The following is a 55958-nucleotide window of genomic DNA, read 5'->3' on the forward strand; positions in this document are numbered from 1 at the left end:
TGCCCTGGCCGGTGAGGGTCTGAAGTTGTTGAACTTCAACGTCGAGGCGCAGTGCACGCCGAGCCGGTCGGCCTTGCTGACCGGGCGGCATGCGATCCGCTCAGGCACCCAGACGGTGGATCTCAGCGGCGGGCCTGATGGGATGACGCGGTGGGAGGTCACGATCGCCCAGGCGCTGTCCGACGCGGGGTACGCCACGGGGATGTGGGGCAAGTGGCACCTGGGCAGCGACCCTGAGGCGCGAAGCCCGGTGGACTTCGGGTTCGACGAGGCCGTGTGGAGCCCACGGACCGCCGATGAGGTGCTGTGGACCATGCAGTCCTATTTCCCGGACGGCCCGGTGACCGCCACCCCGTACGCCGGGCAGGCGCAGATCCCACTCCGGGCGGAGCCGATCTACTCGCGGAAGAAGGGCGAGAAGCCCGAGACCATCTCGGACTACGACGCCGAGTTCCGGGCCGGTTTCGACCGCAAGATCACCGAGTGGGCCTGTGACTTCATGACCCGCTCCCAGGAGGCGGGCAAGCCGTTCTACGTCTACCTGCCCTACACGCAGGTCCACATCCCGCCGATCCCGGACCCGGAGTACGCGGGTAAGACCAAGCGGGGTAACTGGGCCGACATCCTGACTCAGATGGACGACTTCACCGGTGTGATTCTCGACAAGCTCGACGAGCTGGGGATCGCCGGGGACACGATCGTGGTGTGGGCCTCCGACAACGGCGCCGACACCACTTACCGCTTCCCGGTGGCCGACCCGGATCCGCTCGGCGGTCAGTGGAGCGGATTCTCGGGACCGTGGCGCGGGGGTCTGTTCACCGCGCTGGAGGGTTCCAACCGGGCGCCGTGCATGGTGCGGTGGCCGGGCAAGGTCCCTCCGGGCAGGGTCAGCAATGAACTGGTGCACGAGGTGGACTTCTTCACGACGCTGGTGAAGGCCGGTGGCGGCACCGTGCCGGGTGATCGGCAGATCGATGGCATGGACATGGCCGGCTTGCTGCTGGGTGATGCCGAGGAATCGGGCCGCGACATGGTTCTGTGCCTGCAGGGCAACCGGCTGCAGGCGGCGAAATGGCGTCAGTGGAAGGTTCATCTCTTCAAGCAGGACGACTTCTACTCCACGTGGTCCCCGAACAACGTGCCGATCCTCTACAACCTGGAGTGGGATCCGCGTGAGGAGCATCCGGTCGACTTCCCGCATGCCTGGGTGCTGCACCCGGTCGCCGCGGCGGCCGGGGCGTTCCTGAAGTCACTGGTGGTGGAGCCGCCGATCAAGCCGGGCACACCGGACCCGTACGTGCCTCCCCAGCCCGGTGAGCTGCTTCCGCAGACACACCTGCAGATCGGTCCCATCGTGCAGTACATCACCACGCTGGTCAGGTCTCATGACGCGCTTCCCGACCCCAGCCACGGGATCGAGCACCAGTCCGGATGAGCGGCGGCCCGGCAGGCGCAGTCCCCGCGAGACCATCGGGGGATGGCAGCGCGGCCGCCGAGCTGTGCGTTCTGCTGGCGTGCTTCGCCGGGGAGAAGCGGGCCGCGCAGATCCGCAGCCAGTTGGACAAGCTCATCGCCGGTGGCGGAGACACTGTCCTGGACCAGGTGGTCGTCAAGGTCGACGCCAAGCACAAGGTGGTGGTGTATGACCCGCGCCGAACTCTGGCCGGCACCCTGACGTCGGCGCTGACGTGGGGCATCTTCGGCCTGCTCGCCGGGGGCCTGGAAGGCCTGGGGGTCTGGGCGGTGCTCGGAGCCGTCTGCGGCGGCTTGTACGCCTATTACACCGAGCACCTGCTGGCAAAGGACGAGCTCAAGCGCATCGGCGGGCGCCTGCCGGGCAACTCCTCCGCCGTTGTGGCGTTCGTCCGGGTGACCGATCCCCGGCGCGTCCTTTCGGCCACCGCCTCCTTCGAGCCCTCGACCGCGAGCGCGGCGGCCATCGGAGCGGACCTGTCCGCGCGGGCCTACAGCGGCGCGTCGAACCCGCTGGAGACCTCGGCCGCGCCGACGGCACCGACGGTGGCCGCGGACCAGGCGGCCGAACTGAGCATGCTGCTGGTTCGGTTCGCCGGTGAGCACGGAGCCCAGCAGGCCCTGGGCAAGTCCGGCTCCGCCGGCCACCAGGACCAGAAAGCGCCGCAGGTCGAGCTGGTCATCGAGGCGAACGAGCACGGCCGGCGGCGGGTGATCGATCCCACCACTGGGTCCGCCGCCTTCGCGAAAAGCGACACGATCAGCTGGGGGCTCTTCGGTCTGGTGTGGGGCGTCATCGTCGGCTTCATCGGCAACGGCGGGGTTCTCGGCGCGATCGACAGCGGACTGGTCACCGGCATCCTGTGGGCCCTGTTCGGCGTCGTCGCCGGGGCCCTGTACGGCCTATGGGCGGGACGCGGGCTGTCCGCCCGGCGGCTGAAGGGCCTGGGCGCGTTCGTGCCGCCCGGCACCTCGCTTGTGCTGGCCTGGGCGGAAGGCCCGCCCAGCCAGGAAACGATCGAGCGGTGGGCCGCGCCCGGGACGCAGCGACTGATCCTGCGCTTCAACCCGGCGGGGCCCCGGCGCTGTGATGGAGGTTGTCGGATCATGAGCATCGACCTCGGAGTCCTCGCCGCCGGGATCGACTATGGCGGCTGGAAATTCACCGGCAATTTCGTCTTGATCGACCTGATCGCTGCCTCGACCAACGCGCTCAACGGCGCGCTGCTGGCCCGCCGGCCTGATCACTACCGCAACTTCACCATCGTCGGGATCCTCCTCATGGCGCTGTTCGGCGGCCTCGGCGGCGGAATCACCCGCGACGTGCTCCTGAACAAGATTCCAGGCGCGTTCACCAACCCCGCCTACATCACGGTGTGCCTGATCGCCGGGATCATCGGCTACGAACTCGCCTTCGCCCAAGGGCAGCTGTTCCGCGAGGGCCTGTTCCAGTTCATGACCTCGTTCTCGCTGCCCTGGTACGCGATCGCCGGCGCCCAGGCCGCGGTAACCGCCGGGCTGCCGGTCATCGGCATCCTGGCCATCGCGGTGATCGGGCCCACCGCGGGGCGCTACTACATCGACATCACCAGCGGGGTCCCACCGAAGCAGTTCATCCGCGGCGAGTGGTTCGTGTCTATCGCGCTCCTCACGGGGGCCGTCTGGCTCGTTTGCTACGCCGTGGGACTGGGGACCTGGGCCTCGGCCGGGATCTCCTTCGTCATCGGCTTCACCCTCCGCCTGATCGCCCTGTACCGGGGCTGGGAAGAGCCGCTGGCCAAGGAGCCGGTCGGCGTCTACCAGCACTCCGACGGCCGACCGTTGCTCGGACGCAAGCTCAAGGGCAAGTCGGTACGGGAGATGAAGGACCTCGGACTCACGGTCAGTAAGCCAGGACAGATCGAAGAATGAGGGTCACCGCAGCACGATGCCATGGCTGCAGTAGGGCAGTCATGCTTAGCAGTCGCATCAGGCCCTACCCGGTGAGCCCGCGCGGGAGGCAAACCGGGAGGCAACGACCGCACACCAGGCCGGACGCGGATGGACGTCGGTGGACGCGATTCCAAGGTCGTCGAAGCGTCCACATCACGGCGGAAATCCATGGCATGGAAGAGCACAGGGGTCTCAATCCGCTAAGCTCCACCGCAGGTCAGAGGACTCCCGTCTCTTCTAGTTGACGGGCCTGACGACGATGCAGGCAGCCAGTGATGTCCTGGCGCCCATGAGAGACGATGCAGAGCTATTCGGAGATGGTGCTGAAAACGGGCTCATCGGACATCGTCTGACCCTGGCCCCGCGCGACTCGAAACTAAAGGAGCCGCCTGAGACATCGTCAGGTTACTCATGACCCAGGCGCCGTAGTCCGCGCTGTCCGATGGCTACCCTGCGCTTGGACTACCCCCATCAGCGGCATGTCCGGACGTTGTGTCCACCGTGTCAATCCGGAACTGGAACGGCGCCGCTGCATCAATCGCGGCGAGAGGACACGACCTTACCGCTGCCATGAGCGGCCACTCGAGGTGTCGCTCCCATCGTTCCCGGTGGGCTCCTGCAGACCTGTCCCGTTGTCGCATCGACGAAGTCGGCCGATGGCACTGCCCAGCGTCGGTCCCATGGGCTCGCGTATCTCACGCTGCCGTTCCGTGCTCCTTCATATTGAAGGAGAAGCCATGAACACTGATGACCCGTTCAAGGAATCGGCGGTGGACGAGGACGAGTTCGATGTCGTCCATGAGGCGGTGATTGCCGGCGGCGAGTTGTCCGGTACGACGGTCATGAGGGTAGTTCCGGCAAGAACTAGCCAGCATCGATGGGCCAAGGCGCCGTCCGGGCCGCGCCGTTCGGAGAGGTGGTCAGGTCATGAGTTTCGTGAACGTCCTCGACATCGCAAACGCTGCCAATACCAATCCCGACACCGTTGTCGACTGGACCAGCCTCTTTAAGGACGCCATCAAGAAGGCTGTCGACGAGGGGCACGCCGGCGTTCTGGTGCCCGCGCGGGCGGCGCCGTACCCCTTCACCGACTCGGGGAACGCCAACATGAGCATCGACCTCCGTGGGGTGCACGACTTCGTGCTGATGGGGGAGGGGCCTGGTAGCGTCCTCGCGATGGTCGGCCCAGGGTCGTGGCGGCTCATCCACATTGGCGACGCGACCGACGTCGTCGTACGAGACCTCTGTCTCGACGGTTCCAAGGCCGAGAAGCTTGACGAGCACGACGATCAGTTGCACCTTGTCGTGATCGGTGCCTCGATCAAGCGACGTGAGGGGGCCCGGCGCATCTCGATCATCGACTGCACCCTTCGGCAGGCCGTGAGCGACGGCGTGGCGATCGCGCCAGAGTCATCGGCCGACCCGCGGCACGAGTTCTCCGACATCATGATCTCCGGTTGCCACTTCCTGGGAAACCGTCGCTCCGGGGTCAGCAACCAGCGCCTCGCCAAGAAGGTGTCGATCCTGCACAACCGGTTCGAGGGAACAAGCGACCAGGACATCGACATGGAGCCCTCCGGCGGCCTTCCAGACGCCGGCCCGTCGGGCTACCTCATCCTGGGGAACACGATGGTTCGCGACAGTCTGAGTGTGAGCGTGACCTTGTCCGGAATCTCGCCGGAGGCGCGCTCGAGGGTGAACACCTTCGCGTACAACCAGATCCTCGGCGGTCAGCTCGGCGTCCACAACGCCCAAGACCTGGCGATCGTCGGCAACTACATCGAGATCGGACCGGGAGTGAAAGGGACCGTCGTGCGCCTGTCCGGTGCCATCGAACGGTTGCTCTTTGCAGACAACAGCGTGGTCCGTCCGGAGAACGCGGCAAGAGGCACACTGATGAACCTTTCGTCGAGACCGACGGACTATGCCTTGTCGGGAGGGGATCCAGAGGTCATCGACGTCGAGACTGACACTCTTACCCACACTGGGCACCGGCTGCAGACGGGTGCGGGACCGATACTCGCCTCGGTCGAAGCCGGCGGCACGTTGCCGGGGGGTCTGCACGAGGGAGTCGACTACTGGGCGATCAAGGTCGATCCGAACCAATTCCAGCTCGATCTCAACCCACAAAGCGAGCTAGCTCCGCAGGCGGTGGGCATCACGAGCCTCGGATCCAAGACCTTGCACCTCCTCCGTCATGGCTTCCCCCGCACGGTGAACATCTCCCGGAACCGCTTCTCCACCTTCCGCCCAGCTCGCGAAGGTGAGGCACTCATCACCATCACCAATGCCTCGACGGTCAGCTTCCGTGACAACGACGTGGCGTCGTACGCGGGCGTCGAAATCCCTGTGGCCCTCAAGTTCGAGTCGATCCACGAGGTCTACAAGCGCCAGGTTGCCGGCTGGGACGTGGTCGGCAACCGGTTCCGGGGGATCGCCAAGCTGCCGCCCCGATTCCGGGACCTGCCCATCGGGCCCTTCGACACCTGCGTGAGCATGACGGCCGGCTCCGACACTGTGGGCAACGTCCGCGTCGCCGACAACACGTTCTCCGGGTGCCGGAATCAGCTTCTGCTGCAAGCAAATGCGGCGACCGACCTTCTCCCGGCGGGTCACTTCGTCCGCGCGCCCCACGTCACCGGCAACATCGGCGAAGGAGGTCTGGTCCTCAACGGCGTCCCCGCCATCCTTGTCAGCGGCAACTTGGCGGAAGGGGCGCCTGGCGGCGCCCACTTCTGCGGCCCCGGCGAGCCGGGGTTCGCCGCCCCCGTCAGCAGCCTGTACTCGCGCACCGGCCCGGAACCAGGCCCGCGTCTCTGGATCAACACCGACGGCGACACAGCTTGGAAGGCCCTCGTCGTCGCTGGCCCCTAGCCTCGAGATTCACATCGCCGCGGGCGACTACTCGCACTCGGTCACCTATCCAGCCGGCAGTAGGGCTCGAGTTGCGCGCGTTCGACGTACCAGGTGACGAGCGCACAGCGTCCGCGGGGTCCCACAAGTCAGGTCACAGCCACAGCATCGGGCGCCGGCCCGCGGGATGGTCCGCGATGTCACCCTCCGACTCCGAGACGGCAACCACATCCCTGTCCGGACTGAAGGCCGGCCTGGTCGACGCGGGCCTTGGACCGGGAGGACCAGGCGGGAGTCGTAACGTCCGCCGGTGTGGATGATGTGGCGGCCGTGCTTCGGCCGATGCGGTTGATGTCGATCTCAAGACCCTCGAGCACGCCCCACGGCGCGCAAATATTGCCGGCGTCGTCCGTCACCGGACGGGCGCTGGGACAGTCCGAAGCAGGTGGGCGGCTATGCGGGGAAGGCCTTCCAGTGGCCTTCGGAGATGACCTCGACGGTGCCGTCGGTCACTTTGATGGCGGTCTGGTCGTCGATGGCGTATGCGGGACCTGCGATGTCGGCGGCCCATTTTTCCGCGTCGGCCATGGTGTTCCCGGGCATGAGCTCGTGGTCCAGGTGCGGGTAGATCGAGAAGTCGACGATCCCGAGCGTGCGGTCGTCCGGCGCAGAAGGCCAGTTGACGAAGTCGTTGCCGATCCGCGGTGTCATCACCATGCTGCCGGCACTGAGCCCTACCCAGACCGTCTCGGGCAGCGACGAGATGACCTCCGACAGCCCTGACTCCCGCATCCAGTGGCACAGGTACGTCGCGTCGCCGCCGTCCACCAGCAGTACGTCGGCCTCTCGGACCCACGGCACCCACCGCTCCTCGCCGATGCTGGGCAGCGCGGTGAGCTCCAGGACGCCCAAGGACGCCCAGCCCAGGCTGGTCATCATGTGCCACGGAGGATCGCCGGCGACGAAGCTTCGCACAGAGGCAGGCCCTAGCATCGGGTGGCCCCACTGCGCCGTGGGGATGCAGAGCGCACGGGAGTCGGAGATCGGCTTGCCCAGCAGGTCGGCCAGCGCATCGCGGATGCTGCTGTTCGTCACGCCTCCCGATGTGAGTAGGAGCTTCACGACGCCTCCCGCGTCATGTGCGACGGATTCGTGGGGCATGTAGACCGTGCGTACGTCATCGCCTGGCTCCTTGTCTTAGCGCCCTCGATTGGCCGCCATTCACCTGTTCGACGAACGCTACGTTCCGGATCCGACACCCTGCCAGAAGATTTCGGCGGGCGTCCGCATGCGCGCACTGTCATCCGCGCGAGAGCCGAGCAACGGAGGCCATCATCATGGCGCATCGGTAGGGTACACAGGTGACCGACCGTGTGAACGTTGACGAGGACGGAGTCTGGCTGACCGATTCCGGTAGGAGGTTTGGCTACCCCTGGTCGGAGGTGACGGGGGCGGGCATCTCCGTGTTGCTGCTGCCGCCGGACGACAAGCGCCTCATCACCGTGGAGGTTGACCATGTCAGTGGCGATTTCCTGTCGATCACCGATGGCGTAGAAGGATTCAAGGAAGCAGTTGAGGCTCTCCTGGCGCGGAGCGAAGGCGAGCCGCCAAACCTGGCGACACTCTCCCCGGAGAGCACTGTCACTATCGCGTTAGTCGGCGAATCTCCCTCGGCGTAGGCACCTATCGCCACTTTGACGGCGCACGAGCATGGCCAGTCGGGACATCCTCACATCGGCAGTTCCGCACTTCACGGTCGGCGGCATGTACGTGCGTTGCGCGCCTGAGGTCGTGAGAACATCTCGCCGTGCTTGAGGAGGCTGACGACGGCTTGAGGCTCGCGCTGCGATGGAGCAGCGGGGATCGCTGGGCGCGCATGGAGCTTGTGCCGCGGTTTGCCTACCGCGACCTGTCGAATCCGTACCTGGCAGACGACGACATAGTCGTGTTCACCGTCCGGCTCTCGGGGCCTGGCCTTATGGCTGAAGTCTCGGTGTTGAGGCTCCGAGGTCAGCTGCCGCTGCCGTAGGGGCGGGTGATGATCTCTAGCCAGTGGCCGTCGGGGCCCTCCCAGTAGAGGCCGCGGCCGCCGTCTGCGTGGTTGATCTCTTGTGGTTGGCGCTTGAAGGGGTCTGCCCACCACTGCCGGCCGTCGTCCCGCAGGCGACCGAGGATCTGGTCGAACTCCTCCTCACTCACAAGGAAGGCGTAGTGCTGGCCGCGGATCTGGCCCTCGGTGTCCATGAAGTCCAGGCTCGCCGCGTTGTCCAACTTCAGCTCGGCGAACGGGCCGTACGCTCTCGCCTCCGGCAGACCGAGTACCTCGGCGACATCGCGAGCAGCGGACCATCGGTCCTTCACGTGCACAATCGTGTGGTTCAGCTCGATACTCATCGGGCTTCTCCTGGCGGGGTCCGGTTCTCAGTTGGTCACCACTCTGCACCTATGCCGATTGATCCGCGATCACGTCCGCCAGGTGATGCGCGACAGTCGCGGCGTACGGGATCGTCAAGCGGTCCGGATGCGGAGGCTCCTCGCGAGGGTGGGGATCATCACTGTCGCAGCAACGAGATGTAGTCCGAGGAGGGCGGTGATGGTGGCGGTGTTCGCCCCGGAGAGAAGGGGCGGGACGAACGAGATCGCGGTCAGCGACACTGTCGTCCACAGGAATCGCTGGGCGGGGCGAGCGCTCCAACGAAGAAGAGCGACGGCAATAACGACGCCCACGACCGAGAAGAAGCCGGTCACCACGGCGAAGCCGGCCAACGGGATCGATTCGCCACCGTCGGGGACCTCGAAGTCGACGCCAACGGCCTGGGCAAGCGCAGCGGCGAGGGTGGTGGCCGCCATCGCTGCGAGCGTGGCGATGAAGCCTGTGCCGGCGAGCCCGCGGAGTCGGTGGGTGTGGCTGGTCTGGCCCGATGCCGGGCCTGCGACGACCTCGCTGTTTTTGATGCTGTTCATGTCGTTCCTCCACCATTCGGTAACTGGCGTACGGGGTGTGTTGACGGTCCTTGCTCTGGGCGTGACGATGCGCACCCTCGCCGTGCAACGGCCGGGGTTCCGCAGGGCGCGGACGCCGGTGCCGCGGAGCCAGAACCCGGCGTCGCGTCCGAGGACCGGCCCGGGCTCGCCGTCGCGCAGCTCCAGCTGCACCCGCCCGCGGGTGACGACGCCGAACGCGTCGTACCACTCCGCGGCGACCACCGCGACACGCTCGCCGCCGCGCAGCGCGAGCGTCCGCACCGGGACTACTCTGTGCCGTCCGCCGGCAGGCGCTCCGGCAGCCCGAGCCGTGAAAACTGGTCGGCGTGGAACGTGACGATTTCGCTGATGGCCCCGCCGGTGATGCGCAGGGCGTCGAGCGTCAGCGGCAGGTACGCGTCCTCCTGCTGCCGCCAGTGGTAGAAAGCGACAGCCGGCTGCCGGTTCACGGAGGTGGGTACGGCGCGCAGGCCCGTCATGCCCTCGAAGCCGCTCTCGATCCAGTACTTCACCACCGTGTCGCGGCCGACGTACAGGCCCGGCGTGGGTGGCATCGAGGATCGGACATCGTCCCGCACCATCGAGGCGAGCGCCGGGATGTCCGTGGCCACGCTGGCCTCGGTATAACGGCGTACCAGCTCGCGCGTCCCGGCGTCCTCCTCGCCGCCGGTCCAGTCCTGCCGCTCGGCGGGCAGGTGCTCCCGCAGGCCGGCGCGGGCCCGCTGCAGCGCGCTGTTCACGGAGTTGACGGAGTCCCCGAGGAGCTCCGCGACGTCCTTCGCCGGCCAGCCGAGTACGTCCCGCAGGATCAGCACGGCCCGCGGGCGCGGCGCGAGGTGCTGGACCGCGACCAGGTACGCCAGCTCGATCGTCTCCCGCGCGACGGCGACGGTCTCCGGCTCGTCCGCGTCGTCCGCGGGCAGCTCGTCGAGCAGCCGGTCCGGGTAGGGCTGCAGCCACAGCACCTCGCCGCCGGTCGCGGGCTCCGGGCGGCGCTCAGCGAGCAGGTCCAGGCAGGCGTTGGTGGCGATCCGGTACAGCCAGGCCCGGAACGTCGACCGCCCCTCGAAGGTCTCCCGCCGCCGCCAGGCACGCAGGAACGTCTCCTGCACGGTGTCCTCGGCGTCCTGGAACGACCCGAGCATCCGGTAGCAGTGCACGTGCAGCTCTCGGCGGTGCCGCTCCGCCAGCCCCGAGAACGCCGGCTCATCGACCTCGCCCAGCCCGCTCCCGCCCAGACCGTTCACGCCCAGCTCCTCCAGCCGCGTTTCCGCACTCATAACGTCATCCTTCCGTCTCGTCGTGTCGCGTTGTAGGTATGACGGGGGCGGGCGCGGTAACTCATCACTCGGGTCGGTCGGCACGGCTGATCCAGTGACGGCTCCTCGGCGATCAACCGGCTGTCGTCAGGTGGGGCCGTTCGCAGGTGGGAACGGTTAGGCTCCGGCTTAAGGGGCGGACGCAATATGCTTCGAGGACCGTACTGACCCTGGCTTTGCTGGACATCGAGGGGGATCGCATGACGGAGTCGTCCACCGGCTGGCAGCTCGACGGCATCACGTACTCCGGGGGTACGCAGGACGGGCCGCGCGCCAACGTGAAGCTCGCCCGGGCTGGGGAACAGGTGCACGCTGAGGGTTCCGGCACCGGGCTCGTCGACGCGGTGTGCCAGTCGATCTCGCAGGCGACGGGCGTGGAGGCGCGGGTCGTCGCGTTCCGGGCGTACTCGGTCGGCCCGGGCAGCGAGGCTGTCGGAGAGGTCGAGCTCGAGGTGGAGCTGCCGGGCCGCAGAGTTGCGGTACGGGCGTCGTCCACGGATGTCGTGGAGGCCGCCGGGCTCGCCCTCGTCGCGGCCCTCAACCAGTACAACGCGAAGCCGCCGGCACGGGGCTGAGTCCAGTGAGATGACCGTGGTCCCCTGAGCGCGAGCTCCGCGGGTTCCGCCGTCCGCTGCGGTGCGTGAGTCCCCGGACGGTGGCTCGGTCGGGCCTGCCGGTCCCGAATCCGGATCCGAAGGGCGTCGCTGCTCGCGTCGGATGGAGACGCCTGGCAAGGTGCACTCATGCTGAATGAGGTGGCCGACGGCGTCTGGGTGAGGCAGAGCGAGTGGGTCTGGAGCAATGCCGTCGTGGTGCGCGGGGAAGATGGCTTGGTCCTGGTCGATCCCGGTATCGATGGTTCCGATCTGAGCGAGCTCGCCGATGACGTGGACCGGCTCGGCATTGCGGTGGTCGCCGGGTTCTCTACCCATCCACACTGGGACCACCTGCTGTGGCATTCCCGGTTCGGCGACGTGCCGCGCTATGCCACCCCCGGCGGCGTCCAGGTTGCCAGTGAAGCCCGAGAGCGGGCGCAGGCGATGGCGGCGGAGAGCGCGTCGGGCATTCCTCTGGAGCTGATCGGGCTTCTCACCCCGCTGCCCACGGACGGGGGACCCGTGCCGGGCGAGATCATCGAGCATCAGGCGCACGCCATCGGCCACGCCGCGGTGCTCCTCGCGGACCGTGGCGTCCTGCTCGCCGGCGACATGCTCTCCGACGTCTTGATCCCGCTCCTCGACGCTCGCCGTCCCGATCAGGTGGGCGCCTATGAGACGGCACTCGACCGGCTCGGTGAGGCTGCCCGGCACGTCGATGTCCTGGTCCCCGGCCACGGGGCCGTTGCCGAGGGGCCCGAGGTGGCGGCCCGCCTGGCCGCCGATCAGGCCTACATCGACGCGCTGCGGCGAGGAGATGACCCGGTCGACGCGCGTCTGGCGCAAGACTGGCTCTCCGGCCCCCACCAGTCGAACCTGCAGCAGGCCCGCCACTCATCCGAATGAACTCCGGCGTCAGGATCGCCACCCGGTGAGCCTCCGATCGACGGCGACGTACCGGACGCTGTTGGCCTCTTCAGCTGAGTAGCCTCGGGCGATGATCGCCAACGCGCAGGCTCGTATCGAGGCCTTCATCGCAGACTTCCATCAGGCATGGGAGCGAGCAGGATGGGCCGGGACGGACTTCTCCTTGGATCCAGATTTCTCGGAGGCGTGGCGAGCCGAACTGGCCCAGTTGGTCGATTCCCACTGTCTGCGTGGCACGCAAACCGGCGAGGAAGGCGTCCTGTCCAGCCGTCCGGCACACAGTCCTGCGAGCGAATCCATCACCGAGGTCATCGGCCACGACGACCAAGCAAGCGTGCGATCGGTAGTCGAGGACGGTGGGCGGCGCAGGTACTTCGAGTACCGACTTGTGCTTCGTGAGGGGCAGTGGCGTATCGGCCGGATCCTGTCATTCCTTGATCCGCCGGGAGTCCTGCTGATCGACGAGGTCGAAGCCGAACGGCTGCTGAGCGCACCGCAGACCGAAGGCTCCCTCGAGGCGATCGACGCCGACCTCGAGTTGAACATCCCGAGCCTGTTCGTAGCCGGTCGTACGGTCGCACCGTTCGGCGAGCCGGCGACCCTCGATGTGCAGCGACTCGGGGACATCACCTGCCGCTCGGGTGTTCTGACCGTCCGCGACTTCGGCTACATCGGCTTCGACCACGAACCGCTCGCCCGGCGAGTGCCTGCTGGGACGTACCCGGTCGAGGTGGCCACGGTTGCGCAGACGAACGTCGCGCTGCGCCTTCGGCTCTCAGACCTCCCCGCAGCCACCTGGCAGCCCGCGAAATGCATAGATGGGACACACATCATCGGCGTTGACGCCGGCAATGTGGCAATTCTCGACCTGGCGAACCTCGTTCGCTGCGAGGCGCAGTGGGCCGAGGAGTTGTACGGCCGCCAGACCGAAGGACTCGAGGTCGCCCCAGGCACGACCTTCAGTCTGCTCGGCGACGTGACCGATTCGGCCATGGCTACCAGCGGCTACGGGGACGGCGCATATCCGTGTTACTGGGGTGTCGCCACCGACGGCACGCTGGTCGCCCTCGTAGTCGACTTTCTCGTCCTCGCCGAGGACAAAGAGCCGACCGTGACGGTGTGACCTGGCTGACCGAGGTCTAGCGTCTGGGTGAAGCAATCCAGAGCGACGGGACAGAGGGGATCCGGACGGATGAGCACGGTGCGTGTGGTGCCGGCGACTGCTGAGATGTGGCCGCAACTCGGGCGGGTCTTCGGACCCCGGGAGAAGAACCCCGCATCGTGCTGGTGCCAACGGTTTTGTCGGCACCAGGAGCCCGATAACCGCAGCGCGCTGCAGCGTGAGGTCCTCGAAGCAGATCTCCCGATCGGATTGTTGGCCATCGTCGATGACGACGTGGTCGGCTGGACGCGGGTGGTGCCGCGCTCCACGCTGCCGGGGATCACCCAGAACCGGGTACTTGCCCGCGTCCTTGATGAGGATCCGGACGCGTGGTGGGTGTCCTGCTTCGTGGTGCGCCGCGAACACCGTGGGAGCGGCATCGGAGTCGCGCTGCTCGAGGCCGCTGTGGACTGGGCGGCGCAACACGGCGCCTCGGTACTCGACGGTTACCCCGTTGACACCGACGGGCTCGCCGGAACCCCGTCACCCTCTGCCGTCTTCACTGGAACTCTCGCCATGTTTCGGCGGGCCGGGTTCGCCGAGATCGGACGCACCTTCCCAGCCCGGCCCGTGATGAGACGCGAACTCCTGCACCGTTAGCCGGGTCGTCGTGCCGGTCTCGTGAAAAGTCTTGTCGATAGCCTGTCGTATCCACCGGACGCCGTTCGTTGCGTTGGTGGAGGCGGACAGTGGGTCCGCTCGAGCCGAAGGAGCAGACATGCCTGAGTACCTCATCTACTTCAACCAGCAGTGGGTGGGTGACCACACCGAGGAGTGGTTCCGCGGGCGCGGGCCACTCGCCATGGCGGCAGTGGACGAGATGAAGGCTGCCGGCGTCTACGTCTTCGCTGGGGGGCTGGAGGAAGAGGACGGCCCGGTCTACAACGCCGACCCCACCGGTGGCGATGTGTTGGTCACCGACGGACCATACGTCGAGACCAAGGAGTTTCTGGGCGGGTTCGCTCTGGTGGACGTGGCCGATGACGAGGCCGCGAAGATGTGGGCGGGCAAGATCGCGGAGGCATGCGGTTGGCCGCATGAGGTTCGCCGCTTCAAGCCGCGGCCTCGGGCCGAGTGACGTCGACCGCGACCTCATCGTGGAACGACTGCCGTTCCACGATGAGGTCGCGGAAGCTCGAAACGACCGTCGGCGGGCTGGTGCGGCTTACATCCGGGATTTCAGTACGTCGAACTCGCAGCCTGGCGAGGACGGGTCGAAGCCGTGCTCGACGAGCCAGCGGGCGGCGCTCAGGCTTCGCAATGACCACCACGCGCGGATCACGTCGAGATCGACGTCGGCGCCGTACCCGGCGACGATGTCGGCAAGGTGCTCCTCGTGCCCGAGCGTCAGGATGGCGAGGTCGTACATTGCATCGCCCTGGCTCGCCTCGGACCAGTCGATCACGCCGGTGACCTTGTCACCGTCGACGAAGACGTGGGTGATCTGCAGGTCGCCGTGCGTGAACACCGGTGTCCACGGCCGGAGCGCGGCCTCGGCAACCTGGCGGTTGCGGGTGACCAAGTCGGTGGGAAGGACGCCGTTCGCGATGAGCCACTCGCATTCGCCGTCGAGGCGTGCTGCGATCTCGTCGCGGCTTCGACCGGGCCAGGGTGGCAGTGGCGCGTCGTGCAGCATTCGCACGGCGGCACCCGCCGCGGCCCACGCCGCCGGGGACGCGGTCGACGGCTCGCCGAGGCGGCCGAGTGCAGTCCCCGGGACGGCGGCGAGCGCGAGTACGGGCGGCTTGCGCCACAGGATCTGCGGAGTCGGGACCGGCGCCAGGGCCATCGCCTCGACCTCGACCTCGACGTCGATGTTCGTCTGATCAGCGTCGATCTTCAGGAACACGTCACCGACGCGCAGAGTCGCGCGCTCGTTATGGGCGACGACGACCTCGACCTCATCCACGTCGGCGATTATCGCGGGGCTGACCTCCGACGTCATCGGGATTACGGAATCGTCCGTTCGGGGTGAAGGAGCGGCAGCCCTTCGTGGGGTGGGATGGACACCGGAGACGTCCTCAGACGAGAGGAGGCGGGCATGGCCGCGCAAATCGCGAGGCTGCGCAAGGCCTGGGACCTCGGCGCGCCGTTCACCCAGCGTGATGCCTCGGCACGCACTTTCGACCACGTGTTCACCCGCGACACACCGCGCGATCCGCAGACCTGGGTCACCGTCGCGGCCCAGCCGCTGCCGGCCTGGGCGATTGACTACGAAACCTTGGGCAAGGCCCTTGGCTATCTGGGCAAGGACGTCGCACCCGGCATCATCGAGCACGCCAGACAGCTGGGGGTCGAACTCCCATCGCAACTGGACGACCCTTCCGCCGAACTAACGCCGCAACTCATCGTCGAGGTCATCAGGGACGTCGCCTTCCACTACTTCCCCCAGCTGGCCTCAGGCGATCGCCACTGAGCCGACGCCGGACCGGCGGTTTGGTCGGCCGCCCGGCCCGCTCCGGGCCTGCGACGTACGCCAATCCTCCCGCAGGGGTGATGTTGTGAGCCGGGTTCTGCGGAATCGTCGGACGGGTACGCGGAATGCAGGGTGGGGGACTCCGGCTCGTGCGACGAGCGGCGCCTGCGGACGACAGGAGGGGGCCGATCGTGCCGACAAAAGTTGAACATCTGACTCTGGATGAGCGCAAAGCACGAGGCCTGGAGGCTCGCGCGCGAGTGTCGCCGGACAGTCACGAAGGGTGGCGGCCCGCGCCGGACCGGCCGGACCCTGTCGCACTCATCGAGGAACAGAACCTCCGGCGTGACGCGGACCTGGTTCCGGTGCGGCACGGCCGGATGATGGCCTCGCCGTTCACGTTCTACCGCGGTGCCGCCAAGATCATGGCCGAGGACCTTGCCAAGACACCGACGGCCGGTCTCGAGGTCCAACTGTGCGGGGACGCCCACCTGTCGAACTTCGGCGTCTACGCCTCGCCGGAGCGGACGCTGCTCTTCGACATCAACGACTTCGACGAGACCCTTCCGGGCCCGTTCGAGTACGACGTCAAACGTCTGGCAGCGAGTCTCATGGTGGCGGCACAGAACAACGGCTGCTCGGAGTCGGATGCTCGTGCGATCACGAAGGCCTGTGCCACGTCCTACCGGGAGGCGATGGCCGAGTTCGCCGCCATGAAAACCCTCGACGTCTGGTACGCCCGCACCGCCGAGGAGCAGATCAAGCAGTCGGTGAACGCCTTCTTCGCCGGAGCCGACGGAAAGGGCAAAGGCAAGGGATCCAAGAAGGACAAGACCAAGCTCGCCGGCGAGCCGTCCGGTATGAGCGGAATGACGCCGAAGCAGGTGAAAGAGGCCCAGAAGCGGTTCGAGAAGAACGCGCTGAAGGCGCACTCCCGCAACAGCGATCAGGCCCTCTCCAAGCTCAGCGAGGAGGTCGACGGCCGCTACCGCATCACCAGTGTCCCGCCGGTCATCGTCCCCGCGCGCGAACTGCACGCGACGTACGGCCTGGAGCCCGGGGTTCTCGAGGAGGTCGTCCTCGACCTGTTCCGGGACTACCGGTCCACCCTTCGACCCGAGCTTCGGCAACTTCTGGAGCGCTTCGAGATCATCGACTGGGCACGGAAGGTCGTCGGCGTCGGCAGCGTCGGAACCCGAGCGTTCGTCGTCCTGCTGCAGGGCCGTGACCGCGGCGATCCGCTGTTCCTCCAAGTCAAGGAAGCCACCCGGTCGGTTCTCGAAGGAACCTTGCGCAAGAGCAGGTTCAAGCAAGCCGGCGAGCGCGTGGTGCAGGGCCAGCGGTTGATGCAGGCCAGCAGCGACATCTTCCTGGGCTGGTCCAAAGGTGTTCAGGCCGACCGCTACTTCTACTGGCGCCAACTGCGCGACATGAAGGGCTCGGCGCTCGTAGAGCTGATGGCGCCCGCGACGCTGGCCTTCTACGCCCGTACGTGCGGATGGACCCTTGCCCGTGCACACGCACGATCCGGTGACGCGGTCTCCATCGCCGCCTATCTCGGCGAAGACGATGCCTTCGACAAGTCGATCACCGACTTCTCTGAACGCTACGCCGCCCAGAACGACCAGGACTTCGCAGACTTCACCAAAGCCATCAGCTCGAACCGGATCGACGCAATCCAACAAGTCTGACCGCTGGAGGTTGAGCATGACTGTCAACATCGATGAGCTGGGTCCGGTCGACTGGGTCGTCGTCGAGTTCCCCGGTACCAAGCTGACTGGGGAGATCGCACCGATCCTGACCGACTATGTCGACCGGGGCCTGATCCGGATCCTCGACCTGCTGTTCCTCATGAAGGATGCGGACGGCAGCTTGGAGGCGTACGAGGCGGCTGATCTGGAGGATACCGAGATCGGGGAGCTGCGGAGGTTCGAGACCGAGATCGCGATGCTGCTCAGTGAGCAGGATGTCGCGGACCTCGCCGAGACCATCGAGCCCGGCAGCTCGGCCGCGGTACTCGTCTGGGAGAACCTGTGGGCCGCGCCGTTCGGTACGGCAGTACGGCACGCCGGCGGTCACCTGGCCGCCAGCGGACGGATCCCGATCCAGGCCGTGATCGCCGCCATCGAGGCCGACGCCGCTGAGGCCGAAGAGACCAAGTAGACCGAGGAAGGAGCCTGAGATGCCACTCGCAGCCCGACGCAGGCGCAGGACCGCAATGGCCGTGGGAGGTGCCGTGGTCGTCGCACATGGCGTCAACCGCCGCCGCGACCGTCGTGACGACCGTCGTGACGACCGCCAGGACAATCGCGAGGACCGCCGCGACTGACGCTTCCGAGCACCCAGGAATCTGAGCGCGGGCAGGAGAGACAGCTGGGTCGGCCGAAGTCGTCGTGCTCCAGTGCGCGGGTGGGCGAGAGCCACTGCATTGGTAGGTTGCGCGCCATGACTGAGCTCGGACCCGTCGCCTGGCCACCTGCTCCGATGAAGACCGAGCGCCTCGTGCTCCGTGAGCCCGAGGCGCGCGACCGTGCGGCGGTCATCGAGCTGTTGGCCTCGCCAGAGGTCGGTACGTACGTCGGCGGAGCTCGACCGCGTGACGAGCTCGAGCTCGCGGTACCTGCGGTGCCCAGGCGGCGCCCTGGCCTTTTCGTGGTCGATCTCGACGGAGCGATGATCGGCATGGCCACGCTCGATCGGCGCGACGCTGAGCGTCCGGGTGACGTCCGTACGGATGCCGGGGAGGTTGTGCTCGGCTACATGTTCCTGCCGGATGCCTGGGGATACGGGTACGCCGCCGAGGCGTGCGCAGCGGTACTCGACTGGTTCGCCGGCGCGCTTCCCGGCGAGCCGGTGGTGCTCTACACCCAGACCGCGAACGATCGCTCGATGCGGGTCGCGGCGAAGCTGGGGTTCACCGAGGTGGAGCGGTTCGAGAAGTACGGCGCCGAGCAGTGGTGCGGCATGTGGTCCGTCCGACGTGGCGGTCGCCTGCCGCTGCGCGCAAGACGTCCGCAAGTTCGGGTTCGACCAGACCTGATCGAATGAGATCACGCTGACGCTGTACCTGCTGTCCGTGTGAATCCGGAAGGAGGGTGTCCGGAATGGGGCCTAGCATCTGGGCATGGAGCAAGAGTTCAGTGGCGAGGTGATCGAGTGGCGCGGGCCGGCGCCGTACTACTTCGTGGCCGTGCCGGAGGAGGAAGGTGCCGCGCTGCGGGCGGTGGCCTTGGCCGCCAGCTACGGGTGGGGGATGTTGCCGATCCGCGCTCGGATCGGGAGCACCGAGTGGAAGACGTCTCTGTGGCCGAAGGATGGTGGCTACCTGCTCCCGCTGAAGGACGCCGTACGCAAGCCCGAGCGACTGGATGCAGGCGACGCGGTGGACGTTCGGCTCACGTTCGATGCGCCGCCCCGTCAGCAGAAGCAGCCGCCGGCCAAGCGGGTGCGCACTCCCCGCCTGACGGGCTCCCGCGAGCCCGTCACCGCCGAGCAGCTCACGATCGTTCCGGCCAACCAGGCGGCTTGGGAGGACTTGCAGGCGGTCTTCGGCCCGACCGGCGACACCGCGCGGTGCTGGTGCCAGCGGTATCGGATGCTGCCCAAGGAATCATGGGCGTCTGAGGGTCCCGAGGAGCTCGCCGCCCGGCTCCGCGACCAGACCGCCTGCGGAAGCCGAAAGGCACAGGCAACGAGCGGCCTGGTCGCGTATCTCGACGGCGAGCCTGTCGGCTGGTGCGCCGTCGCGCCGCGGGCGGACCACCCGAGGCTGCTACGCGACTTCCGCGTCCCCTGGCTGGGCCGCAACGAGGACAGGGCCGACACCACCGTCTGGGCCGTGACCTGCTTCGTCACCCGCGCCGGCTACCGGCGCCGAGGGATCAGCCGCGCGCTCGCTCGCGCGTCCGTCGGGTTCGCCCGTGAACGCGGCGCCCGCGCCGTGGAGGGCTACCCGGACCTCGTGGACGGCGGGTCCGTCGGTACTCTCGCCATGTTCGCCGATGCCGGGTACGCCGAGGTGAGCCGGCCGGGCAACCGCCGCGCCGTCATGCGCATCGACTTCTGAGCTATCCCCTTCTACGAACACCTCAGCCTTGATCTGACAGATCCCTTTCGAGGACCTTCCGGTGTGTCAGGGGGCGTGTCAGGGCGGTGTCAGGGGGGTGTCTGGGCTGGTCGCGATGGTTGTCGCATGACAACTTCGGCGATTGCAGTCTCGGGGCTGCGGAAGGCCTTCAAGGACAAGACCGTCCTCGACGGCATCGATCTGGATGTTCCTGCGGGCACGGTCTTCTCGCTGCTCGGCCCGAACGGGGCGGGCAAGACGACGACCGTGAACGTGCTGACCACGCTGATGGCGGCCGACGGCGGGACGGTCCGCGTCGCCGGGCACGATGTCGCGACCGCGGCCAAGGCGGTGCGCAAGGTGATCGGGGTGACCGGTCAGTTCGCGGCGGTGGACGAGCTGTTGACGGGGCAGGAGAACCTGCAGTTGATGGTTGATCTGCTCGGTATCGGCGCCGGCGAGGGCAAGCGTGTCGTCACCGAACTGCTGGAGCGGTTCGACCTGGCGGAGTCGGCGCAGAAGCCGGCCTCGACGTACTCCGGGGGGATGCGCCGCAAGCTCGACCTGGCGATGACGCTGGTCGGCAACCCGCGGATCATCTTCCTGGACGAGCCGACGACGGGACTGGACCCGCGCAGCCGGCGCACGATGTGGACGATCATCCGCGAGTTGGTGGCCGATGGCGTGACCATCTTCCTCACCACCCAGTACCTCGATGAGGCCGACCAGCTCGCCGACCGGATCGCGGTTCTCGACCAGGGGCGCATCGTTGCCCAGGGCACCCCTGACGAGCTCAAGCGCCAGCTCCCCGGTACGCACGTCCGCCTCAGGTTCACCACCGTCGGCGAGCTCGACGCGGCCGCGCAACTCTTCGCCGACTCCACGCGGGACGACGAGGCACTGGCCCTGCGGGTTCCCAGCGACGGCGGGACGAGATCTCTGCGGGCGGTGCTCGACCGGCTCGACGAGTACGCACTCAGCGCCGAGGAGTTCTCGGTGCACACCCCTGACCTTGATGACGTTTTCCTCGCCCTGACGGGCCACTCCACGGAGGTAGTCGCGAAATGAGCACCCAGTCGCATTCGATCGTCATGTTGCGTCGCGACTTCAAGCACATCGCCCGGAACCCGACCTCGGTGTTCAACGCGGTCCTGATGCCGATCGTGATGATGTTGATGTTCGTGTACGTGTTCGGAGACGCGTTCAACGTCGGTGTCGACTACATCGACTACGCGACGCCGGGGCTGATGCTGCTGGCCGTCTGCTACGGCCTGGGCGCCACCGCGACCGCGGTGAACTCGGACATGACGAAGGGCATCATCAACCGGTTCAAGGTCATGGACGTCTCCCGAGGTGCGGTACTCACGGGGCACGTCGTCGCCAGTGTGCTGACCAACCTGGTCGCCATCGCCGCCCTCATCGGGGTGGCCTTCCTGCTGGGATTCAGCCCGTCGGCGAGCTTCGTCGATTGGCTCGGCGTGCTGGGCATCGTCGTACTGCTCGGGTTCGCGACCGCCTGGCTCACGGTCGCCTTGGGAATGGCCGCGAAGTCGCCGGAAACCGCGGGTCTGGCCGCCGTGCCGCTGATCATGCTTCCGTTCTTCAGCAGCGCGATCGTACCGGCGGACAAGATGGGCGCCGGTGTCCGCCAGTTCGCGGAGTACCAGCCCTTCACACCGATCATCGAGACCCTGCGTGGGTTCCTCAACGGCTCACCGCAGAGCGGCGACGTGATCGCCGCCCTGGCCTGGTGCGTCGGGATCGCCCTCGTCGGATACCTATGGGCGTCGTCCACGTTCAAGAAGCGAGCGTGATCTCGACCAGCTGACTCCAGTCCGTCTCAGTGCCTTCCCGAACCGCCTCGGCGAATCCCTTCTCGCCGAGGCGGTTTCGCGCTGCCTGCTCGATCCGGGCGAGATCCGGGTAGGCGCGATTCTGCAGTCCGAGCACGCCGGCGCTGGCTCCGAGCAGCCGCGCGGCCTGTTCGTACTGGTCGAGCCTTAGTGCCAGGTCCGCGACCCCGACGAGTACCTGGGCGATCCCTGGTGCGTGCCCCGCCTGGGCCGCCGCCTCGCAAGCCGCCGCACGGTGCGTGCGGGCCTCGCCGAGATCGTCGGCGAAGTAGCCGAGCAGGTCCTCTGCGTACGCGCGGATGTTCGCCCCCTCCGCTTCGTCGCCCAGAAGGCTGGTCACCAGGCCGAGCTGTTTGTAGGTCTCCCCGGCGTCGCCGTTCCACCGAGCGAGTTCCGCCTTCGAGAGGGCCAGTTGAGCCAGCGTGGCCGGCCAGTTGACCCGTTCCGCGCACCGTTCGGCCTCGGCGATGGCGGCCGCGCTGGAGTCCTTGTCGCCCATGAGCCAGTACAGCTGGGCCTGTCGCGCCCGCATCCGGATGACATCGTCCATGGAGCCGACCTCGGTCACGACCGCGACCGCCTGCTCGTAGTACTCGCACGCGGCGGCGAACTCGCCGCGCATGGTGATTCGGTCCGCCAGTTCGGTCAGGGCGAACGAGATGCCGAACCGCTCGCCGAGTGCCCGGAACTCGGTGAGCGCCGTCTCGAGATACGCGTCCGCGTCCCGCCCACCGTAGCCGAGCATGACCCGCATCTTGCCCAGATGGAGCCGGGCCAGCGCGCGTACCCAGGGATTTTCGCTGTCCAGCAAGGGTTCCCACGCGGGCAGGAACGAGCCCGGCTCCTGCAGCATGCGTTCCAGCGGTACGACCAACTCCAGCGACGGGTGATAGTGCGGACTGCTCCGGCCGAGCTGGTAGGCCTTGTGGATCCACTCCGCCGCCGCGAATTCGTCGGCCGGCCCGGAGCTCACGAACATCGAGATCAGGGCGTACACCGTCGCCCGGATCTCATCGCTCACCTCACCAGGCGTCTCAATGGCGGCCCGGAGCATTTCGTTGCCCTCGGCCTTGTGCCCGCTGAGCCACCAGTACCAGGAGGTGGCCGCGGCGAGCCGCATCGCCGCCGGTCCGTCGCCGGCCGCGATCGCGCCACGCATCGCGGCACCGATGTTGTCGTGCTCGGCCTCGAGCGCGGCAAGCCAGACCAGCTGCTCGGCGAGGCGAAGATGCGGCTCCGCGGTCTCGGTGAGTTCGGTGAAGTAGGCGAGATGCGCGTTGCGCGCCAGCTCCGATTCCCCCGCTTCCATGAGCCGCTGCCCGGCGTACTCCTTGATCATGCTGAGCATCCGGTACCGCGGCGCGTCGTCGGTATCGGCGACCACCAGCGATTTCTCGGTCAGTGCGGTCAGCAACTCGAGCACCTGCCACGACTCGACCGTGTCGCCCGCGCACACTCGCTCGGCTGCTTCAAGGCTGGCGCCGCCGGAGAACACCGACAGCCTGCGCAGGACCACCCGTTCGGCGTCGCTGAGCAGCGTCCAGCTCCAGTCGATCACTGCGCGCAGCGTCCGTTGCCGGGGCAGCGCTGTCCGGCTGCCGCCGGTCAGCAGGCGGAACACGTCGTCGAGCCGGTCGGCGAGCTGTTCGAGGGACATGGTGCGCAACCTCGCCGCGGCCAGTTCGATCGCCAGCGGCATCCCGTCCAACGCGCGGCAGACACGCGCCATGGTCGACAACGTGTGGGCGTCGGTGCCGAGATCCATCCGCACCGCCTCCGCCCGATCGCGCAGCAGCCGGACCGCCGGAGAAGACTCGATCTCGCCCGGGTCCGTATCGCCCGAGGGTAGGGCCAGCGGCGCGACCCGCCACAGCGCCTCACCGGTGATGCCGAGCGGTTCCCTGCTGGTCGCGAGGATCCGCAGCCGGCGGCACTCCCCGAGCACCCGATGGGCGAACTCCGCCGCCGACTCGATCACGTGCTCGCAGTTGTCCAGGATCAGCAGCGCCTCCTGCTCGCGGAATGCGGTGATGACCCGATCCGTGGGCTCGACGTCCGATGGCTCGCCCAGCAGCGCGTCCCGCAGGCGGAGCGCGGCGAGCGTCGCCTGCGCCACGTCGCTTTCCGGGCCGATGGGCGCGAGCTCCACCAGCCAGGCTCCGTCCGGCAGATCGCCAAGCAGCGTACGCGCGGTCTCCGTGGCCAGCCTGGTCTTCCCCGCGCCGCCCGGCCCGATCAGCGTGGTCAGCCGATGATCGGCGACGAGTTCGCGGACCGCGGCGACGTCAGCGTCCTTGCCGACGTAGCTGGTCAGCTCGGCGCGCAGGTTGTCTTTCCGGCTCTCCTGACGCTGTCCCACCTCGCCGCGTAGCAATGCGACGTGCAGTGCGGACAGCTCGGGAGAGGGGTCGACGCCCAGCGCATCGGCCAGCGCTTCCCGCGTACGCTCGTACGCGAGCAAGGCGTCGGCGTTGCGACCGGCTGCGGCGAGGGAACGCATCAGTGCGGCGACGAGCCGTTCCCGCACGGGGTTCGCGGCCACCAGGTCGGTCAGTTCCGTGACCAGCTCCGCACCGTTGCCGAGGCCGATCTCCGCATCGAACCGGTCCTCCAGGGCGGCCAGGTGGAGCCCCTCGAGCCGGGTGACCGCCGCGTCGAACGCCGTACTGTCCTGAAGACCGACGTCCTGCATGGGCGTACCGCGCCACAATCCGAGCGCCTCGCGCAGCAGCCGCACCCGCCGTGGATCCTCGTCATTACGGGCCTGACCGAGGAGGCGTTCGAACCGTACGGCGTCCACAGCGTCGGGATCGACCCTCAACCGGTAGCCGTCCGTCTGCCCCTCGACCGAGCCTTCCGGCAGCACCTTCCGGAGCCGGGAGGCCAGGCGTTGCAGGGCGTTCGCCGCTTCTGCGGGCGGCTGCTCACCCCAGATCCAGTCGATGAGCGTCGCCTTCGGGACTATGTGACCCGGCCTGAGCGCGAGAGCGATCAACAGCCCGCGCAACCGGGCGCCCGGTACGTCGGCGAGGACGCCGTCGTCCGTGCGTACCTCGAATGATCCCAGAATCCCGATCTGCACCTGGCTGATCTTGCCATCATGGCGGCGGGCGGGTCAGATTCACCCCGGCAGGGTGACGTTGCCTTGACTTCTGGCGCCCACGATGGGAGCGCCCGGTTCGATCGAAGGCAAGGAGTACGTCATGACCGCCTTTACGGTGTGGAAGTTCGAGGGCCCGGAGGACGCCGCGCACGCCGCCTCGGTCCTCAAGGGCTGCGAGCGGGACGGGCTGGTGAAGATCCTCGACCACGCGATCGTCTCCTGGCCGAAGGGCGCTTCGCAGCCGACCACCAAGCAGGCGCACGAAGAAGCCTGGCGCGGGACCGGGTGGGGGGCTTTCTGGGGAGTTCTCCTCGGTGCGCTGTTCTTCGTCCCCGTCGTCGGTGGCGTGGCGGGGGCCGCGATCGGTGCGATCAGCAAGATGACGCAGGACACCGGCATCACCAAGGAGCAGTTGACGAAGATCCGCACCGAGGTGACCGAGGGGACCTCGGCCCTCTTCGTGGTCACCGAGCACGGCGATCTCGACCGGGTGGGCGAGCGCTTCCACAACATGCACAGCAAGCTCATCGCCACGAACCTCACCGACGCCGAGCGCCAGGAACTCCTGGAGACCTTCGGAGGCAGCTGACCCCGCCGGGCGTCAGTGGGTGAATTTCTGGACGATCATGAAAAGGCTGAGGATCAGGGCGATCGAGGACAGGACCCAGCCGACCGCGGTCAGCGGCTTGCCGCGGCGGGAGCCGATGCAGCCGAAAACCGCCAGGGCCACCCCGGGGAGTGCGAAGGGGAGCGGGGAGTAGGCCCGCCAGGTGTCCATGTTGACCGGCAGCAGGAACACCACGCAGCCCGCGAGCCCGAAGATCCAGTCAGGCAGGACGGTCCCACATGCCTACCAGTCACCCCGGGCCAACCGAGGGTGACGTTTGCGTCAGCTGACGGCCTTCTTGATGAGTGTGGTGATGTGCTTCTCGACGGTGGGGGTCAGGTCGGTCAGGGCGTAGGCGGTGGGCCACATCGTGCCGTCGTCGAGGGTGGCGATGTCGTTGAAGCCGAGGGTTGCGTAGCGGGTGTTGAACTTGCTCGCGGCCTGGAAGAAGCAGAGGACCTTGCCGTTCTTGGCGTACGCGGGCTGGCCGTACCAGAGCTTCGGGGCGAGCTCGGGCGCGTTGGTCGTGATGATGGCGTGCAGGCGTTCGGCGATCTCACGGTCGTGGTCGTCCATCTCGGCGATCTTCTCCAGGACGGCGGCCAGGTCTTCTGCCTTGCCGCGGGACGCCTTGAGTTCCTTGGCGTGCTCCTTCATCGCGTCGCGTTCCTCGGCGGTGAAGCCGTCGTACGACTTGGTGGTCTTCGAGGTGGTCTTCCGCGTGGTGGCCATCAGAGGTTCCTGTCTGCGTGATCCGGTGTGAACAAGACCAATGCTAGGAACCCGCCTACGCCCCACGCTTCTTGAAAACTGATCGATTGCATCGCAGTCAGGTCGGGGGAGCCGCCGAACGCGACCTGGCTGATCGCCGACGCCGAGCACGCCGGTGCATCCTGAACGTGGTCCGTACGACGCTCGGACCCGCGAGGGCGTCGTGGCGATGCGGCGCGTGCTTCGCCCGGTTCGAAGGCGACCAGGTGGTCGAGTTCCGCGCGTACCCGGACCTCGCCGGAATGATGATGGAACTCGGCCTCCTGCCGGAGCCGGCCATTCCAGTTGATCTAGGTTGTGGGGGTGTCGAGTTTCGGGGCGTTTCCGGTGGAGTTGGCGACTGAGCGGCTGCATCTGCGGGTTTGGCGTACGTCGGACGCAGCCGAGTATCGCGCGCTCTGGGCCGAACGGGATCCGCGGGCGTTACGCCGGATCGACGCGGACGGGCACCCGACGGTGGACGAGATCCGCGGGTGGCTCGCCGACAATCCGCTGAGCGCCGCGCCCGGGCTCGGGTTGTTGCCGATCGAGCGGAAGGACACTGGCGAGTTCATCGGGTACTGCGGACTGACCGTCGGCCGCGCGTCGTTCGACGAACCGGAGATCGCGTACGAACTCGCCCAGCGGGCCCACGGTCACGGGTACGCCACCGAGGCGGCGCGCGCAGTCGTCGAGGCCGCGGCGCGCACCGGCCGGCGCCGGCTGTGGGCAACGGTGCGCGAGTGGAACGCGGCCTCGTTCCGCGTCCTGGAGAAACTCGACTTCTACCGCAGCGATCGAGTCACCGAGGACCCCGACCGCGGCAACACAATCTGGATGACCCGCGAACTCGATCAGCCATCGGCGTAGAGCCGTTTGTACGAGACTAGGGCCGTGAACCGACAGGATGACCTGGCTGCTGAAGGTGAACCGGAGAAGGAGTTCAACCCTGGGATCGCGGGCCGATTGCCGCGGAAGACGGTGGCCGGGGGAGCGTTGATCCGGGATCGGGGTGGGCGCATCCTCTTCATCGAACCCACTTACAAGCCGACGCTCGACATCCCGGGCGGCATCGCGGAGTACGACGAATCGCCGTACGACGCCTGCCGTCGCGAGGTGAAGGAAGAGATCGGCCTGGACCTCGAGATCGGCCGCCTCCTCGTCGTCGACTGGGTCCCCGTCCTCGGCCCCTGGACCGACGCCCTCGCCTTCGTCTTCGACGGCGGAATCCTCGACCGCGACCTCGAAGACGGCGACCTCGAAGACGGCGGACGCGAAGACGGCGGACTCGAGGGCGGCAACCTGGTCCCCGACCCCACCGAGGTCCGCGCCATCCACTTCCTCACTCTCGCGGAGGCAACCCCTCGCCTCCGCCCCTCCATGACCCGCCGCCTGGCTCTGGCCCAACACTCCCTCACCACCGGCACCCCGACGTACGCCGACTTCGGCCGCTGACCGGAGCCCGTCATCCCCCAACCATCAGAAAATAGTAGCCGTGTACTTAGTAGCCATGTACTGTATTTGGCATGAGCAAGGTGACTGGCGCGACTCCTGGGCATCTGGTGTGGCGGTTGTCGATGAAGTGGCGGGTTGCGGTGGATCGGGCGTTGGCGCCGGTGGGGTTGACGCATGCGCAGTACGTGATGCTGGCGTCTCTGTACGGGATGGAGCGCGCCGGGCAGGTTCCGAGTCAGCGGGAGCTGGCCGACTACACCGGGCTGGAGGCGCTGTACGTGTCCAAGCTGGCCCGCAGTCTCGACGCCGACGGACTGATCCAGCGCACCCGCGATGCCGTCGACACCCGCACGATGCGTCTCGAGTTGACCGACCAGGGGCGCGAGACGATCCAGCCCGCCATCGCGGAAGTCGCCGGCCTGCTCGACAAACTGCTGGCGCCGCTCGGCGGTCGCCGCGGTGCGCGCACCAAGGACTTCGTGCGCGACCTCACCGAACTCCTCGACACTCCACTGTGAAGGACTCCGCCATGCCCGAGATCGACGTACACAATTCGACAATCCACTACGAGGACAACGGCAGCGGTACGCCGATCGTCTTCCTGCACGGCAATCCGGCCTCGTCCCACGTCTGGCGCAACGTCATGCCGTACGTCGGCAGCGGCCGGCTGCTCGCACCCGACCTCATCGGAATGGGCCGCTCCGGCAAACCCGACATCGCCTACACGTTCGCCGATCACGCCCGTTATCTCGACGCTTGGTTCGACGCGCTCGAGCTCGACCGGGTCATCCTGGTCGGTCACGACTGGGGCGGGGCGCTCGCCTTCGACTGGGCCTCCCGGCATCCCGACCGCGTCATCGGCATCGCGTTCTTCGAAAGCATCGTGAAGCCGATGGCCTGGGAGGACCTGTCGCCGCAGGCGCGCGAACGCTCCCGGCTGATCCGAACCGAAGGTCCCGGCGAGGACCTCGTCCTCGAGCAGAACCTCTTCGTCCGCCAGGCCTTCACCGGCGGCGTACTCACACCGGTCGGCGACGACGACCTGCAGACCTACCTGGCGCCGTACCCGACACCCGAGACCCGCCGCCCGATCCTCGCGTGGGCTCGCCAGTTGCCGCTCGGCGGCGACCCGGCCGAACTCGTTGCCCGCATCAACCAGTACGACGAGTGGCTGGCCGGCAGCACCGACGTACCCAAGCTGCTGATCACCTTCGAAGGATCGCCCACCCTGCTCATCGGCAGGGAACTGGCCGACTGGTGCGCCGCCAACATCGCCGCCCTCGACATCGTCCACGGCGGCGAAGCCGGTCACCACGCAGCCGAGGACCGCCCCAAGGAGATCGCGACTGAGATCTCCGCCTGGCTGGACCGGCACGCACTGCGCTGACCGTTGGACGTCAGCCAGAGTGCTCCGTCAGGCGTGTGCGTGATGCTGCGGAGGCGGTTAGCGCCTCCGGTGTCAACAGCACGAGGCCCCCGCGGACCGTCCGCGGGGCCTCGCTCGGTTGGTTGTTACCCGGCAGTGGCCAGCATGGTCGGGCGGTACAGGGTGAGTCCCGACGTCTCGTCGACGACGGCGACCCGGACGGACTCCGGAGTGGAGTCGTGATGCGGTACGGCGAAGACGGCGGTCGCCGGGCGGCCGTCGTACCTGGCGGTGTAGCTGACGAACCGCCAGTCCTCGTCGTCCCAGTAGTCGTGGATGTCGGACCGCAGCAGCCCGTCGACCGAGCGGTACGCGGGGCTGAGCAGCAGCCGTCGCTGCGTGGCCGCCAGCGGTACGGCGTCGGTCGCCGTACCCGCGAGCGGATGACTGAGTCGCAGCCGCAGTCGGCGCAACGGCAGCAGCCAGTACCGATCCAGCTCGGCGGACAGCATGACGAAGACGGCCGCCTCACCGACGAGCACTACCGCAGCCGGACCGGCTGACCACCATCCGGCATCGGCCGTGGTCGCTACCGCAGCTGTTGCTAGCAGCAACAAGGCACGCCCGATCGCCCGTCGGCCAATGGGTTTGGCCGACGCGCCGGTGCACCCGCACGACGCTTCGGGTACGACGATCTTGGCGTAGATCAGGTAGCCGGTGAACCCGACTGCCAATGCGACCGCGGCCGCTGCATCGATGCTCAAGGCTGGTGGGAGCAGTAGGGCCAGAGCGATGACGGCCTCGACTCCACCGACGGCGCGATACGCCGCGGTCGCGCGTGACTCACCGACCAAGCGCGGCAACGCCGTACGACTGGCTTGTTCTGCGTGGGCGAACTTGCCGTACGACGTGCAGAGCAGGAGCAAGCCGATCAGGAGTGGCTGCGCGGCCGCCACTTGCTGGGCGCCCATGTCAGTTCGACGCGTAGATCGTCGAGATGTCGATCTCGTTGGTCCCCGGCCGCCAGGCGCCGATCACCTGGGCGTGCCGGCCGACCTTGAGCATCGACAGGTCCGACACCGCGGGCGTCCCGTTGTACACGGCCGCGGTGACCCCGGGTTGGACGTACCCGACGACCTTCTGGCCGTGATGGTCGAACTGCAACCCGGAGCGCCCGATCGAGGTGATGGCGACGGTCAGGTTGACGATGTTGATCCACACCGACTCGGCGGCCAGTGTCCCGTCCGGCATCAGTACGCCGCGCGCGTACAGGCCGTCGCCGATCCGGGCCTGATCGATCGTGGTCGGCCGGAGCTTCCACACACTGGTCACGCCGGTCAGCTGGATCCGGTGCAGCCGGCCGTCGGATCCCTGTACCTGCAGGAGATCCTGGTTGCGGCCCATGATCAGGCCTTCGGCGAAGTTCGGGTCCGGCTGTCCCGGTTCGGGGTACTGCGAGGCCGCGGCGAACGCGGTCTCCGGGGCGAGCGAGCCCATCGCCGTCGCGGCGACCAGGCCGGTGGCGCCGAGCGCGGCGCGGGTGAGCAGGGAACGGCGGTCCATCGTGGTTGTCATCTCAGCTCACCTCTCAGCCGACGTCGATCGCAGCGGGAATCAGGCCGGCGCTCAGGCTCGCGATCGCGGAGAACGCGGCCGGAGTGAGGTCGACGATCCGGTTGGAGGCGCACGTACCGCCGCAGCAGGCTCGTTCGCCACAGAACAGGTCGGTCTGCGGACCGCAGTCCGCGATCGACGTGACCACCCGCTTGCTGTTGCACAGGTTGGTCGTGGAGTGCTTGAACCCGCACGTACGCCGGGACATCGCGGTGACGCCGCAGGTGTCCGGATGGGTGATGGCGTAGCACGCGGCCGAGGCGTTCGGCCACGCGTGCTGGAAGTTCCCCGAGTGACAGGTTCCGCAAGCACCACGTCCGGTGCTCGCGCAGGGTCCCCAGGCGTTTCCGCAACAGAACCACGAGACTTCGCCGTTGAGTCCGGCCATGACAATTCCTCCAGGTCTAGGGGCGGTAAGACCTACAGAAACTTTTGTACTCCGATCAGGCGGAAACTCCCAGTGCTCAACCCCGAAACGGAAACTTTTTGCCCAGGGGCTCGGGGTGGATGGTCCTGATCGGCTAGAGTCCTCCGGCGGGGCGCGCGGGGGCTGGCGTTGGAGTCTGTATGCGGTATACGATCTAGCAACGCGCTGATGTGACCCGGTGCACGGTGGAATTCATCGGTACTCGATATAGTTGGTGCGTTTGTGGAGGGGAGTATTCCTCTCGGGTCGCGCTTCGGCGGATCCGACTACGGCAGTGTCGTCATCACGGGAGGCCTGGGCGGCCGAACCGGTGCTGCCGGCCCGGAGTGATCCGGGTGGAAGAGACCTCCGGACCGAGCTAGCTGTTCGCCGTCGTCCGGAGGTTTGTCATGGTCTCAGTCATGCCCCCTGTTGTCTGGGTGCTCACGATCATCGGGTTGCTCGCGATCGTCGCGTTCGACCTGATCGTGATCGCCAGGCGCAACCACACCGTGACGATCAAGGACGCGACGCGGTGGGTGCTGTTCTACGTCGGGCTGGCCGGTCTGTTCGCGGTCGGGCTGTTCGTGTTCAGTCCGGGGCAGAGCGGCGGGGAGTTCGTCGCCGGGTACATCACCGAGTACAGCCTGAGCATCGACAACCTGTTCGTGTTCGTGATCATCATGGCGCGATTCGCCGTACCGAGCCTGGCTCAGGACAAGGTGCTCTACATCGGCATCGTGGTGTCGATGGCGCTACGGGCGGTCTTCATCCTGGCCGGTGCGGCGGCGATCTCGGCGGCCAGTTGGGTCTTCTACATCTTCGGCGCGTTCCTGGTCTACACCGCGGTCCGGCTGGCGCTCGAGGGCGAGAACGACGAGACCGACTTCCAGGAGAACGTCGTCATCCGTGGGATGCGCCGGATCCTGCCGCTCCAGCACGACTACGACGGAGCGAAGCTGGTCACCAAGACCGATGGCCGCCGGATGCTCACCCCGCTGGTCATCGTGATCGCGGCGATCGGGATGGCGAACGTGATCTTCGCGCTCGACTCGATCCCGGCGATCTTCGGACTCACCCAGGACGCCTACATCGTGCTGACCGCCAACGCGTTCGCGCTGATGGGCCTGCGGCAGCTGTACTTCCTGATCGGCGGGCTGCTGGAGCGGATCATCTACCTGAACGTCGGCCTGTCGGTGATCCTGGCGTTCATCGGCGTGAAGCTGATCATCGAGGCGCTGCACGGTTCGCACATCGACGACATCGGGGCGATCCACCTGCCGCACATCGGCATCCTGACCTCGCTCGGCTTCATCGTCGGCACCCTGTTCGTCACCACGATGGCCAGCCTGATCAAGTCGTCGTACGACCGCCGTCAGGTCGAGGTCAAGGTCCGCATCGACGACTGAGGCGGACCGCCAGCACTCCACAATCGCGGCCCGGAGCCGGATGTGAGCGGTGAGGCGCTCGCCAACCGGCAATTGATGAGTGCTGGCGGTCCGCCTCACACCCGCTCGGGCTGCTCGGCGCGGGCCGGGCGGAGGCGGAGGTACAGCAGCGGGATCGGGGTGAGGATGAGCCCCGAGGCGAGGAGTGCGGCGCGCAGTGACGATCGGCCGACTGCGCCCAGCGGCGGACCGCCGACGACCTGGCCGATGGCGTTGGCCTGCGACACCATCGAGATCACGGTCGCGCGGGACCGGGAGTCGACGTGCCGGTTCAGCCAGGCGGACTCGATCGGCCAGGCGAGGGTGCCGGCGATCGTGTTGATCCACATCGCCGCCAGCGCCAGCCAGAGGTGACCGAGCAGGGCGAACGCGATCACACCGGCAACCTGAAACGCCGCGAGCAGCGCGAGTACGCCGTTCGGATGCGCAGCGGTCACGCGTTCCGGCGAGAGCCTGTTGAGGGCGACCGAGCACACCAGGGACAGCAGCGTCCCGATCAGAGCCAGCACGGTGAACCAGAACGCGGGGTCCGACGTACCGAACACGGTCGGGAAACTGAACGACAAAATCTTCACCGACCACAACCGGTCGAACGCCTCACTCGACAGACCCGAGATCAGGCTGATCAGCACCAACGTCCGTACGACGGGACGCCGCCGGGCGACCGACAGTCCGTGCTTGAACGTGTCGGCCATCTGCTTGAAGGTCTCGCGCTCCTCCCGCGGCGTCCGGTGGAAGTTCTGCTCGCGCATGAAGAGCGCGAGCACCAGCGCGAGCAGGATCATCCCGGCACCCGACAGGGTCAGCGGCAGCGGCAGGCTGATCAGGCCGAGCGCGCCGGCGCAGACGGTGCCGGCGATCTTCGCGCCCAGGCTGAACTGCTGGCTGCGGATGAAGACCGTCGCGGCCCGATCGGTGCCGATCTCATCGGTGATCCAGGCCTGGTCGGCGCCGGAAGTGAAGGTGTAGCCGACACCCCACAGCACCTGGGCGGCGAGGATCGCCAGGAACGCCGGTACCAGTCCCTGCAGCAGGAAGCCGGCACCGATCAGGGCGACGCCGATGATGATCGAGAGCCGACGGCTGTAAAGGTCGGCGACGATGCCGGTCGGTACCTCGAACAGAAAGCAAGCGAGCTCGAGGACGGTCCCGACCAGGACCATCTGGAGTGGGTTCAGTCCGGCGTCGCGGACGTAGTACACCATGCTGAGCGTGAAGGTCAGCGCGGAGAGGAACGCCCAGGCGCCGTTGTAGGCGTAATAGGTCCGGACCGGATCGGCGGACCGGTAGGCAGGCAGAGACATCGTGGGTTGCTCCCGAAAGCGTGCGTGGGAATGACGAAGCGCGACCCGGGTAGGTCAAACGCTTGACGTGACGCACGACGGCGCGCCCGATGGGAAGGGCCGCGGTGGTGCGCTTTCAGGAGCGGGCTTGCATAGCGTCAGGGTAGGGGAACACGGGCGTGTCCGCCTCTGAATTTGAGGACCACTGCCGGTGATCAGGAGTACCATCGAAGTGCCTGGCCCGGCCGTTCCCCCGTGATGGTCGGGTCAGGTTTTTGCCGCATTGCGTAAGTAGATTCTTACGCGTAAGGTCTGGCTTACGGGTTGAGGGGATGGGCATGGCGATCGAGGTGGGCGACGTCCTCGCCGCGGTCGCGGACGGGTCGCGGCGGCGGATCGTGGCGCGCCTCGCGCAGGGGCCGGCGACGACCGGGCAACTGGCCGAGCTGTTCCCGATCAGCCGGCCCGCCGTCTCGCAGCACCTGAAGATCCTGCAAACCGCCGACGTCGTGCGGACCACGCTGGTCGGGCGCCATCGCTGGCACGAACTGAATCCGGACGCGCTCCACGCGCTGGCGCACTGGGCCATCGACGTGGCCGACCGTCATGAGAAGGCGCCGCCATTGCGCCGAGGAGATCGACCATGAGTCAGCCGGTCAGTTACGTCGAGTTCAACAGCCCCGATCTCGAGGCGACCAACATCTTCCTCGGTCAGGTGTTCGGGTAGCAGTTCCAGCCGTCCGCCGAGCACGGCGGAACCGTCGCCGTCGAACCGTTCACCATCCCCGACGTCGGCCGAGGCTCTTACATCCTCGACCCCACCGGCCTACTGATCGGCCTCCACGCGTACGACGTGTCGACCTGATCGAGCGGCAGCCGGCGAACTTCAGGTCTTGACATCAGTGGTGCGGGGCGGGTTGACTTCGACATAGTTCACAAGAGAAATAAATTCTGGATCGGTCCGGTGTCGGTGGCTCAGAGCGACCCCGGGCTTGATCGGTCCGTGCCCGGATCCGATGGCTGGCCATCGGATCATCTGGCGTTTTCGTCAAGTGGTTGCTGCGGGCAACGCGAGGAATCCCTTGCGAACAAGGGGATCTGAGCGTCTCGGTCACCGTCCGGTATCGACGGGGCCGGAGAGTCTTCCGCTGCCCGTGGTTCTGTGTCATCCTCCGGGATAGCGAAACCCGAGATCCTATCGGATATTGGTTCCACTCCAGCGCGTGAGGGAAAGGATGCGGAGTGAGCGCAACTTTCGAGGTCAAACCGGCGCCGCCGGCACCGGCACCCCGGGAGGCGGTGAAAACCGCCCGGAAAATCCCCAGGACCAGTCGCCGGACCGCGGCCGGCCGCAGCCTGCGCCGGCACTGGCAGCTCTACCTGCTGATCGTCGTACCGCTCGCGTACTTCGTGATCTTCAAGTACATCCCGATCACCAACGCGGTGATCGCGTTCAAGGACTACAGCCCCGTCAAGGGCCCGTGGGGCAGTGACTGGGTCGGGTTCCGCAACTTCGAACTGTTCTTCCAGAACCCGGTGTTCTGGACCCTGGTGAAGAACACGTTCTTCCTGGCCGCGTACACCGTGCTGGCCAGCTTCCCGATCCCGATCATCCTGGCCATCGCGCTGAACGAGATCCGCAACGGGCGGTTCAAGAAGATCACCCAGTTGGTCACGTACGCGCCGTACTTCATCTCCACCGTGGTCGTCGTCTCGATGACGATCCTGGTGCTGTCGCCGCGGCTCGGGTTCGTCAACGACGCGATCGGCCTGTTCGGGGTGCCGGCGGTCGACTTCCTCGGTAACCCGGACTACTTCCGGCACATCTACGTGTGGTCGGACGTGTGGCAGACCACCGGGTACTCCGCGGTCATCTACCTGGCCGCACTGGCCGGCATCGACCCGGCGCTGCACGAGTCGGCCCGGATCGACGGGGCCAGCCGGCTGCAGCGGATCCGGCACGTCGACCTGCCCGGGATCATGCCGACCGCGGTGATCATCCTGGTACTCGGCGTCGGCAACATCATGTCGATCGGGTTCGAGAAGGCCTTCCTGCTGCAGAACCCGCTGAACCTGGCCCAGTCGGAGATCATCGCGACCTACGTCTACAAGACCGGTCTGCTGAACGCCGACTTCAGCATGGCCACCGCGATCGGCCTGTTCAACTCGGTGATCAACCTCTTCCTCCTGCTCGGCGTGAACTTCGCGGCCAAGCGCATCACAGGGAACGGACTCTGGTCATGAGCATTACCTTGCCGGGCTTCCGGCGTACGACGGACAACCGGTCGGAGCGCACCACGATCGAGGAGACCACGACCGACCGGATCTTCCTGGTCGGCGTGAAGATCATGCTCTGGATCGCGCTGATCGTCGTCACCGTCCCGCTGGTCTACATCGTCGCCAACTCCTTCAGCAGCGCGTCCGCGGTGAGTGCCGGCCGGGTCCTGCTCTGGCCGGTCGAGCCGAGCCTGAAGGCGTACAAGGTGGCCTTCGGCGACCCGCAGATCATGCAGGGCTACCTGAACTCGTTCATCTACGCGATCGGCGGCACGCTGATCAGTGTCACGCTGACGATCGCGATCGCCTACCCGTTGTCGCGCCGGACCTTCTTCGGCCGCAACGTGATCATGAGCGTGCTGATCTTCACCATGCTGTTCTCCGGCGGCCTGATTCCGACGTACCTGGTGGTGCAGGACCTGGGCATGCTGAACACCCGGTGGGCGATGGTGATCCCGAGCGCGATCGGGGTCTGGCAGGTGATCATCGCGCGGACGTTCTTCCGCTCGACGATCCCGGACGAGCTGTACGAGGCGGCCACCATTGATGGGGCCAGCGACCTGCGCTTCCTCTGGTCGATCGTGCTGCCGCTGTCCAAGCCGGTGATCGCGGTGATCGCCCTGATGTACGCGATCTTCCAGTGGAACAGTTACTTCGACGCACTCGTCTACCTCAAGGACCCGAGCCTCTACCCGTTGCAGATCGTGCTGCGCAACGTGTTGATCCTGAACACCGTCGCGGGTGGTTCGACCTCGCAGAACCTGGCCCAGCAGCTCGACCAGCAACAGCTGGCCAACGTCCTCAAGTACGCGCTCATCGTCATCTCGAGCCTGCCCGTACTGATCATCTACCCGTTCGTCGCCCGCCACTTCACGAAGGGCGTGATGGTCGGCGCGGTCAAGGGCTGAAACAGCCCATTCCAGAAGGGAAACACAGCAATGCGCTCATCCGTGAGCAAGGTCGTCGCGCTGGCAGCGGCCGGTGCGCTCGCCCTGGCGGCGTGCAGTTCGGACAAGTCGGACAAGGGGGCGGCGAACGAGACCTCGTCCGACGGCAAGGTGATCATCGACACCTTCACCCCGGCCGACCAGAACACCAACCTGGACACCAACCAGGTCACCAAGATCATGAGCGACAAGTTCAAGATCCAGTTCCGCTGGCAGACCACGACGTACGACGGTGGGCCGGCCAAGGAGAAGCGGCAGATCGCGCTGGCCAGTGGCGACTACCCGGACCTGTTCTTCCTGATCCCGTGGGTCGACGCGTTCACCCAGGCCGAGGTGCTGAAGCTCGGCCAGCAGGGCGTCGCCGTACCGCTGGAAGACTTGATCAAGGAGAACGCACCGAACATCCAGAAGGTGCTGGACTCCAACAAGGAGTACAAGGAGATGTCGACCGCGCCGGACGGTCACATCTACGCGCTGCCGCAGTGGGCCGACTGCTACCACTGCACCTACCCGGACAAGCTGTGGATCAACAGCACCTGGCTGAAGAAGCTCGGCCTGGAGGTGCCGAAGACCACCGAGGATCTGCGCAAGGTGCTCGAGGCCTTCAAGACCAAGGACCCGAACGGCAACGGCAAGGCCGACGAGATCCCGATGACGACCGACCCGCAGGACAGCAGCCTGATCGCGTACCTGATGAACGCGTTCGCCTACGACCCGGTCGGCGCGAACAACGGCGTCCGCTCCCTCGTCACGCTCGACGGTGACAAGGTCGTGACCCCGGTGGCCTCGCCGCAGTGGAAGGAAGGCCTGAAGTACATCGCCTCGCTGTACAAGGAAGGCCTGATCGACCAGGCCGCGTTCACCCAGAACGCGCAGGCACTGCAGGCCCAGGGCAACAACCCGAAGGCCGTCGTACTCGGCTCGGTGCCGGTGCTGTGGCCGGGCATCTTCGTCCAGCTCGACTCCAAGGACGGCCGCGACAAGCAGTACGACGCGGTGCCGCCGCTGACCGGCCCGGAGGGCAAGAGCTACACCGGGTACAACCACCCGACCTCCACCGGCTACACCTTCATGCTGACCAACAAGGCCAGCAAGGAGGCCCAGGTCGCGGCGATCAAGATGCTGGACTACATCTACACCGACGAGGGCCAGATGATCACCAACATGGGCCCGGAGGGTGTCGGCTGGACCAAGCCCGGTGCCGGCGACATCGCGCTGGACGACAGCGTCAAGCCGCTGTACAAGCCGAAGCAGGACGCGCCGAAGAACATCAACTGGGGTGCGCTCGGTCAGTACAACAACACGCTGGCGTACCGGAACGCGCAGGTCGTGCCGAAGGACATCTACACCGGCGCCGGCCTCGAGCGGCGGCTGTTCCAGGCCACCAAGCTGTACGAAGGCCACGAGGACAAGTCGCAGTGGTTCCCGCAGACCTCGGTCTGGCCGGACCCCAGCCTGAGCGGTGAGACTGCCACCCTGCAGACGAACCTCAACAGCTACGTCAACCAGAACCAGCTGGCCTTCATCACCGGGTCGAAGAACATCGACACCGACTGGGACGCCTACGTGAAGGGCCTCGACAGCACCGGAATGCCCCGGTACCTCGAGATCCAGCAGCAGGCCTACGACAAATACAAGTCCGGGAGCAAGTAACAGTACTTTTGGCCGGGCCTCCGGCACCGGCGTGTCATGAGGCCCGGCCTCCCGGCCTTCCCTCGTCGCTTCAGTCGCTTCGCTCCTTACGCTCCTCAGTCCAGGCCGGGAGGCCCCATGACCCAGCAGATGTGGTTCCGGACGCCCGCGCCGGACTGGTTCGAGGCGTTGCCGCTGGGCAACGGTCACCTCGGGGCCAAGGTGTTCGGCCGGGTGGGCGAGGAACGGATCGCCCTCAACCTCGACGACGTCTGGTCCGGCGACGGCCCGCGCGAACTGACCGTGACGGACGGTCCTTCGGTGCTGGCCGACGTACGGCGGTTGTTGCTCGAGGACGGTGATCAGTTGGCGGCGACCGAGCGGACGCGGGCCCTGCAGGGTCCGTTGGTCGAGTCGTACCAGCCGCTCGCCGACCTGCTGATCAACTCGGCGGGGGAACCACAGGACTACCGCAGGAGTCTGGATCTCCGCACCGGGACCGTCGCCGTCGAGTACTCGATCGACGGCGTACGGTTCCGGCGCGAGACCTACGTGTCCACACCTGACCAGGTGATGGTGTGGACGATCGACGCTGACCAGCCGGGGGCGATCGACCTCGGCCTGCGGCTGGACAGCGTGCATCCGATCGTTACGGACGTTGCTGACGGCGCCTATGGTGTCGTCGGGCACGCGCCGTCGGACCTCACCATCGAGTACCGGCAGAGCCCGGACCCGATCCGCTACGAGAACGGGCGCGGCATCGGGTTCGGGGTCGCGCTGCGCGTGCTGAACGACGGCGGCAGCGTGACGGTGACGAACGAGGGTGTCACCGTCCGCGGAGCCGACCGGCTGACCGTCCTGGTGTCGGCGGCAAGTACTTTCGAAGGCTGGTCGGTGCCACCGGGCCGGGATCCGCGGGTGGCGTTGCGTGAGGCAACCGCGTTGCTGGATGCAGTTGCCGTGGACAAGCTTCGGGAGCGGCACGTCGAGGATCACCTGCGGCTGTACGAACGCGCCGAGCTGCAACTGGGCTCATCCGTTGACCTGCCGACCGATGAGCGGATCAAGGCGGTCGCTGCCGGAGGCAACGATCCCGACCTGGTCGCTCTGATGGTCAACTTCGGCCGCTACCTGCTGATGGCCTCGTCGCGGCCGGGGACGCAGGCGGCCAATCTGCAAGGCATCTGGAACCAGGACCGCCGGCCGATGTGGGCCAGTGACTGGACCAACAACATCAACACCCAGATGAACTACTGGCCGGCCGACCTGACCGGTCTGGGCGAGTGCTTCGCCCCCCTCACCGATCTGCTCGAAGCCTTGGCGGAGTCGGGCGCGCAGACCGCGCAGACCCTGTACGACGCTCCCGGGTGGGTGTCGCACCACAACTCGGACATCTGGTGCGCGACCTGGCCGGTGGGTGAAGGTGGCGACGACCCGGTCTGGTCGATGTGCGCGACCTGTGGTGTCTGGCTGACCGCACATCTGATGGAGCATTACCGCTTCCAACTCGACGTGGACTTCTTGCGGGAGCGTGCGTACCCGCTGATCGCAGGGGCGGCCGAGTTCGTGCTGTCGATGCTGGTCGAGGATCGCGAGGGGGTGTTGCAGTTCATCCCGTCGACGGCGCCTGAGCATCACTTCATCCTCCCGTCCGGCGAGAAGGCATCCGTCGACCTGACGTCGACGTACGACATCTGGCTGATCCGCGAGCTGTTCGCCAACCTGGCCGAGGCGGAAGGCGTGCTGGGGCTGAGCTCCGGCCTCGCCGCCCGGGCGGCTGTTGCGCGGGAGCGGCTGCCGGAGATCGGTACGACACCTGACGGCCGGCTGCTCGAATGGCCGACGGACTGGCAGCCGTCCGAGCCTCAGCATCGGCACCAGTCGCATCTCTACGGCCTCTACCCGGGCGCCGAGATCGATCCGACGCGTACGCCGGAATGGGCCGCGGCGGCCCGTGCTTCGCTCGAGCTGCGGACCGCCGGAGCCACCAACGGTGGGTGGACGGCCGCGTGGTTGGTCGCGCTGTGGGCGCGGTTGTTCGAGCCGGAGAAGGCGTCGGCCGTGATTCAGGACTATCTGAGTCGGCTCGTGTCGGACAACCTGCTGCACCGCGACGGCGACATCTTCCAGATCGACGCCAACTTCGGCATGACCGGGTGCGTTCCTGAGTTGTTGATCCAGAGCCACACCGACACCATCCGGCTGCTCCCGGCACTGCCGGCCGACTGGCCCGATGGCTCGTTCCGTGGGCTGCGGGCGCGGGGCGGTCTGAGCTTCGACGTGAGCTGGCGGGACGGCGTACTGACGGCGGCTACGGTCCGTGCGACACGGTCCGGTACGTACCGGATCGCGCTGCCGGACGGTGAGCGGACGGTGGAGCTCGCGGCGGGCCAAGAGGTGGACCTGGTTAGGGCTGCCTAACCAAATCTGTTGTATTCTCACGTCCGTGAAGATGCGCATCGTAATAGTCGTTACGGCTGCCCTGCTGGTGCTGGCCGGGTGTGGTGGCAAGGACGCCGGGAGCGCGGACACCGGCGTCGGTGACACGGACGTGGCGACCGGCGGGCGGCTGTTCAAGACCGCCGACGAGGACACCGCCAAGCTCGGGTCGGACGCGCAGCCGGGCGCGTTCCCGCGGACGGTGAAGCACGCGCTGGGCGAGACCAAGATCGAGAAGAAGCCCGAGCGGGTCGTCGTGCTGGACAGTGGTGAGCTCGACGACGTACTCGCGCTCGGCATCACGCCGGTCGGAATGGCGACGACCGCGGGGCAGGCCGGCGTACCGTCGTACCTGGCCGACAAGGCGCAGGGGATCAAGACCGTCGGCGGGATCAGCGAGCTGAACCTGGAGGCCATCGCGGCACTCAAGCCCGACCTGATCCTGGGTAGCAAGCTGCGCGCCAACGACCTGTACGACAAGCTCAGCGCGATCGCGCCGACGGTGTTCAGCATTCGGCCCGGGTTCCCGTGGAAGGAGAACTTCCTGCTGGTCGCGGATTCGGTCGGCGACGAGGACAAGGCCACCGGGATCCTGAACGACTGCCAGAAGCGCGCCAACGAGGTGAAGTCGAAGGTGCAGGGGTCGCCGACGATCTCGCTGGTCCGGTTCCGGCCGGCGGAGATCCGGCTGTACGGGAACCTGTCGTTCATCGGCGTGATCCTGAAGGACATCGGGCTGCCGCGGCCGAAGATCCAGGACGTGCAGGATCTCGCGGTCGAGGTGTCGCAGGAGAACATCGGGAAGGCCGACGGGGACTGGATCTTCTACTCCAGCTACGGCAAGCCGGAAACCACCGCCGAGAACACCGTTGTCAACGGCAACCTCTGGAAGGCGCTCGCGGCAGTGAAGAAGGGCCAGGTAGCCCGCGTCGACGACGAAGTCTGGTTCCTGGGCCTTGGTCCGCTGGGCGCCATGGACGTGCTGTCGGACCTGGAGAAGCTCCTGGGACCGAAGGGCTAATTCTTTCCCGCGCGTGCTACGCGCGCTCCCACCCGCCCGGCGTTTCCTTGCGGGCTGTCGCCCGCGTGCTTTCCTGCTCCTGCGTCGCACGCGGTCGGGCGGGTCAGTTGGCTACTTGGTAGTGGAGGTGGATGAAGCCGCTGGGGAAGCGGTGTTCGTCTACAAGGGCTAGCTGGGCGGTCAGGTTGTTGGGGAGGGCTGGTTTGCCGGCTCCGACGATGATGGGGGCCAGGTAGAGGTGGAGTTCGTCGACCAGGCCGGCGTGGAGGGCTTGGCCGGCTAGGTTGGCGCCGCCGATGCCTAGGTCGGCGGCTGAGGAGTCTTTCAGTTGCTGGATCGGGTCGGGTTCGAAGGTGCGCCAGATGCGGGTTCTGGCGCTCGTCACGGCGTGCAGTGTGCGTGAGTACACGACCTTCTCCGCCGCTCGCCAGATCTCCGCGAACTCCCGCGACACCTGCGAGTCGTCGTCGGCGGTTTCCCAGTAGACCATCGTTTCGTACATCCGGCGTCCGTACAGATAGGTCGCGATCGGGCGCTCCAGCTCGTTGACGAACGCATGCACCTCCTCGTCCGGTGCCGCCCAGTCGAACCGGCCGTCCGCGTCCTCGATGTACCCGTCGAGCGACATGATCGCCGTATAGATCAGCTTGGCCATCTCAAACTCCCTTCACCGGAAGCAGTCCCCGCTCCGCTAACCCGGGGGCGGGCTCAGTCCGGGACGCGGCCGCGGTCGGTGACTGCGATGGTTGGCGCGCACCGGTGGACCGCCGCGCACAGGTCGTCGAAGGGGAGTGGGCGGCCGAGGATCTCGAAGGTTCCGGGCCACGGGCGGGACGGGCCCCAGGCTTTCGAGCTGCGCGGCAAGGCATCGTCGTCGTACCGCAGGACGATCAGATACGGATGCCAGGACTCGCTCTCGCCGTTGTCGTTGTGGCGCTCGACCCGGCACAGGCCGTGCACCTCGGACCACGGGATCGTCTGCGGCTGTTCGCCGCCCAGGTAGATCCCGGCGTTGTCGACGGTCAGGAGTACGTCGTCATCGTCGGCCTCACGGCGTTCCTCGTACGCCGTGATCGCGCCGACCAGGAGCAGGATCGGCAGCCCGACCGCGAAGATCAGCGGCATGCCGCCCCAGGCCAGCCAGACCGCCTCGAGCGGCTCCCGGATCGGGCCGCCCCTGATCGACTGGATCACGACGAGCAGCACCGTGAGCAGGACCATCAGTCCGAACAGCAGCGTGCCGAGGTAGAGCGCGGTCCTCGTCGTTCCCAGGCCGCGCCGCTTCACGACGAACGGCTCGGCGCTCCGCACAGACGACATACCCGCATTGTCAGGGCTCTCCGCACAACGCACCAGATCTCTCACAGATCGCTAATCATTTCGGTCTGATCCGGTCGTCCGGAGGGATGAATTAGGCCTCCTTGACCGGGCACGGACTTTGGTACGGCGCGAGACTCCGCAACAATCGCTCCATGTCGGACCGCCAGACCGCAGTCGCCGCCGCCAAGCCGCCGCGTCCGCGCACCGCCTCACGGCGGCGCCGGAAGGGCGGCATGTGGCGCCGTGGCTGGTTCATCGCCGTCCTCGCGGTCCTGTCCGCGCTGCCGCTGCTGTTCCACCGCTGGGTCCCGAACTCGGTCGGCAACCTCGGCAGCCTGCTCGACACCTTCCTGCCCTGGGTCGGCGTCGCCATCCCGATCCTCGCGATCGCGGCCCTGGTACGGCGCTCTGCCACCGCAGCCGTCGCGCTGCTGCTGCCGCTGGCCGTGTGGGCCTACATGTTCGGGAACCTGCTGATCCCCGGCAAGGGTGGCGGTGGCGACTACGACTTGCGTGTTCTGTCTCACAACGTCGACGCGGCCAACCCGGATCCGAAGTACACCGCGCAGGATCTGCTCGCCGCCGACGCGGACGTGATGGCGCTGGAGGAGATCACCGCGGCGGACATGAAGGTCTACAAGGCCGAGTTCGCCAAGACCTATCCGTACGAGGTCTCCGGGGACACGGTCGCCCTCTGGTCGAAGTACCCGGTCGCGGAGAGTAAGTCGGTCGACGTCGGCTTCAAGTGGACGCGTGCGCTGCGGGCCGAGGTCAGTACGCCGGAGGGCAAGGTCGCGGTGTACGTCGCGCACCTCGCGTCGGTGCGGGTCGGCACCAGCGGCTTCACCTCGGACCAGCGCAACGACACCATCAAGGCGCTCGGCCGGCAGATCGCCGACGAGAAACTGGCCGGCGTGATCGTGATGGGTGACTTCAACGGTACGGCGAACGACCGCAGCCTGGCCCCGCTGACCTCCGGACTCCGCTCGGCCCAGGGGGCAGCCGGCCAAGGCTTCGGATTCACCTGGCCGGCCAAGTTCCCGATGGCCCGGATCGACCACATCATGGTGCGCGGAGTCACGCCGACCAAGGCCTGGGTGATGAAGCCCACCGGCAGCGACCACCGGCCGGTGATCGCCGAGCTACGGGTCTGACGCGATCCCTTTGCGGTAGGCGTAGCGAACCGCCTCCGCGCGGTGGCGGGCACCGATCTTGGCGAACGTGTTGTTGATGTGCGTCTTCACGGTCGCCTCGCCGATGAACAGGTGCGCGGCGATCTCCGGGTTGCTGAGTCCGCGCGCGATCAACCGCAGTACTTCGGTCTCGCGCGCCGTCAGCCCGTCATTGCCGGCCGGCTCAGGTGCCAGTCCGGCGATCAAGCGCTTGGATACCTCGGGGTCGAACGTGGACTGACCGGCCGCGGTCGAACGCAGTGCCGCACCGATCTCGGCCCGGCCCGCGTCCTTGGTGAGGTACCCACGCGCACCGGCCCGGAGGGCGGTCGCGATCGACGCGTCATCGGCGTACGTCGTCAGCACGAGTACGGCGACCTCCGGGAAGCCGGCCGTGATCCGCGCGGTCGCCGCGACACCGTCCAGAACCGGCATCTTCAGATCCATCAGCACGACGTCCACGTTGCCCTGGGCAACGAGCGCGACCGCTTCCACGCCGTTCCCGGCGGCACCGGTGACCTCGATCCCGTCCAGCAGGCCGAGCAGCGCGACGAGTCCCTCGCGCACCACCTGCTGGTCGTCAGCGACGACTACTCGGATGACGTCATTCATCTGGCACCTCCGCGACCACCAGCCAGTCGTCCCCGTCCGGACCTGCCGTCAGCGTGCCACCGACCAGGGCCAGCCGTTCCCGCATCCCCGTCAGCCCGAACCCGGTACCGCTCGTCGCTCCCTTGTTCCGGACGGTCAGCCGCACGCCGTCCCCGTAGCCGAGCTCGACCGCCACGGTCCGGCCGGTCGCGTGTTTCGCCGCATTCGTCAGTGCTTCCCGCGCGGCGTTGAGCAACGCCACGATCACGCCGGAATCCAGTCGCCGCGACGCGCCGTGCACCTTCAGCCGGACCTGCGTGCCGTGATCCTTCTCGTGCTGCTCCACCAGCGCCGCGAGCGCCTGGCGGAGGTCCAGCACCTCATCGGCCCGCAAGGCCGCCACGGCGTTCCGTGCCTCGTCGAGCCCTTGGACGGCGAGCCGCCGCGACCGCCGTACGCGGTCGAGCGCTCCCTCCGCATCGCCGCGTTCCGCGAGCAGTGCCTCGGCCACCTCGAGCTGGACGCTGAGTGCGCCGAGGGAGTGCGCGAGTACGTCGTGCAGATCGCGGGCAATCCGGCCGCGTTCCTCCAGCGCCGCCGCCCGGGCGTGTTCGCTCTGCGCCAACCGGGTCTGTTCGAGCAGTCGCTCGGTCTGCCGTGCCTGAACCTCGTATTGCCGCCGGTTCAACCCGAAGGCGACGAGTACGGCGGTCCACATCAGCTGGGTGAAGTACCAGGTGTCCGGCTTGTCGAACCACCACGCCGAGACCGCGTACGCCGCCGCGACACCGATGCCGGCGGCGATGATCGGCCGATTACCGGGCCGGCGGAAGTCGATGACGGCGATGTCGCTGATCGCGACCAGAGCCAGCACCAGGGAGTTCGATTCCGGGTAGCCGGCGATCAGGGCGTTGCTCACGGCAACGGCCGAGAGCAGCGTGAGAGCGCCGTACGGCCTGGTCGCCATCAGCGTCGACCCGGCCAGGAAGGCGACGAAGCTCACGCCGAGCACGACCCAGACCCAGGCGTCGGCGGGCCGCGCGGTGGCCAGAATGGCGATCGCGACGCCACCGGTCAGCACACGGCCGACCCAGCCGCTCTCACCGTGCGGCCTGGCCGGCAGGTAGGCCTTCAACGTCACCGGCTGCTGTACTCCTCTGCGTCGCGGTGTGCCTTGGACTGGATGACCAGCGACTGGGTCAGCAGGTTCGCGCCCAGGGAGACCAGTAGTGAGCCGCCGCCGGAGGCCGCCGCGCCGATCAGGTGCCCGAGGCCCGCCAGCCCGAGCCGGACGACCACGTAGGCCACCATGATGCCGAGTCCCGGCAGCCCGAGCCGGAAGAACACCTTCCCGGCGCGCCGCTCGACTTGGGCCACCCGCCCGGCGGCGACGCCGGCCACCAGCGCGACAGCGGCGCCCACGACCAGCAGGGCGGTGTCCAGGACGCCCAGTTGCGCGTGCCGGTCGTACAGCTGGTAGACCCCGATCCCCATCATCACGAGCGGGCCGCGCCAGACATCGGCGTCGGAGTTCTCCAGCTCGGACCAGGACAGCCGCCGGGCCATCACGGCGACGACGACGGCGATCACGACCAGTGCGTTGGGCAGCGTTCCGAAGCTCATGGCCAGGACGGTAGGTCGCGCGGACCCGGGTCGCGGACCGTCCACGGGTGGAGATCCGGGTGGAGGTGGCTCTCGGCGCGGGTCGGCGCGACTGTAGTTGAAAGCAGGAGTAACGTTTCGCACCGGTAACATCACGAGGCGTCACATCGACGATCCGGAGGGCCGATGCTCCCGCAAGACTCCATCCTGCTCTGGGCCCGGTTGCGTCCGATCGCCGTACCGGTGGAAGAAAAGACCACCGAGGAGTAACCCGCGTCTGTTGCGGCTGGGAGCGCTCGGATTGTAAGCGTGTCCGTTTGACGAACATCGGCGTCCGGCGCGGTCCTGCCGTCCGGGCACCGATTTTCCTACGCTCGAAGTACCCGATCAGGAGGACATCGACGATGACGATCACTTCGAGCAGCCCGGAGCTGTCGACGCTGGCGCAGCAGTACGCCGACGACGGCTTCGTGCTGGTGAAAGGCCTGCTCAGCAAGGAAGAAGCGGCCTACTACCGGCAGCGCAGCCACGACCTGCTGGCTCAGCTGAACCGCCACGACGACCCGACCTGGAAGTCCGCGATGGGGCTGTCCGGCGGTGCGACCCGGCTGCAGCACCTGCACGACGCGCAGTTCTACGACGCCGCGTTCTCCAAGCTGCTCGTGGACCCGCGGTTCACCGACGTGGCCGCTGCGGTGATGGGCGTGGAGAACGTCCAGCTGCACCACACCAAGCTGTTCGTGAAGCCGCCGGAGAACGGTTCGCCGTTCCCGCTGCACCAGGACTACCCGTTCTTCCCGCACACCTACCACCGGGTCGGCGCGGCGATCTTCCACTTCGACGACGCGCCTCTCGAGAAAGGGTGCGTCAGGATCATTCCGGGCAGCCACAAGGAGGGTCCGCGTGAGCACGACCCGGAGGGCTCGTACCACTTGCCCGACGTACCGTTCGAGTCGGCGACACCGCAGCCGGCCGAGGCGGGCGACGTCCTGTTCTTCACCTACCTGACCGTGCACGGGTCCGGGGTGAACGTGAGCGACCAAGCGCGGACCACCTGGCTGATCCAGTACCGCGACCCGGCGGACCCGCCGACGGTCAAGACGCACGACCACTCCCTCGGGCAGGGCATGATTCTGCGAGGAGTCGACCCCACGGGCAGGAGTGCTGTTTGAGCCTCGCGGATGTCGCTGCGGCGGACCGCTTCGTCGACCTCGCCGGACTGCTGGAGTCCTGCGAGGTCGACGGCTTCCACGCGGACTTCCTCAGCTGGGGGCACTACCGCCCGGAGTACTGGCGCAACTACTGGCACAGCCACTCGTTCCACGAGGTCTGCCTCGCGTACTCGGGCGAGGGGCGCTTCAACTCAGGCTCGGTCGAGTACGACGTCCGCCCGGGCTCGGTGTTCCTGGCCCGGCCCGGCGACGTCCACGAGATCGAGTCGAGCCGGACCGAGCCACTGGGCATCGCCTTCTGGGGTTTCACCTTCCGCCCTGGAACAGACGAAACAGGTTGGTGGTCAGGCCTGACGCGCGCCGACGGTCCCGTCCTGTCGGACAGAACGGGATCGCTGCCGGCACTCATTGCGGCGCTGGCCGCTGAGGCTGCGGCTCCGCTCTCCGGCTACAACACCGCCCTGGCGGCTCTTGGCTCCACTCTGGTGCTCGAAACCGCCCGAGCCTTCGCACTAGATGAGGACCTGGCTGTGGAGCCCGTTCGGCGCGACAGGGGTCCGATGGTGGTGGATGCGATGCAGCGGCACCTCCGCGACAACCTGTCCCGGCCAATCACCGTCCGGGACGTCGCAGCCGCAGCGCACCTGTCCGAGCGCCACGCCGAGCGGCTGTTCCAGCAGCAGACCGGTGCGTCGATCATGTCGACCCTGCGTCGGCTACGGCTGGAACTCGCCGCACAGTTGCTCCTCGACCCCGCGATGACCGTGACGGACGTGGCCCGGTCCTGCGGGTACTCCGACGTACGCCCGTTCTCGACGGCGTTCCGGCGACACTACGGGCGCACACCGGGGGAGCACCGGCGTACCGGCGGCACAGAGTTCGTTTAGACGACAGAGAACAAGGTTCCGATCAAGGACCAGGCGTCGGCTCAACGACCGGAGCCGGTGATCTCGGCCATCCGATGCCGGACGAGCCCGCGCACAGCGGCCTCCGGGAGCGAGGCCCCGACGGTGAAGCGGATCGTTCCCTTGGACAGGTCGAAGCCCGTCAGCCGCTCGCGCACGGCGTCGATCGCCGCAGGACTGAAGGGAAAGATGCTGAGGTGGTGCTCGGCGGCGCGAAAGCCGAGCAACGGCTTCCCGTGGTACTTGAGCGCCGCCATGCCGTAACTCGTCCCCTGTTCGGCGGCCGGTGCCTCATCCATGGCCAGCGCGCGCAGACGCTCGAAGGCAGCGCGCCGGTCCGCATCCAGGCTGTCGAAGTACTCGTCCACCGCCGTCATGACAAGAAGCTACGACCGCCCGGTCACCACCACCAGCCCGGTGAGAAGGACACCTGCTCCGCGCTGTCGGTGCGGAGGACGGCCTCTGCTAGACCGGTCACACAGCGTAGTGAAACGACATCTGGACAGCGCAGCGGGTGACTGCTCCAATGCACCCAGGTATTCCGCCGTACCCCTGGAGGGGACACATGAGGAGTCGACTCGGCCGCATCATCGGCATCTGCGCACTGGCTCTCGGGCTGGCCATCACACCGGCGCTGTCCGCCAGTGCCATCACCGGCGGCGAACCCGACGGCAACGGCCATCCAGCTGTCGGGTTGATCCTGTTCTACCAACCGGACGGCCGCTTCCGGTGTACGGCGACGCTGGTGTCGCCCACGGTGCTGGTGACCGCGGCGCACTGCACGCTGGGCACGCTCGGGAAGACGCTGGTGACGTTCGACTCCGTGATCGCCGAGCAGCCGCCGTCGCCGTTCCCGGTGGCCGCGGACCCGACGAAGGGCTACACCCAGGCTGAGCTGGAGATGGCCGGCTACAAGTCCGGTACGGCGCACGCGCATCCGAACTACTCCAACTTCACCGACCTGGCCAACTGGAACGACGTCGGCGTGATTGTGCTCGACCGTCCGGTGACGAACATCGCCCCCGCCAAGATCGCGCCGCAGAACTACCTGAACGCGTACCAGCAGCCCAAGCTGAACAGCACCATCTTCACCTCGGTCGGCTACGGCACCGAGGTCCGCAAGGCCGACTCCGGTCCGCAGAAGCCCACGCCGATGTCATACCCGCTGTTGCGCCGCTGGGCCGACGAGCCGGGCCAGAAGCTCACTCCGCAGATCCTGCAGGTGAACGGGAACGAGAACGACAACCGTGGCACCGGCGGCACGTGCTTCGGTGACTCCGGCGGCCCGACGTACCACGGCGGCTACGTGGTGACCGTGACCAGTTACGGCTATACCCAGAACTGCCGTTACCTCGACGGCCTCCAGCGGGTCGACATCAAGGTCGTCCAGGACTGGCTGAAGACGTACGGCGTACCGATCGGCTGACAGTCCGTCGCTACCGGTGCCGCGACCATCTCAGTAGGTCGCGGCACCGGTGCTATCCTGGGGCCCATGCGAGTGAGCCTGCTCCTTAGTTAGCCGTACTGGCATCAAGGCGCCATGAGAGCGCCGGTCAGTGCGGCGTCCCCTCCTGTGCGAGGGGCTTTTTCATTTCCAGGGATGCCTTCTGGCACATTTAGGCTCAACAACCACGATTCGCAGGAGTAGGACAGTGAGCGAGCAGGTGGAGGACGCCCCGATCGACCGGGGTGGGTACGACTTCAACGCCATGCAGGCCAAGTGGCGCCCGGTCTGGGAGAAGCTGGACCCGTTCAAGGCGCGCGACGACGGCACGGCCGAGCGGCGCTACGCGCTCACGATGTTCTCCTACCCCTCCGGCGACCTGCACATGGGTCACGCCGAGGTGTTCGCGCTGCACGACGTGCTGTCGCGCTACTGGTTCCAGCAGGGGTACGACGTCCTGAACCCGATCGGCTGGGACTCGTTCGGGCTGCCGGCCGAGAACGCGGCGATCAAGCGCAACGAGCACCCGGCGACGTACACCTACGCCAACATCGAGACCCAGGCCGAGTCGATCCACCGGTATGCGATGAGCTTCGACTGGTCCCGCCGGCTGCACACGTCCGACCCGGAGTACTACCGGTGGACGCAGTGGCTGTTCCTGCGGTTCTACGAGCGCGGGCTGGCTTACCGCAAGGCGTCGTACGTGAACTGGTGCCCGCACGACCAGACCGTGCTGGCCAACGAGCAGGTGATCCAGGGCCGCTGTGAGCGGTGCGGGCACGAGGTCACCAAGCGCGAGCTGACCCAGTGGTACTTCAAGACCACGGAGTACGCCCAGCGGCTGCTGGACGACATGGAGTTGCTGCAGTGGCCGGAAGAGATCCTGCTGATGCAGCGCAACTGGATCGGCCGGTCCGAGGGCGCGTTCGCGAGCTTCCAGGTCGAGGGCCGGGACGAGCCGATCAAGGTCTTCACCACCCGGCCGGACACGCTGTTCGGCGCCACCTTCATGGTGGTCGCGCCGGATGCGAAGCTGGCCGCCGAACTGGTCACGCCGGAGCAGCAGGCCGCCTTCGACGAGTACCTGGCCGCGGTCAAGTCCGAGACCGAGATCGAGCGGCTGAGCACCGAGCGGGACAAGACCGGTGTCTTCCTGGGCTCGTACGCGATCAACCCGGTGACCGGGCAGCGGATCCCGATCTGGGCGGCCGACTACGTGCTGGCCGACTACGGCACCGGCGCGATCATGGCGGTGCCCGGCCAGGACACCCGGGACTGGGAGTTCGCGGAGAAGTTCGAGCTGCCGATCGTGCGGACCGTCGAGCCCGCGGCGGACTTCGACGGCAAGGCGTACACGGGTGAGGGCCCGGCGATCAACAGCGCCAACGACGAGATCAGCCTGGACGGGCTGGACGTGGCCGAGGCCAAGTCGCGGATCATCGACTGGCTGGAGACCAAGGGGCTGGGCGAGCGGACGATCAACTACCGGCTGCGCGACTGGCTGCTGAGCCGGCAGCGGTACTGGGGCTGCCCGATCCCGATCATCCACTGCCCGTCCTGCGGCGAGGTGCCGGTCCCGGACGACCAGCTGCCGATGGAGCTGCCCGACCTGCGCGGCGCCGACCTGGCGCCGAAGGGCGTGTCGCCACTGGCGGCCGACCGCGAGTGGGTCGAGGTCGACTGCCCGAAGTGCGGCGGCAAGGCCGAGCGCGACACCGACACGATGGACACCTTCGTCGACTCGTCCTGGTACTTCCTGCGCTACCTGTCGCCGGAGTTTGTCGAGGGCCCGTTCGACCCGGCCGCGGCCGAGCGCTGGATGTCGGTGTACCAGTACGTCGGCGGCAAAGAGCACGCCGTACTGCATCTCCTGTACGCGCGGTTCTTCGTCAAGGCGCTGCACGACATGGGCCTGCTGACCGTGGTCGAGCCGTTCACCCGGCTGCTGAACCAGGGCCAGGTCGTCAACCAGGGCAAGGCGATGAGCAAGTCGCTGGGCAACGGGGTGAACCTGGGTGACCAGATCGACCTGTACGGCGTCGACGCGATCCGGCTGACCATGGTGTTCGCCGGTCCGCCGTCGGACGACATCGACTGGGCCGACATGTCGCCGGGTGGCTCGCTGAAGTTCCTGCAGCGGGCGTGGCGGCTGGCGGGATCGGTCGAGGCGCCGGTGGGCACGGATCCCTCGACCGGTGACGTCGAGCTGCGCAAGGTCACCCACCGGACGGTGGCGGACGCGGCCGAGCTGATCGACTCGATGCGGTTCAACGTGATGGTGGCCCGGATCATGGAGCTGGTGAACGCGACCCGGAAGGCGATCGACGCCGGCCCGGGCGCGGCCGACCCGGCCGTCCGTGAGGCGGTTGAGACGGTGGCGATCCTGCTGAGCCTGGTCGCGCCGTACACGGCCGAGGAGATGTGGGAAGAGCTGGGCCACGAGCCGACCGTCGCCAAGGCCGGCTGGCCGCAGGTCGACCCGGCATTGCTGGTTCAGGACTCGGTCACCTGCGTGGTCCAGATCGCCGGCAAGGTGAAGGACCGGCTGGAGGTCTCGCCGGACATCTCCGACGCCGACCTGGAGCAGCTGGCGCTGGCGTCCGAGGCGGTCCTGAAGGCCCTGGACGGCCGCGGCACCCGCAAGGTCATCGTCCGCGCGCCGAAACTGGTCAACATCGTTCCGGCCTAGAGCCCGGGGCTACGCTGCTCAGATGCGTTCTGAGCTGATCGACATCGCGACCGGCGGGACCGAGGTCGTGTTCGACCTGACGAGCAGGTGCGAGCAGTTCGTCGCCGCTGAGGCCCACCAGGCCCAGGGCGACGGACTGCTGCACCTGTTCGTGCCGCATGCGACCGCGGGGATCGCCATCCTCGAGACCGGCGCAGGCAGCGACACGGACCTGCTCGCGGTGCTCGAGGAGTTGCTGCCGCGTGACTTCTCCTGGCGGCACCGGCACGGTACGCCGGGGCACGGGCGTGACCACGTGCTGCCCGCGCTGATCCCGCCGTACGCGACCGTCCCGGTGGTCGACGGGCGGCTGGCGCTCGGCACCTGGCAGTCGATCTGCCTGGTCGACACCAATGTGGACAATCCCCGGCGCCAGGTGCGACTTTCCTGGCTGCCTGGTTAACGGACTACCGGGTAACTCGCTATTCGCGGATTTTGCTGACTTATCCCGATGTTGCGGGGGGCGTTACGTTCGCGAAACACACCTCCGCTTGAATTGTTCGCATGGCAGCCCTTGACTCCCTGCGCGACATCACCGCGGACCTGCTGATTCGCGCCACTCGCGGGATCTGCGCCGGCAGCCTGCTGAACGCGGATTCCGGCCGCAGCGACACCCGTGCCCGGCTCGACGACTGGGCCGCGGTGCTTTCTCTCTACACCGGAGAAAATGAATCCACCTCGGTTCGGGCGACCGCTTGAAACAGTTCTTCTGCCTGCTCAGTAATTGCAGCCTGAATCAAATTGTTGCCCTCATCAACGTCTTGGTGTGATCCAGGCCGCATCCCGCGCCTCGGTTCGGCCCGACGCCGGGCCCGCTGTCACGCTATGTTGTGACAGGTACGTGAGGCCTTCAGAGGGGTGACGGGCTGTGTCGGACGCGGGTGGCCGGGCTGGTCGGCGGGGTTTCGCCGATCTCTTGCTCGACCTACGGGTCCAGGCCGGCCTCTCGCAGGAGGAGCTGGCCGAGCAGGCCGGGCTGAGCGTCCGATCGATCCGTGAGATGGAGGCCGGCCGGGTGGCCCGCCCTCGCAAGGACTCGGTCCGGCTGCTCGCCTCCGCGCTCGGACTGCAAAGCGACGACACGGACCATTTCCTCGCCGCCGCCGGACATGGCACCGGAACTGGCCGTGCGACCGTGCGGCCCGTCATCTCGGTGGCCGACCCTGCTCCGACCGGACTGCGCTGGCGCGGCACGAGACCCATCCCCGACGGTCTTGTCGGTCGTGAGCAGGAGTTGCTGGAGCTGGAGACGCTGCTGCAGCAGAACCGGCTGGTGACGCTCGTCGGCCCTGGCGGGGTCGGCAAGACCGAGCTCGCCCTCGCCGCCGCCGACCGGTTCTCTGGTGCGGACACCACAGTGGTGGTCGTCGACCTCACCACCGTCCAGCGCGATGCCGCAGTACCGTCGGCCATCCTGGACGCCTTCGGCACCGCCCCCGGTACGTCGGACCTCGACGACGTCCTGTCCGGACGCGAGCCAGGGGACCTGGTGATCGTCGAGGACAACGCCGAGCATGTGCTCGACGGAGTCGCCACGGTCGCGAACCGGATGGTCCGCAGCTTCCCGGGCATCGGCGTACTGGTGACGTCGCGGATTCCGCTCGGACTGCCCGACGAGGTGGTCCGCCGGGTCCAGGTGCTCGGCGTACCGGAGAACGACAAGGACTTCGACGAGATTGCAGCCAGCCCGGCGGTGGAGATGTTCTGCCGGCGGGTGGCGCGGGTGCGGCCCGGTTTCGCGCTGACCGAGGAGAACGCGGCCACGGTGGCTCGCCTGTGCCGGCGGTTGGATGGGTTGCCGCTCGCCTTGGAGCTGGCGGCCGCGCGGGCCGGGTCACTGCCGGTGGAGACGATACTGTCTGCGCTGGATGACCGGTTCCGGCTGCTGTCCGGGCCGCGACGGTTCGGTGCGCCGCACCAGCGGACGCTGGCCGACACGATCGCGTGGAGCGTCGACGCACTGTCCGATCCGGCGCGGCAGTTGCTCTATCGGGCGTCTGTGCTCGGATCGCCGTTCACCCTCGATGCTGTGGCCGGGGTCTGTACGGGCGCTCCGATCGACGCTGCCGACGTACCGATGCTGCTGGCCGAGCTGGTGGAGAAGTCGCTGCTGCAACCGGTCCACGAGTTCGAGCAGCTGTACGGCACTCGCTACAAGTTGCTGGAGACGATCCGGGAGCACGCGTACGCCGGTCTGTCGTCGCAAGGCGATGATCTGATCGAGTTCCGGGACCGCGCGGTCGATTGGTGTTCGACGTACATGTCCGGGCTGGAAGGCGCGTGGTCGTCGCCGGACCGGGATCGGCGGTATCGGGCCGCGCATGCGAACTCCGCTTTGTTCGAGGTGGCGCTGGAGCGCGCGTCCGAGCTCGGGCAGTGGGATGTGGCCGCGCGGATCGTGCTGGGGTTCCGGATCGCCTGGCAGTACCAGGCGAGCGTGGCCGAGAGCGGGATCCGCTGGGCGACCCTGTGCGCCGACAACGTCGAGGACAAGGAAGTCAGTGGCAGGTTGCTCGCGATCGCGGGACGGCTGTCCAGCCTGACTGGTGACATCCGTGGAGCCCGCCGGCACTACGAGGCGGCGCGCACGCTCATCCCTGGCGAGACCGAGATGGGTCTGGTCGCTCGCGGCGGCTGGGTGTCGTCGGGATCGCACCTGCTCGACACTCGGAGTCTGGCCGAGATCCCGGCGCTGGTGGACGACGCGCGCAAACACGGTGACCTCCAGCGGTCGGCGACCGTACAGGCGATCTGTGGGCTCGCTCTGCTGCGTTGGGGCCGATTGCCGGAGGCAAAGGAGCTCCTGCTCGCGTGGGAGGCCGCACTGGTCAACCCAGGCGTCTATCCGGACGAGATCGCGTACATGGCGCTCAGCCGCGTCGAGCTCGAGCTGGGCAACCTGTCCGAGGCCCGTCGCTGGGTTTTGCTGGCCCGGGACAGCCAGGCCTCGGACGATCCGGAGCGGACGAAGGTGGCCGGCTGCCTGGCCATGGTCGAGTACCACGCCGGCCGGTACGACGAGGCGCGGGCGCTGCTCGACGCGGCGGACGCCGACATCCGTGGGCACCGTGGGTACTTCGACTACCTGGTGATG

Annotated in this window: 55 protein-coding genes (1 of these 55 running past the window's edge); 37 read left to right on the forward strand and 18 right to left on the reverse strand. The window is 67.3% G+C overall.

Annotation, left to right across the window (positions count from 1 at the left end; translation table 11 throughout):
* The 3 genes from ACZ3HV_RS39130 to ACZ3HV_RS39140 all read left to right on the forward strand — a co-directional run.
* Positions 1-1435: sulfatase-like hydrolase/transferase (locus ACZ3HV_RS39130; protein ID WP_465692259.1), on the forward strand; the 1435-nt coding region annotated here is incomplete at its 5' end.
* The gene (locus ACZ3HV_RS39135) at positions 1432-3384 is read left to right on the forward strand and encodes a TRIC cation channel family protein (RefSeq protein WP_465692261.1); all 1953 of its coding nucleotides are present in this window, start codon (positions 1432-1434) and stop codon (positions 3382-3384) included. The genes ACZ3HV_RS39130 and ACZ3HV_RS39135, both read left to right, overlap by 4 nt.
* Positions 3385-4332: 948 nt before the next feature.
* On the forward strand, positions 4333-6279 hold the full coding sequence (locus tag ACZ3HV_RS39140) for a hypothetical protein (protein WP_465692263.1): 1947 nt from the start codon (positions 4333-4335) through the stop codon (positions 6277-6279).
* A gap of 432 nt (positions 6280-6711) precedes the next feature.
* Here the strand turns inward: ACZ3HV_RS39140 and ACZ3HV_RS39145 are convergent, their stop codons facing one another.
* The gene (locus tag ACZ3HV_RS39145; RefSeq protein WP_465692265.1) at positions 6712-7380 is read right to left on the reverse strand and encodes a Type 1 glutamine amidotransferase-like domain-containing protein; all 669 of its coding nucleotides are present in this window, start codon (positions 7378-7380) and stop codon (positions 6712-6714) included.
* A 239-nt stretch (positions 7381-7619) separates the two neighbouring features.
* Between ACZ3HV_RS39145 and ACZ3HV_RS39150 the strand changes: the two genes are divergently transcribed.
* On the forward strand, positions 7620-7937 hold the full coding sequence (locus tag ACZ3HV_RS39150; RefSeq protein WP_465692267.1) for a hypothetical protein: 318 nt from the start codon (positions 7620-7622) through the stop codon (positions 7935-7937).
* Between the two features lie 128 nt (positions 7938-8065).
* Complete coding sequence (locus ACZ3HV_RS39155) at positions 8066-8287, forward strand: hypothetical protein (RefSeq protein WP_465692269.1); 222 nt, start codon at positions 8066-8068, stop codon at positions 8285-8287.
* On the opposite strand, the gene ACZ3HV_RS39160 is transcribed toward ACZ3HV_RS39155, so the two are convergent.
* The 3 genes from ACZ3HV_RS39160 to ACZ3HV_RS39170 form a co-directional block, all read right to left on the reverse strand.
* Entirely contained in the window at positions 8269-8652 is a 384-nt protein-coding gene (locus ACZ3HV_RS39160) for a VOC family protein (RefSeq protein ID WP_465692271.1), read from the reverse strand. The genes ACZ3HV_RS39155 and ACZ3HV_RS39160 overlap by 19 nt on opposite strands.
* A 114-nt stretch (positions 8653-8766) precedes the next feature.
* Positions 8767-9504 carry a DUF6069 family protein gene (locus tag ACZ3HV_RS39165; protein WP_465692273.1) on the reverse strand — a complete coding sequence of 246 codons (738 nt, stop codon included), beginning with the start codon at positions 9502-9504 and terminating at the stop codon, positions 8767-8769.
* A gap of 5 nt (positions 9505-9509) precedes the next feature.
* Positions 9510-10523, reverse strand: coding sequence for an RNA polymerase subunit sigma-70 (locus tag ACZ3HV_RS39170; RefSeq protein WP_465692275.1), 1014 nt, complete (start codon positions 10521-10523; stop codon positions 9510-9512).
* Between the two features lie 239 nt (positions 10524-10762).
* Between ACZ3HV_RS39170 and ACZ3HV_RS39175 the strand changes: the two genes are divergently transcribed.
* From ACZ3HV_RS39175 to ACZ3HV_RS39195, 5 genes are all read left to right on the forward strand, one after another.
* Positions 10763-11137 (forward strand): alpha-isopropylmalate synthase regulatory domain-containing protein, encoded by a 375-nt coding sequence (locus ACZ3HV_RS39175; protein WP_360367101.1) that lies wholly within the window; start codon positions 10763-10765, stop codon positions 11135-11137.
* A gap of 168 nt (positions 11138-11305) precedes the next feature.
* Complete coding sequence (locus ACZ3HV_RS39180; protein WP_465692277.1) at positions 11306-12064, forward strand: MBL fold metallo-hydrolase; 759 nt, start codon at positions 11306-11308, stop codon at positions 12062-12064.
* Between the two features lie 91 nt (positions 12065-12155).
* Positions 12156-13208, forward strand: a complete 1053-nt coding sequence (locus ACZ3HV_RS39185) for a DUF4241 domain-containing protein (RefSeq protein ID WP_465692279.1) — start codon at positions 12156-12158, stop codon at positions 13206-13208.
* 69 nt (positions 13209-13277) lie between these two features.
* A complete protein-coding gene (locus tag ACZ3HV_RS39190) occupies positions 13278-13847 on the forward strand; it encodes a GNAT family N-acetyltransferase (protein WP_465692281.1) in 570 nt (189 codons plus the stop codon).
* 118 nt (positions 13848-13965) lie between these two features.
* Positions 13966-14325, forward strand: a complete 360-nt coding sequence (locus tag ACZ3HV_RS39195) for a YciI family protein (protein WP_465692283.1) — start codon at positions 13966-13968, stop codon at positions 14323-14325.
* An 87-nt stretch (positions 14326-14412) separates the two neighbouring features.
* On the opposite strand, the gene ACZ3HV_RS39200 is transcribed toward ACZ3HV_RS39195, so the two are convergent.
* Positions 14413-15156, reverse strand: a complete 744-nt coding sequence (locus ACZ3HV_RS39200; protein WP_465692285.1) for a phosphotransferase family protein — start codon at positions 15154-15156, stop codon at positions 14413-14415.
* A gap of 132 nt (positions 15157-15288) precedes the next feature.
* Here ACZ3HV_RS39200 and ACZ3HV_RS39205 point away from each other — a divergent pair, with 132 nt between their 5' ends.
* The 7 genes from ACZ3HV_RS39205 to ACZ3HV_RS39235 all read left to right on the forward strand — a co-directional run bounded on the left by ACZ3HV_RS39205 (position 15289) and on the right by ACZ3HV_RS39235 (position 21543).
* Positions 15289-15663, forward strand: coding sequence for a hypothetical protein (locus ACZ3HV_RS39205; protein WP_465692287.1), 375 nt, complete (start codon positions 15289-15291; stop codon positions 15661-15663).
* Positions 15664-15854: 191 nt separating this feature from the next.
* Positions 15855-17354 (forward strand): DUF2252 domain-containing protein, encoded by a 1500-nt coding sequence (locus ACZ3HV_RS39210; protein ID WP_465692289.1) that lies wholly within the window; start codon positions 15855-15857, stop codon positions 17352-17354.
* Positions 17355-17370: 16 nt separating this feature from the next.
* Positions 17371-17826, forward strand: a complete 456-nt coding sequence (locus ACZ3HV_RS39215; RefSeq protein WP_360367123.1) for a DUF6325 family protein — start codon at positions 17371-17373, stop codon at positions 17824-17826.
* A 282-nt stretch (positions 17827-18108) separates the two neighbouring features.
* Positions 18109-18711, forward strand: a complete 603-nt coding sequence (locus ACZ3HV_RS39220; protein ID WP_465692292.1) for a GNAT family N-acetyltransferase — start codon at positions 18109-18111, stop codon at positions 18709-18711.
* Between the two features lie 76 nt (positions 18712-18787).
* Entirely contained in the window at positions 18788-19729 is a 942-nt protein-coding gene (locus ACZ3HV_RS39225; protein ID WP_465692294.1) for a GNAT family N-acetyltransferase, read from the forward strand.
* Between the two features lie 126 nt (positions 19730-19855).
* Positions 19856-20797 (forward strand): ATP-binding cassette domain-containing protein, encoded by a 942-nt coding sequence (locus tag ACZ3HV_RS39230; protein ID WP_465692296.1) that lies wholly within the window; start codon positions 19856-19858, stop codon positions 20795-20797.
* Positions 20794-21543, forward strand: a complete 750-nt coding sequence (locus ACZ3HV_RS39235) for an ABC transporter permease (protein WP_360367135.1) — start codon at positions 20794-20796, stop codon at positions 21541-21543. Before ACZ3HV_RS39230 ends, ACZ3HV_RS39235 begins: the two co-directional genes overlap by 4 nt.
* On the opposite strand, the gene ACZ3HV_RS39240 is transcribed toward ACZ3HV_RS39235, so the two are convergent.
* The gene (locus tag ACZ3HV_RS39240) at positions 21527-24664 is read right to left on the reverse strand and encodes a BTAD domain-containing putative transcriptional regulator (protein ID WP_465692299.1); all 3138 of its coding nucleotides are present in this window, start codon (positions 24662-24664) and stop codon (positions 21527-21529) included. The genes ACZ3HV_RS39235 and ACZ3HV_RS39240 overlap by 17 nt on opposite strands.
* 121 nt (positions 24665-24785) lie before the next feature.
* On the opposite strand from ACZ3HV_RS39240, the gene ACZ3HV_RS39245 reads away from it, so the two are divergent.
* A complete protein-coding gene (locus tag ACZ3HV_RS39245; RefSeq protein WP_360367141.1) occupies positions 24786-25274 on the forward strand; it encodes a DUF1269 domain-containing protein in 489 nt (162 codons plus the stop codon).
* Positions 25275-25286: 12 nt separating this feature from the next.
* On the opposite strand, the gene ACZ3HV_RS39250 is transcribed toward ACZ3HV_RS39245, so the two are convergent.
* Together ACZ3HV_RS39250 and ACZ3HV_RS39255 are read right to left on the reverse strand one after the other, a co-directional pair.
* Entirely contained in the window at positions 25287-25487 is a 201-nt protein-coding gene (locus tag ACZ3HV_RS39250; protein WP_465692301.1) for a hypothetical protein, read from the reverse strand.
* Between the two features lie 87 nt (positions 25488-25574).
* Entirely contained in the window at positions 25575-26024 is a 450-nt protein-coding gene (locus ACZ3HV_RS39255; protein WP_465692303.1) for an iron chaperone, read from the reverse strand.
* A gap of 342 nt (positions 26025-26366) precedes the next feature.
* Between ACZ3HV_RS39255 and ACZ3HV_RS39260 the strand changes: the two genes are divergently transcribed.
* The 4 genes from ACZ3HV_RS39260 (at position 26367) to ACZ3HV_RS39275 (ending at position 28884) form a co-directional block, all read left to right on the forward strand.
* Positions 26367-26912 (forward strand): GNAT family N-acetyltransferase, encoded by a 546-nt coding sequence (locus ACZ3HV_RS39260; RefSeq protein ID WP_465692305.1) that lies wholly within the window; start codon positions 26367-26369, stop codon positions 26910-26912.
* A 24-nt stretch (positions 26913-26936) separates the two neighbouring features.
* A complete protein-coding gene (locus ACZ3HV_RS39265) occupies positions 26937-27497 on the forward strand; it encodes an NUDIX domain-containing protein (protein ID WP_465692307.1) in 561 nt (186 codons plus the stop codon).
* A 71-nt stretch (positions 27498-27568) separates the two neighbouring features.
* Positions 27569-28015 (forward strand): MarR family winged helix-turn-helix transcriptional regulator, encoded by a 447-nt coding sequence (locus tag ACZ3HV_RS39270; protein WP_465692309.1) that lies wholly within the window; start codon positions 27569-27571, stop codon positions 28013-28015.
* Between the two features lie 11 nt (positions 28016-28026).
* On the forward strand, positions 28027-28884 hold the full coding sequence (locus ACZ3HV_RS39275; RefSeq protein WP_465692311.1) for a haloalkane dehalogenase: 858 nt from the start codon (positions 28027-28029) through the stop codon (positions 28882-28884).
* Positions 28885-29009: 125 nt separating this feature from the next.
* On the opposite strand, the gene ACZ3HV_RS39280 is transcribed toward ACZ3HV_RS39275, so the two are convergent.
* From ACZ3HV_RS39280 to ACZ3HV_RS39290, 3 genes are read right to left on the reverse strand one after another with little or no spacing between them, the layout of a single operon-like run.
* Positions 29010-29834: a MauE/DoxX family redox-associated membrane protein gene (locus tag ACZ3HV_RS39280; RefSeq protein ID WP_465692313.1), complete on the reverse strand. Its 825-nt coding sequence runs from the start codon at positions 29832-29834 to the stop codon at positions 29010-29012.
* A gap of 1 nt (position 29835) precedes the next feature.
* The gene (locus tag ACZ3HV_RS39285) at positions 29836-30438 is read right to left on the reverse strand and encodes a cell wall protein (RefSeq protein ID WP_465692315.1); all 603 of its coding nucleotides are present in this window, start codon (positions 30436-30438) and stop codon (positions 29836-29838) included.
* A gap of 13 nt (positions 30439-30451) precedes the next feature.
* Positions 30452-30865, reverse strand: coding sequence for an RlpA-like double-psi beta-barrel domain-containing protein (locus tag ACZ3HV_RS39290; protein WP_465692317.1), 414 nt, complete (start codon positions 30863-30865; stop codon positions 30452-30454).
* Positions 30866-31305: 440 nt separating this feature from the next.
* Between ACZ3HV_RS39290 and ACZ3HV_RS39295 the strand changes: the two genes are divergently transcribed.
* The gene (locus tag ACZ3HV_RS39295) at positions 31306-32292 is read left to right on the forward strand and encodes a TerC/Alx family metal homeostasis membrane protein (protein WP_465692319.1); all 987 of its coding nucleotides are present in this window, start codon (positions 31306-31308) and stop codon (positions 32290-32292) included.
* Positions 32293-32387: 95 nt separating this feature from the next.
* On the opposite strand, the gene ACZ3HV_RS39300 is transcribed toward ACZ3HV_RS39295, so the two are convergent.
* Positions 32388-33635 carry an MFS transporter gene (locus ACZ3HV_RS39300; RefSeq protein ID WP_465692321.1) on the reverse strand — a complete coding sequence of 416 codons (1248 nt, stop codon included), beginning with the start codon at positions 33633-33635 and terminating at the stop codon, positions 32388-32390.
* Positions 33636-33952: 317 nt separating this feature from the next.
* Between ACZ3HV_RS39300 and ACZ3HV_RS39305 the strand changes: the two genes are divergently transcribed.
* The 6 genes from ACZ3HV_RS39305 to ACZ3HV_RS39330 all read left to right on the forward strand — a co-directional run bounded on the left by ACZ3HV_RS39305 (position 33953) and on the right by ACZ3HV_RS39330 (position 41930).
* The gene (locus ACZ3HV_RS39305; protein WP_465692323.1) at positions 33953-34261 is read left to right on the forward strand and encodes an ArsR/SmtB family transcription factor; all 309 of its coding nucleotides are present in this window, start codon (positions 33953-33955) and stop codon (positions 34259-34261) included.
* A 595-nt stretch (positions 34262-34856) separates the two neighbouring features.
* Positions 34857-35858 carry an ABC transporter permease gene (locus ACZ3HV_RS39310; RefSeq protein ID WP_465692325.1) on the forward strand — a complete coding sequence of 334 codons (1002 nt, stop codon included), beginning with the start codon at positions 34857-34859 and terminating at the stop codon, positions 35856-35858.
* Positions 35855-36799: a carbohydrate ABC transporter permease gene (locus tag ACZ3HV_RS39315; RefSeq protein WP_465692328.1), complete on the forward strand. Its 945-nt coding sequence runs from the start codon at positions 35855-35857 to the stop codon at positions 36797-36799. The genes ACZ3HV_RS39310 and ACZ3HV_RS39315 overlap by 4 nt, the downstream gene beginning before the upstream one ends.
* Positions 36800-36829: 30 nt before the next feature.
* Entirely contained in the window at positions 36830-38491 is a 1662-nt protein-coding gene (locus ACZ3HV_RS39320; protein WP_360367188.1) for a type 2 periplasmic-binding domain-containing protein, read from the forward strand.
* Positions 38492-38608: 117 nt separating this feature from the next.
* Positions 38609-40891 (forward strand): glycoside hydrolase family 95 protein, encoded by a 2283-nt coding sequence (locus ACZ3HV_RS39325; protein WP_465692330.1) that lies wholly within the window; start codon positions 38609-38611, stop codon positions 40889-40891.
* A gap of 31 nt (positions 40892-40922) precedes the next feature.
* Entirely contained in the window at positions 40923-41930 is a 1008-nt protein-coding gene (locus ACZ3HV_RS39330) for an ABC transporter substrate-binding protein (RefSeq protein WP_465692427.1), read from the forward strand.
* A gap of 103 nt (positions 41931-42033) precedes the next feature.
* On the opposite strand, the gene ACZ3HV_RS39335 is transcribed toward ACZ3HV_RS39330, so the two are convergent.
* Both ACZ3HV_RS39335 and ACZ3HV_RS39340 read right to left on the reverse strand, forming a co-directional pair.
* Positions 42034-42585, reverse strand: coding sequence for a dihydrofolate reductase family protein (locus ACZ3HV_RS39335; RefSeq protein ID WP_465692332.1), 552 nt, complete (start codon positions 42583-42585; stop codon positions 42034-42036).
* 53 nt (positions 42586-42638) lie between these two features.
* Entirely contained in the window at positions 42639-43250 is a 612-nt protein-coding gene (locus tag ACZ3HV_RS39340) for a hypothetical protein (protein ID WP_465692334.1), read from the reverse strand.
* Positions 43251-43483: 233 nt separating this feature from the next.
* On the opposite strand from ACZ3HV_RS39340, the gene ACZ3HV_RS39345 reads away from it, so the two are divergent.
* Positions 43484-44404 (forward strand): endonuclease/exonuclease/phosphatase family protein, encoded by a 921-nt coding sequence (locus ACZ3HV_RS39345; RefSeq protein WP_465692429.1) that lies wholly within the window; start codon positions 43484-43486, stop codon positions 44402-44404.
* Here ACZ3HV_RS39345 and ACZ3HV_RS39350 read toward each other — a convergent pair.
* Genes ACZ3HV_RS39350 through ACZ3HV_RS39360 form a run of 3 tightly spaced genes read right to left on the reverse strand, consistent with a single transcriptional unit; the run spans position 44393 to position 46636 of the window.
* Complete coding sequence (locus tag ACZ3HV_RS39350) at positions 44393-45034, reverse strand: response regulator (RefSeq protein WP_465692336.1); 642 nt, start codon at positions 45032-45034, stop codon at positions 44393-44395. The genes ACZ3HV_RS39345 and ACZ3HV_RS39350 overlap by 12 nt on opposite strands.
* Complete coding sequence (locus ACZ3HV_RS39355; RefSeq protein WP_465692338.1) at positions 45027-46154, reverse strand: sensor histidine kinase; 1128 nt, start codon at positions 46152-46154, stop codon at positions 45027-45029. Before ACZ3HV_RS39355 ends, ACZ3HV_RS39350 begins: the two co-directional genes overlap by 8 nt.
* Complete coding sequence (locus ACZ3HV_RS39360) at positions 46151-46636, reverse strand: hypothetical protein (RefSeq protein WP_360367207.1); 486 nt, start codon at positions 46634-46636, stop codon at positions 46151-46153. Before ACZ3HV_RS39360 ends, ACZ3HV_RS39355 begins: the two co-directional genes overlap by 4 nt.
* 383 nt (positions 46637-47019) lie before the next feature.
* Between ACZ3HV_RS39360 and ACZ3HV_RS39365 the strand changes: the two genes are divergently transcribed.
* Entirely contained in the window at positions 47020-47787 is a 768-nt protein-coding gene (locus ACZ3HV_RS39365) for a phytanoyl-CoA dioxygenase family protein (RefSeq protein ID WP_360367213.1), read from the forward strand.
* Entirely contained in the window at positions 47784-48674 is an 891-nt protein-coding gene (locus ACZ3HV_RS39370) for a helix-turn-helix domain-containing protein (RefSeq protein WP_465692341.1), read from the forward strand. Before ACZ3HV_RS39365 ends, ACZ3HV_RS39370 begins: the two co-directional genes overlap by 4 nt.
* A 41-nt stretch (positions 48675-48715) precedes the next feature.
* Here ACZ3HV_RS39370 and ACZ3HV_RS39375 read toward each other — a convergent pair whose 3' ends face one another.
* Complete coding sequence (locus tag ACZ3HV_RS39375; protein ID WP_465692343.1) at positions 48716-49069, reverse strand: iron chaperone; 354 nt, start codon at positions 49067-49069, stop codon at positions 48716-48718.
* A gap of 188 nt (positions 49070-49257) precedes the next feature.
* Between ACZ3HV_RS39375 and ACZ3HV_RS39380 the strand changes: the two genes are divergently transcribed.
* The 5 genes from ACZ3HV_RS39380 to ACZ3HV_RS39400 all read left to right on the forward strand — a co-directional run.
* Positions 49258-50118: a trypsin-like serine protease gene (locus tag ACZ3HV_RS39380; protein ID WP_465692345.1), complete on the forward strand. Its 861-nt coding sequence runs from the start codon at positions 49258-49260 to the stop codon at positions 50116-50118.
* A 226-nt stretch (positions 50119-50344) separates the two neighbouring features.
* Positions 50345-52825 carry a leucine--tRNA ligase gene (gene leuS, locus ACZ3HV_RS39385; protein WP_465692346.1) on the forward strand — a complete coding sequence of 827 codons (2481 nt, stop codon included), beginning with the start codon at positions 50345-50347 and terminating at the stop codon, positions 52823-52825.
* Between the two features lie 22 nt (positions 52826-52847).
* On the forward strand, positions 52848-53267 hold the full coding sequence (locus ACZ3HV_RS39390; protein ID WP_465692348.1) for a YjbQ family protein: 420 nt from the start codon (positions 52848-52850) through the stop codon (positions 53265-53267).
* 101 nt (positions 53268-53368) lie between these two features.
* A complete protein-coding gene (locus ACZ3HV_RS39395; protein WP_465692350.1) occupies positions 53369-53563 on the forward strand; it encodes a hypothetical protein in 195 nt (64 codons plus the stop codon).
* Between the two features lie 169 nt (positions 53564-53732).
* On the forward strand, positions 53733-55958 hold the 5' portion of the coding sequence (locus ACZ3HV_RS39400; protein WP_465692352.1) for an ATP-binding protein. The gene runs 351 nt beyond the window's last position; only the first 2226 of its 2577 coding nucleotides appear in the window; its start codon is at positions 53733-53735; its stop codon lies off the right edge, out of view.

It is taken from the genome of Kribbella sp. NPDC020701 (genome assembly GCF_055562215.1).

What these genes read in the sequence shown, in the direction of transcription:
- ACZ3HV_RS39135 (WP_465692261.1), top strand. Translation starts at nt 1,432, where the DNA reads ATGAGCGGCGGCCCGGCAGGCGCAGTCCCCGCGAGACCATCGGGGGAT.
- ACZ3HV_RS39140 (WP_465692263.1), top strand. Translation starts at nt 4,333, where the DNA reads ATGAGTTTCGTGAACGTCCTCGACATCGCAAACGCTGCCAATACCAAT.
- ACZ3HV_RS39160 (WP_465692271.1), bottom strand. Translation starts at nt 8,652, where the DNA reads ATGAGTATCGAGCTGAACCACACGATTGTGCACGTGAAGGACCGATGG.
- ACZ3HV_RS39170 (WP_465692275.1), bottom strand. Translation starts at nt 10,523, where the DNA reads ATGAGTGCGGAAACGCGGCTGGAGGAGCTGGGCGTGAACGGTCTGGGC.
- ACZ3HV_RS39175 (WP_360367101.1), top strand. Translation starts at nt 10,763, where the DNA reads ATGACGGAGTCGTCCACCGGCTGGCAGCTCGACGGCATCACGTACTCC.
- ACZ3HV_RS39180 (WP_465692277.1), top strand. Translation starts at nt 11,306, where the DNA reads ATGCTGAATGAGGTGGCCGACGGCGTCTGGGTGAGGCAGAGCGAGTGG.
- ACZ3HV_RS39185 (WP_465692279.1), top strand. Translation starts at nt 12,156, where the DNA reads ATGATCGCCAACGCGCAGGCTCGTATCGAGGCCTTCATCGCAGACTTC.
- ACZ3HV_RS39190 (WP_465692281.1), top strand. Translation starts at nt 13,278, where the DNA reads ATGAGCACGGTGCGTGTGGTGCCGGCGACTGCTGAGATGTGGCCGCAA.
- ACZ3HV_RS39195 (WP_465692283.1), top strand. Translation starts at nt 13,966, where the DNA reads ATGCCTGAGTACCTCATCTACTTCAACCAGCAGTGGGTGGGTGACCAC.
- ACZ3HV_RS39205 (WP_465692287.1), top strand. Translation starts at nt 15,289, where the DNA reads ATGGCCGCGCAAATCGCGAGGCTGCGCAAGGCCTGGGACCTCGGCGCG.
- ACZ3HV_RS39215 (WP_360367123.1), top strand. Translation starts at nt 17,371, where the DNA reads ATGACTGTCAACATCGATGAGCTGGGTCCGGTCGACTGGGTCGTCGTC.
- ACZ3HV_RS39220 (WP_465692292.1), top strand. Translation starts at nt 18,109, where the DNA reads ATGACTGAGCTCGGACCCGTCGCCTGGCCACCTGCTCCGATGAAGACC.
- ACZ3HV_RS39225 (WP_465692294.1), top strand. Translation starts at nt 18,788, where the DNA reads ATGGAGCAAGAGTTCAGTGGCGAGGTGATCGAGTGGCGCGGGCCGGCG.
- ACZ3HV_RS39230 (WP_465692296.1), top strand. Translation starts at nt 19,856, where the DNA reads ATGACAACTTCGGCGATTGCAGTCTCGGGGCTGCGGAAGGCCTTCAAG.
- ACZ3HV_RS39235 (WP_360367135.1), top strand. Translation starts at nt 20,794, where the DNA reads ATGAGCACCCAGTCGCATTCGATCGTCATGTTGCGTCGCGACTTCAAG.
- ACZ3HV_RS39245 (WP_360367141.1), top strand. Translation starts at nt 24,786, where the DNA reads ATGACCGCCTTTACGGTGTGGAAGTTCGAGGGCCCGGAGGACGCCGCG.
- ACZ3HV_RS39255 (WP_465692303.1), bottom strand. Translation starts at nt 26,024, where the DNA reads ATGGCCACCACGCGGAAGACCACCTCGAAGACCACCAAGTCGTACGAC.
- ACZ3HV_RS39270 (WP_465692309.1), top strand. Translation starts at nt 27,569, where the DNA reads ATGAGCAAGGTGACTGGCGCGACTCCTGGGCATCTGGTGTGGCGGTTG.
- ACZ3HV_RS39275 (WP_465692311.1), top strand. Translation starts at nt 28,027, where the DNA reads ATGCCCGAGATCGACGTACACAATTCGACAATCCACTACGAGGACAAC.
- ACZ3HV_RS39280 (WP_465692313.1), bottom strand. Translation starts at nt 29,834, where the DNA reads ATGGGCGCCCAGCAAGTGGCGGCCGCGCAGCCACTCCTGATCGGCTTG.
- ACZ3HV_RS39285 (WP_465692315.1), bottom strand. Translation starts at nt 30,438, where the DNA reads ATGACAACCACGATGGACCGCCGTTCCCTGCTCACCCGCGCCGCGCTC.
- ACZ3HV_RS39290 (WP_465692317.1), bottom strand. Translation starts at nt 30,865, where the DNA reads ATGGCCGGACTCAACGGCGAAGTCTCGTGGTTCTGTTGCGGAAACGCC.
- ACZ3HV_RS39295 (WP_465692319.1), top strand. Translation starts at nt 31,306, where the DNA reads ATGCCCCCTGTTGTCTGGGTGCTCACGATCATCGGGTTGCTCGCGATC.
- ACZ3HV_RS39300 (WP_465692321.1), bottom strand. Translation starts at nt 33,635, where the DNA reads ATGTCTCTGCCTGCCTACCGGTCCGCCGATCCGGTCCGGACCTATTAC.
- ACZ3HV_RS39305 (WP_465692323.1), top strand. Translation starts at nt 33,953, where the DNA reads ATGGCGATCGAGGTGGGCGACGTCCTCGCCGCGGTCGCGGACGGGTCG.
- ACZ3HV_RS39315 (WP_465692328.1), top strand. Translation starts at nt 35,855, where the DNA reads ATGAGCATTACCTTGCCGGGCTTCCGGCGTACGACGGACAACCGGTCG.
- ACZ3HV_RS39320 (WP_360367188.1), top strand. Translation starts at nt 36,830, where the DNA reads ATGCGCTCATCCGTGAGCAAGGTCGTCGCGCTGGCAGCGGCCGGTGCG.
- ACZ3HV_RS39325 (WP_465692330.1), top strand. Translation starts at nt 38,609, where the DNA reads ATGACCCAGCAGATGTGGTTCCGGACGCCCGCGCCGGACTGGTTCGAG.
- ACZ3HV_RS39330 (WP_465692427.1), top strand. Translation starts at nt 40,923, where the DNA reads ATGCGCATCGTAATAGTCGTTACGGCTGCCCTGCTGGTGCTGGCCGGG.
- ACZ3HV_RS39335 (WP_465692332.1), bottom strand. Translation starts at nt 42,585, where the DNA reads ATGGCCAAGCTGATCTATACGGCGATCATGTCGCTCGACGGGTACATC.
- ACZ3HV_RS39340 (WP_465692334.1), bottom strand. Translation starts at nt 43,250, where the DNA reads ATGTCGTCTGTGCGGAGCGCCGAGCCGTTCGTCGTGAAGCGGCGCGGC.
- ACZ3HV_RS39345 (WP_465692429.1), top strand. Translation starts at nt 43,484, where the DNA reads ATGTGGCGCCGTGGCTGGTTCATCGCCGTCCTCGCGGTCCTGTCCGCG.
- ACZ3HV_RS39350 (WP_465692336.1), bottom strand. Translation starts at nt 45,034, where the DNA reads ATGAATGACGTCATCCGAGTAGTCGTCGCTGACGACCAGCAGGTGGTG.
- ACZ3HV_RS39360 (WP_360367207.1), bottom strand. Translation starts at nt 46,636, where the DNA reads ATGAGCTTCGGAACGCTGCCCAACGCACTGGTCGTGATCGCCGTCGTC.
- ACZ3HV_RS39365 (WP_360367213.1), top strand. Translation starts at nt 47,020, where the DNA reads ATGACGATCACTTCGAGCAGCCCGGAGCTGTCGACGCTGGCGCAGCAG.
- ACZ3HV_RS39375 (WP_465692343.1), bottom strand. Translation starts at nt 49,069, where the DNA reads ATGACGGCGGTGGACGAGTACTTCGACAGCCTGGATGCGGACCGGCGC.
- ACZ3HV_RS39380 (WP_465692345.1), top strand. Translation starts at nt 49,258, where the DNA reads ATGAGGAGTCGACTCGGCCGCATCATCGGCATCTGCGCACTGGCTCTC.
- ACZ3HV_RS39390 (WP_465692348.1), top strand. Translation starts at nt 52,848, where the DNA reads ATGCGTTCTGAGCTGATCGACATCGCGACCGGCGGGACCGAGGTCGTG.
- ACZ3HV_RS39395 (WP_465692350.1), top strand. Translation starts at nt 53,369, where the DNA reads ATGGCAGCCCTTGACTCCCTGCGCGACATCACCGCGGACCTGCTGATT.